This window comes from Vibrio chemaguriensis, assembly GCF_012275705.1.
GTDB lineage: Bacteria > Pseudomonadota > Gammaproteobacteria > Enterobacterales > Vibrionaceae > Vibrio > Vibrio diabolicus.
In genome coordinates, this window is sequence record NZ_SHOE01000025.1 from 1 (window position 1) to 57,671 (window position 57,671).

51 protein-coding genes (1 of these 51 running past the window's edge) are annotated in these 57,671 nt (G+C 46.6%); 18 read left to right on the plus strand and 33 right to left on the minus strand.

Going from position 1 to position 57,671, the window contains the following annotated elements; genetic code table 11:
* The first annotated feature begins 837 nt into the window (after positions 1-837).
* Complete coding sequence (locus tag EX191_RS18975) at positions 838-2,409, plus strand: ABC-F family ATP-binding cassette domain-containing protein (RefSeq protein WP_193448280.1); 1,572 nt, start codon at positions 838-840, stop codon at positions 2,407-2,409.
* Complete coding sequence (locus tag EX191_RS18980; protein WP_176320518.1) at positions 2,406-3,563, plus strand: MFS transporter; 1,158 nt, start codon at positions 2,406-2,408, stop codon at positions 3,561-3,563. Before EX191_RS18975 ends, EX191_RS18980 begins: the two co-directional genes overlap by 4 nt.
* A gap of 74 nt (positions 3,564-3,637) precedes the next feature.
* Here the strand turns inward: EX191_RS18980 and fis are convergent, their stop codons facing one another.
* The 9 genes from fis to EX191_RS19025 all read right to left on the minus strand — a co-directional run bounded on the left by fis (position 3,638) and on the right by EX191_RS19025 (position 13,437).
* On the minus strand, positions 3,638-3,934 hold the full coding sequence (gene fis / locus EX191_RS18985; RefSeq protein ID WP_000462885.1) for a DNA-binding transcriptional regulator Fis: 297 nt from the start codon (positions 3,932-3,934) through the stop codon (positions 3,638-3,640).
* 23 nt (positions 3,935-3,957) lie between these two features.
* Positions 3,958-4,926: a tRNA dihydrouridine synthase DusB gene (gene dusB, locus EX191_RS18990; protein ID WP_193448281.1), complete on the minus strand. Its 969-nt coding sequence runs from the start codon at positions 4,924-4,926 to the stop codon at positions 3,958-3,960.
* 139 nt (positions 4,927-5,065) lie between these two features.
* Entirely contained in the window at positions 5,066-5,953 is an 888-nt protein-coding gene (gene prmA / locus EX191_RS18995; protein ID WP_085344392.1) for a 50S ribosomal protein L11 methyltransferase, read from the minus strand.
* Positions 5,954-6,118: 165 nt separating this feature from the next.
* Positions 6,119-7,462: an acetyl-CoA carboxylase biotin carboxylase subunit gene (accC, locus tag EX191_RS19000; RefSeq protein ID WP_005397839.1), complete on the minus strand. Its 1,344-nt coding sequence runs from the start codon at positions 7,460-7,462 to the stop codon at positions 6,119-6,121.
* 14 nt (positions 7,463-7,476) lie between these two features.
* Complete coding sequence (gene accB, locus EX191_RS19005; protein ID WP_193448282.1) at positions 7,477-7,941, minus strand: acetyl-CoA carboxylase biotin carboxyl carrier protein; 465 nt, start codon at positions 7,939-7,941, stop codon at positions 7,477-7,479.
* A 61-nt stretch (positions 7,942-8,002) separates the two neighbouring features.
* On the minus strand, positions 8,003-8,452 hold the full coding sequence (aroQ, locus tag EX191_RS19010; protein ID WP_005397842.1) for a type II 3-dehydroquinate dehydratase: 450 nt from the start codon (positions 8,450-8,452) through the stop codon (positions 8,003-8,005).
* Positions 8,453-8,755: 303 nt separating this feature from the next.
* Complete coding sequence (gene acs / locus EX191_RS19015; protein ID WP_193448283.1) at positions 8,756-10,708, minus strand: acetate--CoA ligase; 1,953 nt, start codon at positions 10,706-10,708, stop codon at positions 8,756-8,758.
* A 237-nt stretch (positions 10,709-10,945) separates the two neighbouring features.
* Positions 10,946-11,575 carry a 3'-5' exonuclease gene (locus EX191_RS19020; protein ID WP_005382363.1) on the minus strand — a complete coding sequence of 210 codons (630 nt, stop codon included), beginning with the start codon at positions 11,573-11,575 and terminating at the stop codon, positions 10,946-10,948.
* 35 nt (positions 11,576-11,610) lie between these two features.
* Positions 11,611-13,437 carry a DUF294 nucleotidyltransferase-like domain-containing protein gene (locus tag EX191_RS19025; protein WP_193448284.1) on the minus strand — a complete coding sequence of 609 codons (1,827 nt, stop codon included), beginning with the start codon at positions 13,435-13,437 and terminating at the stop codon, positions 11,611-11,613.
* 230 nt (positions 13,438-13,667) lie between these two features.
* On the opposite strand from EX191_RS19025, the gene EX191_RS19030 reads away from it, so the two are divergent.
* Together EX191_RS19030 and EX191_RS19035 are read left to right on the plus strand one after the other, a co-directional pair.
* Entirely contained in the window at positions 13,668-14,855 is a 1,188-nt protein-coding gene (locus EX191_RS19030; RefSeq protein WP_005397849.1) for a 3-phenylpropionate MFS transporter, read from the plus strand.
* 134 nt (positions 14,856-14,989) lie between these two features.
* On the plus strand, positions 14,990-18,421 hold the full coding sequence (locus EX191_RS19035) for a hybrid sensor histidine kinase/response regulator (protein WP_193448285.1): 3,432 nt from the start codon (positions 14,990-14,992) through the stop codon (positions 18,419-18,421).
* 94 nt (positions 18,422-18,515) lie between these two features.
* Here EX191_RS19035 and EX191_RS19040 read toward each other — a convergent pair whose 3' ends face one another.
* The 5 genes from EX191_RS19040 to EX191_RS19060 form a co-directional block, all read right to left on the minus strand.
* Positions 18,516-19,901: a class II fumarate hydratase gene (locus tag EX191_RS19040; RefSeq protein WP_152815385.1), complete on the minus strand. Its 1,386-nt coding sequence runs from the start codon at positions 19,899-19,901 to the stop codon at positions 18,516-18,518.
* A 17-nt stretch (positions 19,902-19,918) separates the two neighbouring features.
* On the minus strand, positions 19,919-20,296 hold the full coding sequence (locus tag EX191_RS19045) for a hypothetical protein (RefSeq protein ID WP_012841320.1): 378 nt from the start codon (positions 20,294-20,296) through the stop codon (positions 19,919-19,921).
* 201 nt (positions 20,297-20,497) lie between these two features.
* Entirely contained in the window at positions 20,498-20,980 is a 483-nt protein-coding gene (locus EX191_RS19050) for a hypothetical protein (protein WP_012841321.1), read from the minus strand.
* A 256-nt stretch (positions 20,981-21,236) separates the two neighbouring features.
* Positions 21,237-22,964 (minus strand): sodium:solute symporter family protein, encoded by a 1,728-nt coding sequence (locus tag EX191_RS19055; protein WP_005397550.1) that lies wholly within the window; start codon positions 22,962-22,964, stop codon positions 21,237-21,239.
* 12 nt (positions 22,965-22,976) lie between these two features.
* The gene (locus EX191_RS19060; protein WP_005397548.1) at positions 22,977-23,240 is read right to left on the minus strand and encodes a DUF4212 domain-containing protein; all 264 of its coding nucleotides are present in this window, start codon (positions 23,238-23,240) and stop codon (positions 22,977-22,979) included.
* 520 nt (positions 23,241-23,760) lie between these two features.
* On the opposite strand from EX191_RS19060, the gene EX191_RS19065 reads away from it, so the two are divergent.
* Positions 23,761-25,506, plus strand: a complete 1,746-nt coding sequence (locus tag EX191_RS19065) for a potassium/proton antiporter (protein WP_006742992.1) — start codon at positions 23,761-23,763, stop codon at positions 25,504-25,506.
* A 2-nt stretch (positions 25,507-25,508) separates the two neighbouring features.
* On the opposite strand, the gene EX191_RS19070 is transcribed toward EX191_RS19065, so the two are convergent.
* The 4 genes from EX191_RS19070 to aspA form a co-directional block, all read right to left on the minus strand.
* On the minus strand, positions 25,509-26,138 hold the full coding sequence (locus tag EX191_RS19070) for a response regulator (RefSeq protein WP_005397542.1): 630 nt from the start codon (positions 26,136-26,138) through the stop codon (positions 25,509-25,511).
* Between the two features lie 194 nt (positions 26,139-26,332).
* Positions 26,333-28,144, minus strand: a complete 1,812-nt coding sequence (locus tag EX191_RS19075) for a protein-disulfide reductase DsbD (protein ID WP_193448286.1) — start codon at positions 28,142-28,144, stop codon at positions 26,333-26,335.
* 161 nt (positions 28,145-28,305) lie between these two features.
* Positions 28,306-29,613 carry an anaerobic C4-dicarboxylate transporter gene (locus tag EX191_RS19080; protein WP_193448287.1) on the minus strand — a complete coding sequence of 436 codons (1,308 nt, stop codon included), beginning with the start codon at positions 29,611-29,613 and terminating at the stop codon, positions 28,306-28,308.
* A gap of 175 nt (positions 29,614-29,788) precedes the next feature.
* Positions 29,789-31,240 carry an aspartate ammonia-lyase gene (aspA, locus tag EX191_RS19085; protein WP_005397540.1) on the minus strand — a complete coding sequence of 484 codons (1,452 nt, stop codon included), beginning with the start codon at positions 31,238-31,240 and terminating at the stop codon, positions 29,789-29,791.
* Positions 31,241-31,670: 430 nt separating this feature from the next.
* Between aspA and EX191_RS19090 the strand changes: the two genes are divergently transcribed.
* Positions 31,671-32,189 carry an FxsA family protein gene (locus tag EX191_RS19090; RefSeq protein ID WP_193448288.1) on the plus strand — a complete coding sequence of 173 codons (519 nt, stop codon included), beginning with the start codon at positions 31,671-31,673 and terminating at the stop codon, positions 32,187-32,189.
* 69 nt (positions 32,190-32,258) lie between these two features.
* On the opposite strand, the gene trmL is transcribed toward EX191_RS19090, so the two are convergent.
* From trmL to EX191_RS19110, 4 genes are all read right to left on the minus strand, one after another.
* Positions 32,259-32,738, minus strand: a complete 480-nt coding sequence (trmL, locus tag EX191_RS19095) for a tRNA (uridine(34)/cytosine(34)/5-carboxymethylaminomethyluridine(34)-2'-O)-methyltransferase TrmL (protein WP_005382381.1) — start codon at positions 32,736-32,738, stop codon at positions 32,259-32,261.
* 136 nt (positions 32,739-32,874) lie between these two features.
* Entirely contained in the window at positions 32,875-33,483 is a 609-nt protein-coding gene (locus tag EX191_RS19100; RefSeq protein ID WP_005397537.1) for a superoxide dismutase, read from the minus strand.
* 162 nt (positions 33,484-33,645) lie between these two features.
* On the minus strand, positions 33,646-35,040 hold the full coding sequence (gene cpxA / locus EX191_RS19105) for an envelope stress sensor histidine kinase CpxA (protein ID WP_046874657.1): 1,395 nt from the start codon (positions 35,038-35,040) through the stop codon (positions 33,646-33,648).
* Entirely contained in the window at positions 35,040-35,729 is a 690-nt protein-coding gene (locus EX191_RS19110; protein ID WP_005397534.1) for a response regulator, read from the minus strand. The genes cpxA and EX191_RS19110 overlap by 1 nt, the downstream gene beginning before the upstream one ends.
* A 190-nt stretch (positions 35,730-35,919) precedes the next feature.
* Between EX191_RS19110 and EX191_RS19115 the strand changes: the two genes are divergently transcribed.
* The 3 genes from EX191_RS19115 (at position 35,920) to pfkA (ending at position 38,700) form a co-directional block, all read left to right on the plus strand.
* Complete coding sequence (locus tag EX191_RS19115; protein ID WP_005397532.1) at positions 35,920-36,432, plus strand: CpxP family protein; 513 nt, start codon at positions 35,920-35,922, stop codon at positions 36,430-36,432.
* 112 nt (positions 36,433-36,544) lie between these two features.
* Positions 36,545-37,453 carry a CDF family cation-efflux transporter FieF gene (fieF, locus tag EX191_RS19120; protein ID WP_005397530.1) on the plus strand — a complete coding sequence of 303 codons (909 nt, stop codon included), beginning with the start codon at positions 36,545-36,547 and terminating at the stop codon, positions 37,451-37,453.
* Positions 37,454-37,737: 284 nt separating this feature from the next.
* Positions 37,738-38,700 (plus strand): 6-phosphofructokinase, encoded by a 963-nt coding sequence (pfkA, locus tag EX191_RS19125; RefSeq protein ID WP_048626679.1) that lies wholly within the window; start codon positions 37,738-37,740, stop codon positions 38,698-38,700.
* Positions 38,701-38,794: 94 nt separating this feature from the next.
* Here the strand turns inward: pfkA and EX191_RS19130 are convergent, their stop codons facing one another.
* Positions 38,795-40,177 carry an MATE family efflux transporter gene (locus EX191_RS19130; RefSeq protein WP_193448289.1) on the minus strand — a complete coding sequence of 461 codons (1,383 nt, stop codon included), beginning with the start codon at positions 40,175-40,177 and terminating at the stop codon, positions 38,795-38,797.
* 240 nt (positions 40,178-40,417) lie between these two features.
* On the opposite strand from EX191_RS19130, the gene EX191_RS19135 reads away from it, so the two are divergent.
* The 3 genes from EX191_RS19135 to EX191_RS19145 all read left to right on the plus strand — a co-directional run bounded on the left by EX191_RS19135 (position 40,418) and on the right by EX191_RS19145 (position 43,312).
* Positions 40,418-40,708, plus strand: a complete 291-nt coding sequence (locus tag EX191_RS19135; RefSeq protein WP_005381516.1) for a co-chaperone GroES — start codon at positions 40,418-40,420, stop codon at positions 40,706-40,708.
* 77 nt (positions 40,709-40,785) lie between these two features.
* Positions 40,786-42,432 (plus strand): chaperonin GroEL, encoded by a 1,647-nt coding sequence (groL, locus tag EX191_RS19140; protein WP_193448290.1) that lies wholly within the window; start codon positions 40,786-40,788, stop codon positions 42,430-42,432.
* Positions 42,433-42,748: 316 nt separating this feature from the next.
* Positions 42,749-43,312, plus strand: a complete 564-nt coding sequence (locus tag EX191_RS19145; protein WP_005395435.1) for a VC2662 family protein — start codon at positions 42,749-42,751, stop codon at positions 43,310-43,312.
* 101 nt (positions 43,313-43,413) lie between these two features.
* Here EX191_RS19145 and EX191_RS19150 read toward each other — a convergent pair whose 3' ends face one another.
* Both EX191_RS19150 and epmB read right to left on the minus strand, forming a co-directional pair.
* Entirely contained in the window at positions 43,414-43,911 is a 498-nt protein-coding gene (locus EX191_RS19150; RefSeq protein WP_193448291.1) for an MgtC/SapB family protein, read from the minus strand.
* Between the two features lie 95 nt (positions 43,912-44,006).
* A complete protein-coding gene (epmB, locus tag EX191_RS19155; RefSeq protein WP_124009042.1) occupies positions 44,007-45,029 on the minus strand; it encodes an EF-P beta-lysylation protein EpmB in 1,023 nt (340 codons plus the stop codon).
* Positions 45,030-45,061: 32 nt separating this feature from the next.
* On the opposite strand from epmB, the gene efp reads away from it, so the two are divergent.
* Together efp and EX191_RS19165 are read left to right on the plus strand one after the other, a co-directional pair.
* Positions 45,062-45,628 carry an elongation factor P gene (efp, locus tag EX191_RS19160; protein ID WP_005395425.1) on the plus strand — a complete coding sequence of 189 codons (567 nt, stop codon included), beginning with the start codon at positions 45,062-45,064 and terminating at the stop codon, positions 45,626-45,628.
* Between the two features lie 265 nt (positions 45,629-45,893).
* Positions 45,894-47,297, plus strand: a complete 1,404-nt coding sequence (locus EX191_RS19165; protein ID WP_005395423.1) for an SPFH domain-containing protein — start codon at positions 45,894-45,896, stop codon at positions 47,295-47,297.
* 100 nt (positions 47,298-47,397) lie between these two features.
* Here EX191_RS19165 and frdD read toward each other — a convergent pair whose 3' ends face one another.
* From frdD to frdA, 4 genes are read right to left on the minus strand one after another with little or no spacing between them, the layout of a single operon-like run.
* Positions 47,398-47,775 carry a fumarate reductase subunit FrdD gene (gene frdD, locus EX191_RS19170; protein ID WP_005395421.1) on the minus strand — a complete coding sequence of 126 codons (378 nt, stop codon included), beginning with the start codon at positions 47,773-47,775 and terminating at the stop codon, positions 47,398-47,400.
* A 10-nt stretch (positions 47,776-47,785) separates the two neighbouring features.
* A complete protein-coding gene (gene frdC, locus EX191_RS19175; protein WP_005395419.1) occupies positions 47,786-48,169 on the minus strand; it encodes a fumarate reductase subunit FrdC in 384 nt (127 codons plus the stop codon).
* A gap of 2 nt (positions 48,170-48,171) precedes the next feature.
* Positions 48,172-48,930, minus strand: a complete 759-nt coding sequence (locus EX191_RS19180) for a succinate dehydrogenase/fumarate reductase iron-sulfur subunit (RefSeq protein ID WP_005381489.1) — start codon at positions 48,928-48,930, stop codon at positions 48,172-48,174.
* Positions 48,930-50,729, minus strand: a complete 1,800-nt coding sequence (gene frdA, locus EX191_RS19185; protein ID WP_047010259.1) for a fumarate reductase (quinol) flavoprotein subunit — start codon at positions 50,727-50,729, stop codon at positions 48,930-48,932. The genes EX191_RS19180 and frdA overlap by 1 nt, the downstream gene beginning before the upstream one ends.
* A gap of 435 nt (positions 50,730-51,164) precedes the next feature.
* Here frdA and epmA point away from each other — a divergent pair, with 435 nt between their 5' ends.
* From epmA to EX191_RS19205, 4 genes are all read left to right on the plus strand, one after another.
* On the plus strand, positions 51,165-52,136 hold the full coding sequence (gene epmA, locus EX191_RS19190) for an elongation factor P--(R)-beta-lysine ligase (protein ID WP_193448292.1): 972 nt from the start codon (positions 51,165-51,167) through the stop codon (positions 52,134-52,136).
* 9 nt (positions 52,137-52,145) lie between these two features.
* The gene (locus EX191_RS19195; RefSeq protein WP_005395414.1) at positions 52,146-52,520 is read left to right on the plus strand and encodes a VanZ family protein; all 375 of its coding nucleotides are present in this window, start codon (positions 52,146-52,148) and stop codon (positions 52,518-52,520) included.
* Positions 52,521-52,541: 21 nt separating this feature from the next.
* A complete protein-coding gene (locus EX191_RS19200; protein WP_005395413.1) occupies positions 52,542-53,177 on the plus strand; it encodes a TetR/AcrR family transcriptional regulator in 636 nt (211 codons plus the stop codon).
* A 144-nt stretch (positions 53,178-53,321) separates the two neighbouring features.
* Positions 53,322-54,278: a DHH family phosphoesterase gene (locus tag EX191_RS19205; protein WP_193448293.1), complete on the plus strand. Its 957-nt coding sequence runs from the start codon at positions 53,322-53,324 to the stop codon at positions 54,276-54,278.
* Positions 54,279-54,351: 73 nt separating this feature from the next.
* Here EX191_RS19205 and EX191_RS19210 read toward each other — a convergent pair whose 3' ends face one another.
* The 4 genes from EX191_RS19210 to secB form a co-directional block, all read right to left on the minus strand.
* Positions 54,352-55,497 carry a peptidoglycan DD-metalloendopeptidase family protein gene (locus tag EX191_RS19210; protein WP_193448294.1) on the minus strand — a complete coding sequence of 382 codons (1,146 nt, stop codon included), beginning with the start codon at positions 55,495-55,497 and terminating at the stop codon, positions 54,352-54,354.
* Between the two features lie 26 nt (positions 55,498-55,523).
* Entirely contained in the window at positions 55,524-56,345 is an 822-nt protein-coding gene (gene cysE / locus EX191_RS19215) for a serine O-acetyltransferase (protein WP_005395410.1), read from the minus strand.
* A gap of 78 nt (positions 56,346-56,423) precedes the next feature.
* Positions 56,424-57,461, minus strand: coding sequence for an NAD(P)H-dependent glycerol-3-phosphate dehydrogenase (gpsA, locus tag EX191_RS19220; RefSeq protein ID WP_006743122.1), 1,038 nt, complete (start codon positions 57,459-57,461; stop codon positions 56,424-56,426).
* A 195-nt stretch (positions 57,462-57,656) separates the two neighbouring features.
* A protein-coding gene (gene secB / locus EX191_RS19225) for a protein-export chaperone SecB (RefSeq protein ID WP_005395400.1) crosses the window boundary here: on the minus strand, positions 57,657-57,671 show its final stretch. It continues 450 nt past the right edge of the window; only the last 15 of its 465 coding nucleotides appear in the window; the start codon falls outside the window, past its right edge; it ends in the stop codon at positions 57,657-57,659.

Here is a 57,671-nt window from a genome sequence, read left to right on the forward strand (position 1 = left end):
CTCTCTCGCTATGCTTTCTAAGCCCTGTCATGAGTGAGGTGTTGCGCAGTTCTGTGTGGTTTCTGCTGAACAGGATCCCAGTCTCGAGCGCTAGTTTTGAGCCCTTGTGCTTACTTACCAAAGCTTCCTTTATTATTACCTGGAAAGTTTATTCACTAGGTTATGTTATTTTCGGGGAAGATTTCTCTGCTTTAGATGTTTTGATTTAGCCACAGGCGCTCATTAAAATAAACTCAGCGCATTTAAAACTTTCCGAACATGGATTTTGTTTGCAGATCTATTTAAGCCAGTGCCTGCCTTAAAGGATATTCGCTACTTCTTCCCTCTAACCCTCTCCAACCTACAAAGCCACCACTACGTTCGTATAACGTGAGCGGTATAGGTGCTCTCATAGCTGTGTTTGCTAAGTAAGTCGTTCACCTGGCACATTGACTGAGGAAAGGTCTTCTTTCAGTGGACCTTCGTGTAAGTCACGATAGTTTTAATAATTATCTGGCACTTTTTATTCTAAAGGTGTACGCTTCACATCGAATGTTTTTTCGACAGTAAACCATGTTATATCTCTTGTTTAAAAGCTTTGTAAGAAGGCTGAACTCCGTGCAAAAAACGCGATGAAGTGTTGCTCGGAGTCTTAAATTAATCTTCATCAGGTGTTTTATGCGTGAGTAACTTCGCTGAAGTTATACGCAGGCGTCTGTACACCTGATAAAAGAGAAGAGATGGCCGGTGATATTTCATCATCGGCCTTTTTGTATCTGTTAAGCAGCTACAAAGCATTATCCAGTATTGAAATAAGGGCCGGTATTGATCACCGGCCCTTTTTATTTGGTTAAAAACATGAGTATTTTACAAGTTAAAAATTTGTCTTATCAGCTCGCTGATAAGAGTTTATATAATAACGCGACATTTCGAATTAACGTGGGAGAGAAAATAGGTATCACCGGAGCGAATGGCGTTGGAAAAAGCACCTTATTAAAACTGCTTATCGGTGAATTATCTGCAGATAAGGGCTGCATTGACTGGTTACCAAACCTTGAGGTGGGGTATTTAGAGCAACATTTTAAGATGGATAATGCGCTGACGGTTTATGAATGCTTAAAGAGTGCTTTTGAGAACTTATACGCTGCCGAGCAGAAGCTTTGGACTTTGTATCAGGCGATGACCGAGTCTCACTCTACATCTCTTTTAAGCCAAGTCGCCCGACTACAGGCATATTTAGAAGATGAAGACTTCTATGCAATTGATACCAAAATTGAACAAGTTGCTGTAGGTCTTGGCATTTATCAATTTGGCTTAGATACACCGCTTGTCTCGCTAAGTGGGGGTCAAAGACACAAGGTCCTTTTAGGGAGGTTGTTACTCCGCAACCCCGATGTGTTAATTCTCGACGAGCCGACAAACTATCTTGATGCTCTGCACATTGAATGGTTGGTCACGTTTCTCAACGATTACACTGGCACTGTTTTACTGGTTTCTCATGATATTGACTTCCTTAATCAAGTAGCGACCAGTATTTGTGATATTGATTATCAAACGGTCCGAAAATACAGCGGCACTTATGTCAAAGCAATGCAGCAAAAGCATCACGACGGTGCTTTGTTAGAAAAGCAATATAAGGCTCAGCAAAATGAAATTCGAAAGTTAGAGCAATTTATTGCCAAAAATGGCGCTGGAGTTAACGCGAGTCTTGCTAAGGGACGCAAGAAAAAACTGGATAAAATCGAACGTATTCAACTGAATCATATAGAGAAAGTATCGATGTTTGACTTTGCTCACCAGCCTATTGGGCAACAGTATGTGATTGACGCAAAAGCGTTGAAGATAGGTTATCAGCAGCCTCTGCTTCCTGCGCTTGATATCACGTTAGCGCGCGGGGAGAAGTTGGTCGTTTCTGGTTTTAACGGCGTAGGTAAGTCGACTTTGCTTAAAACCCTTATGGGGGAGATCGAGCCGCTCTCTGGTGAGGTGGTATTGGCAAAAGGTGCAATGATTGGGTATTTTTCTCAAGATTTGTCTTGGCGTCACCCTCAGCACACGCCTGAGCAGGAGCTATGCTCTTGTGATCCAACGATATCAAGCAAAGAATCACGCAAGATATTAGCTCGCTTTGGGGTCACCGGAGATAAGACGCAGCGCCACCTAGATACATTAAGTGGAGGTGAGCAAACTCGCGTGAAACTTTGTTGTTTATCAGTCCAGAAATGCAATGTTTTGCTGTTGGACGAGCCAACGACACATTTGGATAGCAGCAGTAAAAATGCGCTTAAAGAGGCTCTCCAGCGCTTTTCTGGTAGTGTGATTGTGGTATCTCATGAGAAGGCGTTTTTACAATCTTGGCCTGATAGAGTTTTAGATATTTCGTTGCTCACTTATGCTGAATCGGAAACAGAACAGGAGGTGGAGCTATGATGCAGTCCATGATCCTATTTCTTGTTGCTTTTCTTGTTGGTGCTGATGAGTTGATGCTTGGATCTATTCTTGAACCTATCGGAAATGATTTAAGTGTTCAACCGAGTCAGGTTACGTTATTTATTACGGCATATAGTTTAGCTATAGCAATTTGCGCTCCTTACCTGGGACGTTTATCAGACCGGGTTGGGCGTATTCGTATCATGTTGCCTGCTTGCTTCGTATTTGGGGTTGCGTCTATTACGACGGGCATAGTTCATGATTTTGAACTTGCGATTGCAAGTCGAGTGATCACAGGTATTGCAAGTGCAGGCATGTTGCCAATTGCATTTGCGTTGGCGGGAGACGCGAAGGGTAATAGAGCGATGCGTCAAATTGTGATGGTTCAGGCGGGATTAACGCTGGGTATGATAACCAGCCCAGCGATCGGAGCATTGCTGACCCAGCTTTTATCATGGCGTGCCGCTTTTATTATTTTGGGCGTTGCGGCTCTTCTTGTCGGTGCCATGAGCGTAGTGTTCATGAACAACAAGCATAATGAGTCCAAGAAGTCAGATACTCTGCCACCTATCACAGACGTCATTCATCTTCCAGGCGCGTTGAGGGCTATTCTAGCGATGTGTTTAGGCCTAGGGGGAGGTATTGGTGTATTTAACCTGATAGGCCTTCATATTCGAGATACCAGCGAGTTGGCGCTCGGTTGGGTGGGCGCTATTTATGCTGCTCTAGGGATCGTGAGTGTGGTTGGAAATATGTGCGTGGGGAGAGCTTGCCGTTGGCTTGGTAGCTCTCGAGCCGTTATGCGAGTGGCTTTAATGGTGTGCATACCTTGCAGTGCATGGGTGTTCTCAAATGAGATGAGTACGGTGACCGCTTATCTTCCAGCTCTAGTGCTCTGGTCTCTTGCTGGAGGGGTAGGCTCTCCGGCGTTACAAGCACATATAGCAAGCTTATCTGATGAACATCGAGGTGTGCTGATGTCTTCTGGAATGAGTATGATGCACTTTGGTGTCGCGATTTGGTCTGCCTTGGCAGGCTTTGCTTATTCTGTAGGTAGTGAATGGGTCGCTGTCGTGGCTTTGTTATTGTTTGGCTCAGCAGTGGTTATCTTAAAGCCAGTTGGTAATGCTGAACAAAGTGAGCGTTATTCGTAGTGTTTTAGTAGATAAAGAAAAGCCGTTACCTAAAAAGGTAACGGCTTGTTCCAAATACTTTTTGAAAGCCGGTCTTAGTTCATGCCGTATTTTTTTAGTTTCTTGCGAAGAGTACCGCGGTTGATACCCATCATAGTCGCTGCGCGAGTCTGGTTACCGCGAGTGTACTGCATGATGGTATCTAATAGTGGCTGTTCAACTTCAGCTAGAACTAATTCATATAGTTCTGTTACTTCTTGCCCATTTAGCTGAGCAAGGTAGTTTTTAAGAGACGCTTTAACAGAGTCACGTAAAGGCTTCTGAGTAATCTGGTCTTGTGACGTTACTGTAGTTACTGTTAATGCTTCTGAAGTCAGATTTTGTTCGAACATATTCGGTCTAGCTCTTCTCTTAATTATGATGCAACGTTATCAAAATAACCTTCTAACGCCTCAATTTGCAGCGGAGCTGCCTCGATAGCGTTGAAGGTACGGCGAAACTCACTCGCCTGCTCATGCTCTTTCAGATACCAACCTACGTGCTTACGCGCGATACGCGGTCCAAGGTACTCTCCATAGAATTCATGCAGAGCATTCACATGACCAAGCATAATGGTTTTCACTTCCTGTGCTGGAAGCTCATCCATTGTGGTGCCGTTTTCCAAAAAGTGATGGATTTCCTGGAAAATCCAAGGACGACCCTGGGCAGGGCGTCCAATCATTAAAGCGTCCGCACCGGTGTACTCCAGTACAAATTTGGCTTTCTCCGGACTATCGATATCACCGTTCGCGATAACCGGAATTGAAATCGCCTCTTTTACCGCTTTAATGCTGTCGTATTCGGCCTCACCTTTGTACATACATGCTTTCGTTCTACCGTGCAGTGCAAGAGCTTGTATGCCGCAGTCTTCGGCTAATTTAGCGATTTGGAGACAGTTTTTATTTTCTGTATCCCAGCCTGTCCGGGTCTTTAACGTTACAGGAACGTCAACCGCATTCACTACCGCTTTCAAAATCTCTTCGATAATGTTCGGGTATTGAAGCAGTGCAGAGCCCGCCAGCTTTTTATTCACTTTCTTTGCTGGGCAGCCCATGTTGATATCGATGATTTGCGCACCGTTTTCAACACTGAATTGAGCTGCATCCGCCATAAGCTGAGGATCGGAACCGGCAATCTGTACAGAGCGAATGCCCGATTCGCCTTCATGTACCATGCGCTGTTTCGACTTCGACGTTTTCCATAGTTTTGGGTTAGCAGACATCATTTCACTGACCGCCATTCCCGCACCATAACGAAGACACAACTCGCGGAACGGTCTATCCGTTACACCAGCCATTGGGGCTACGATTAGATTGTTCTTAAGTTGATAGTTTCCGATTTTCAAAACGTCATCACAGTTCTGTACTAGCAAGGGCGCGCATTTTACGCATTTTTTTACTGCGTGAAAAGACTAATATTTGAGCATTTACAAATTGTTTTTGTAAATTGTATGAATTTCAAACAATTAGCCTTTAAATCCTTGTCTAGCCTTGCTTACGACCAGAGATGCGACACCATTCGCTTTGCTCAACAATCGGGTCAATGTGAAGCTCGTCACGGTAATAATTCGCAACATCTTCGGCTTGGGTGTCTAATACGCCGGACATAGCGAGGTTGCCATTTGGTTTAACTAGGCCTTTAATGATTGGTGCAAGTTCACGCAGTGGGCCAGCAAGAATGTTAGCAACAACCACGTCTGCAATCAGACCTTCTGGTTGGTTTTGAGGAAGGTAAACTTCTAGTTTGTCGGCAACGCCGTTACGCTCTGCGTTGTCTTTCGAAGCAAGCAGTGCTTGAGGATCAATGTCGATCCCTATCACTTTTTCAGCGCCCAGTTTGATCGCCGCGATCGCCAGAATGCCAGAGCCACAACCGAAGTCGATAACGGTCTTACCGCTTAAGTCCATGCTTTCTAGCCACTCAAGACAAAGTGCTGTTGTAGGGTGAGTACCCGTACCGAATGCAAGGCCAGGATCCAACATAACATTAACAGCGTCAGGATCTGGAATGTCGCGCCAGCTTGGACAAATCCATAGGCGTTCACCAAATTTCATTGGGTGGAAGTTTTCCATCCATTCGCGTTCCCAGTCTTTATCTTCAAGCTGTTCTACTTTGTAAGCAAAATTGTCAGCCAGCATATTGCTCGCTTTAATTTGGTCGATGATGAAGTTGGTGTCTGCTTCTGCATCGTACAGTGCCAGAATGTCAGTATCGCCCCATAAGCGAGTTTCGCCAGGTAGAGGTTCGAATACAGGTGTATCCTGCGCGTCTAAGAATGTAACAGACAGCGCGCCAGTCTCTTCCATTAGCATATCGCCGATTTGCTCAGCGTTTTCGTTGGTCGCGTTGAGTTTGATTTGAATCCAAGGCATTGGTTTTTGCTCTTAAAGTGAATGAAGTGGCGCAGAGTTTACCAGAACTCTACGATTTGTTTGAGTATATACCCAAATAAGCCTACGTATTTGTTGAATGCTTAGAGTCCATACAAAACAAAAATGCCCACGGGTGTGGGCATTTTGTAAGACGTTAGCTAAGGCTTATTGTAAGCCGAGCTTCTTCTCTAGGTAGTGGATGTTTGCACCACCATGCTGGAAGTTTTCGTCATTCATAATGGAGAATTGCAGTGGCACGTTGGTTTTGATGCCTTCGATGATCATCTCACCCAGAGCATTCTTCATGCGTGCAATCGCCACATCACGGTTTTCACCGTACGTGATTAGCTTACCAATCATTGAATCGTAATGAGGCGGTACTGTGTAACCAGAGTAGATGTGTGATTCCCAACGCACACCCATGCCACCAGGCGCGTGGAAACGCTCTATCTTACCTGGAGATGGTAGGAAGCGTTCTGGGTCTTCTGCGTTGATACGGCACTCAATCGCATGGCCACGGATCTTAATGTCATCTTGAGTGAATGACAGAGGTTGACCCGCCGCAACGCGAAGCTGTTCTTTGATTAGGTCGATGCCGGTAACCATTTCTGTTACTGGGTGTTCTACCTGAATACGAGTGTTCATTTCGATGAAGTAGAATTCACCGTTCTCGTATAGGAATTCGAACGTACCTGCGCCGCGGTAGCCAATTTCGATACATGCACGAGTACAACGTTCACCGATGTACTTACGCATCTCTTCAGTGATACCTGGTGCTGGAGCTTCTTCCACTACTTTTTGGTGACGACGTTGCATTGAACAATCACGCTCACCAAGGTGGATTGCGCCGCCTTGACCGTCAGCGATAACTTGTACTTCAACGTGACGAGGGTTTTCTAGGAATTTCTCCATGTAAACCATATCGTTGTTGAACGCTGCTTTTGCTTCAGCGCGCGTCATTGCAATCGCTTGGATTAGGTCTTTTTCTGCGCGAACGACACGCATACCACGGCCACCGCCGCCACCAGACGCTTTGATGATGACTGGATAACCAATGCGTTTAGCAAACGCCTTGTTTTTCTCTTCGTCGTTGTCCAGAGGACCGTCAGAACCAGGCACACAAGGAACGCCAGCTTTCTTCATTGCGTTGATCGCCGACACTTTGTCACCCATCAGGCGGATAGTGTCTGCTTTTGGACCAACGAAGATGAAACCACTGCGCTCAACTTGCTCAGCGAAGTCTGCGTTTTCTGACAAGAAGCCGTAACCAGGGTGAATGGCAACTGCTCCTGTTACTTCTGCTGCAGAAATAATTCGTGGGATATTTAGGTAGCTGTCGATACCACGAGCAGGGCCGATACATACGGTTTCGTCTGCGAGTAGTACGTGCTTAAGATCGCGGTCAGCTGTCGAGTGAACAGCGACGGTCTTAATACCTAACTCTTTACAAGCGCGAAGAATACGAAGTGCAATTTCACCTCGGTTCGCGATGACTACTTTGTCTAGCATAAGGCAAGCCCCGCTTATTCGATTACAACAAGAGGTTGGTCGAATTCAACTGGTTGGCCGTCTTCAGCTAGGATCGCTGTAACAACGCCAGATTTGTCCGCTTCGATTTGGTTCATCATTTTCATTGCTTCAACAATACATAGCGTATCGCCAGCATTTACTTTCTGACCCACTTCTACGAATGCTTTAGAGTCTGGGCTTGGAGAACGGTAGAAAGTACCAACCATTGGAGAAAGAACTTGGTGACCTGCAGGCGTTGCAGCTGCTGGAGCTTCTGCTGCTGGCGCTTCTGCTACTGGTGCCGCTGCTGTTGGAGCAGGTGCCGCTACTGGAGCTGCTGCGTAGTGAACTGGTGCTTGAGGGGCTGCAGTGCCGTGACGACTGATGCGTACTGACTCTTCACCTTCAGAAATCTCTAGCTCAGCAATGCCAGACTCTTCAACTAACTCAATTAGCTTCTTGATTTTACGAATATCCATCTTTTCTTTCTCTTTTATCTTGTGATTAAGACAACCCTCGTGGGGTTGCAGAGTGTTAGGGTTACTTTGCCTGTAGCTTATTAATCGCGGCAGACAGAGCGAATTCATAACCTTGTGCGCCTAAACCGCAAATCACGCCTTCTGCTTTATCTGACAGATAAGAGTGATGACGAAATGGTTCACGTGCGTGCACATTTGATAAGTGCACCTCAATAAATGGGATGGCGACGCCAAGTAATGCATCTCGCAGTGCCACACTGGTATGAGTGAAAGCCGCTGGATTGATGATGATGAAGTCAATCTTGCCATAAGCAGCATGAATGGCTTCAATCAGTTCGTACTCACGATTTGATTGTAGGTGTTCCAGTTCCACCCCAGCGTTATGAGCTTGCTTCGTAAGAGCATCCACAACTTGTGCTAAGGTGCTGTGACCATAGTGTGTCGGTTCGCGCAGACCCAATAGGTTAAGATTTGGTCCGTTTAGAACAAGAATCCGTGACTTTGCAGACATTATGTTGCTATCTTCCCTTATCGTGAGTGGAACGTTTATATTCCCAAATATACGATAGTTCAGCACGATTTTTTTGTTAAAACCGAGCAAATTTTAAAAAATCGACCAAGATTATAGCTAATTCATAGCAATTAGCAGCAATTTACTGGTCTAATCTCCTAATAGCCACCTTCGTTTCTGTAACCAAGTTAACAAAAACAACATAATTGCCATGTTCTTTGTGTGGCTAATTTGTGCGCAAAAGCAAAAAACCGCCATGAGTGATGGCGGTTTTTAAAGTGCTTTTAAAACAGTTGGTTGAATTTATGCCAATTCTGCTTTCTCTGCGATAAGTTTGTCTACCACGCTCGGATCGGCAAGCGTTGATGTGTCTCCGAGGTTGCTTGTATCGCCCGTTGCAATCTTACGCAGGATTCGACGCATGATCTTACCAGAGCGAGTCTTCGGTAAGGAATCCGTCCAGTGCAGTACATCTGGTGTCGCGATTGGACCAATCTCTTTACGCACCCAATCTTTAACTTCTTTGTGCAGCTCTGCTGACGGGAATTCACCATCGTTCAATGTAATGTAAGCGTAGATAGCTTGGCCCTTGATGTCATGTGGAATACCAACAATCGCCGCTTCTGCAATCTTGTGGTGCGCCACTAGCGCTGATTCAATTTCAGCGGTACCCATACGGTGACCCGACACGTTTAGTACGTCATCAACACGGCCAGTGATCCAGTAGTAGCCGTCTTCGTCACGACGCGCACCATCACTGGTGAAGTACATACCCTTAAAGGTTGAGAAGTAGGTCTGTTCAAAGCGCTCATGGTCGCCGTAAACCGTGCGCATCTGGCCTGGCCAAGAATCAAGGATAACCAAGTTACCTTCAGCAACAGTATCTTCAAGAATATTGCCCATGTTATCGACAAGAGCAGGCTGGACGCCGAAGAATGGGCGAGTCGCAGAGCCTGGTTTTAGATCGGTTGCCCCCGGTAGTGGTGCAATCAAGATGCCGCCAGTTTCCGTTTGCCACCAAGTATCGACGATAGGTGAGTTCTCGTTACCAATCGTTTTGTAGTACCACTCCCACGCCTCTGGGTTGATTGGTTCGCCCACTGAGCCCATGATGCGCAGGCTTGAACGAGATGTGCCTGCAACCGCTTCATCACCTTTTGCCATTAGCGCACGAATCGCGGTTGGGGCGGTGTATAGAATGTTGACTTGGTGTTTATCAACCACTTCGCTCATACGGCTTGTGCTTGGGTAGTTTGGTACACCTTCGAATAAGATGGTCTTCGCCCCATTTGCAAGTGGACCGTAGACTAGGTAAGTGTGACCGGTAATCCAACCCACGTCCGCGGTACACCAGAAGGTTTCGCCTGGTTGGTAATCGAACACATATTTGAAGGTCATCGCCGCGTAGACGAGGTAACCACCAGTCGTGTGTAGTACACCTTTAGGTTTGCCTGTTGAACCTGAAGTGTAAAGGATGAAGAGCGGATCTTCGGCTTTCATCTCTTCTGGTGGGCAAACGTCAGAAACGTTAGCTGTTGCTTCGTGCCACCAAACATCACGGTGTTCATGCCATTCGACATCACCACCTGTACGTTTAAGCACCAACACTTTATTGATGGTTTTTACGTCTGGGTTAGTTAGTGCTTCGTCCACGTTCTTTTTCAGTGGAACGGCACGCCCGCCGCGCACGCCTTCATCAGCGGTGATCACGACTTTAGCGTCAGAGTCGATGATACGGCCAGAGAGTGCTTCTGGTGAGAAACCGCCAAATACAACAGTATGAACCGCACCGATGCGGGTACAAGCGAGCATAGCCACTGCGGCTTCTGGCACCATTGGCATGTATAAACACACCACGTCGCCTTTACGTACGCCTTGCTCTTTCAATGCGTTGGAGAACTTACATACTTCTTTGTGCAGTTCGTTGAAAGTGAGTGTTTTGTCGTCGGCTGGATCATCGCCTTCCCAGATGATTGCGACGTCATCCCCGTGTTCTGCGAGATGACGGTCAATACAGTTCGCCGAGACGTTCAGCGTGCCGTCTTCAAACCAACGAATGTCGACATGACCAGTATCGAAAGAGGTGCTTTTTACTTTGGTGAAAGGTTTGATCCAATCAACGATTTTGCCGTGTTCGTTCCAGAAGCCCTCTGGATCGGTTACCGACTGCTGATACATGGCTAAGTAAGTATCATTATCCGCGTGTGTATGAGTTTTAATATTTTCTTTTACCGGATAAACGTGGGCTTCGCTCATGGCTTCTCTCCTTGTGCCTTATTTCTCGGCCTTACACCAATCTAGATAAGATTTTGAATATGTTTTTGTAGGGCTGTTTTTTGGTTCTAAATAACTTGGTCGTGGTAATGACGACGTTGTGCTTATAACTGTCAGTCACTGCGCGTATTTCCACAATTAGACTTTAGGATGAGAGTGAAGGAAGCGCCGTGAAATCGCTGAAACAAAAGTATTTCTGGGAGCTAGGTCAACTGATTTTTATGTATACGGCGCGGTTAGGTTGGGCAAATCGCCTTTCGTTAAGCGAACAAAGACCAAAGCGGCAGAAATCGCATCTTGTAAAGCGTCGTGTTTATCTTGGATAGGAAGTTCGAGGTGCTTACAAATGGCATCAAGACTTAAGTCGAAATAGGCATTCGGCAAATGTCTTTCCAGCTTGTCGTGATAAATCTGACTTACCTCGATGAGCGGGTTAGGAAGTGGAAAGCCAAGTTGCCTCAGACAAGCAAGATCTAAGATCTTTTTATCGTAACGAATGTGATAGCCGACAAGTGGTCGGTTGCCGATAAAGTCGAGTAGCTCGAGCAGCGCCTCTTTTTCGCTAATCCCGTCGACTAAGTCTTGGTGGCGAATTCGATGAATTTTGACTGAGCCAGAATCGAGCGATTGCGGCGCGCGTAAGCGGACTTCAAATGGCTGGCTAGTGATGATGCGGTTGTCGATGATCTTCGTGGCCGCAATGGTCACCAACTCGGCGCGATTTGGATCAAGGCTGGTGGTTTCGCAGTCGAGAGAAACGTATTCTGTTTTATCGGGCGTGCAAAAAAGCGACTGATAAGGAGAGCCTTTCAGTTTGTAGTGCCAGTATTTGCGTTGTAACCAGTTCATTGCCTACGCCTCTGTATGATTTATGAAAATCATGGTTAATCACGAATTTGATAGTGGAAGCCTAAAAATTGCTTAAATTTTTTCACGACATGTAAGCTGTGGCGAAGTAAATCACGCTCGGTTCTATCCAGTTGTTTAATATCAATGTTATTTAATGCTTCTTGCTTTTTGAGTTGTTGATTAAGGCGAACCTTAAAGAACAATTTCAGTGCTTCGTTGAGGTTATCTGCCGTATCAGGCTCTAAGATGCGCTTATTTCTCAGTGCTTCAATGCGCTCAAACGTGTTCTTCTCCTCAATGGCATATTCCAAAGACAAGGTGCGAATGCCGTGCACAATTGGGAAAATGCCGCCGCGTTTAATATCTAATCCGTCCTTAGCACTTTTTACGTTGCCAAACAGAGTTAGGGGCACAGAAAACTGCAAGGCAGGGCGAGTAAAATCAGACAGTATCAACATGCGATCTTTCATTGTGTCGCGAAGGTGGACCGCGATTGGAGCCAGCAGCTCGCGATTCCCCGCAACAGCATGGGCGTCACTGAAAATGGCTAAGTCCATGATTTGTTGTGGTTCGGCTTTGGCTATCCAGCGGTCTAAGGTGTTTATCCACTCTTGCTGCGTTTTGACCCATTTCGGGTTGTTGACCATGACTTTACCCGGACAGAGTGGGTAGCCGAGCTGTTGTAGAGTGTGCGTGAAGGATTGCATCACTTGTTCGCAATGAGGCCATTCCAAACCATCTTGAATAATTAGAGCATTGTCTTGGTCTGTCTTGAGAATTTGTTCTCCTCGACCTTCTGAGCCGAGCACGATTAAGCAACAATGATCGTGCAAGGCAGGTGGAACCACTAACTCAAACGCTTTTTCGATAATTTGCTCGTTCACGGCGGAAATCAGCTCCATGATAAAGCGAGTGCGGATGCCGTTTCTCAATAAACTCTCGACCAATTGACGCTGGCGGTTTGAGGCCAATGCGAGCTCTTCCACACTGCTTGCTCTGGCAATACTGAGCGTTAATACGTGAGAGTGGGTAGAGAACGCGCTGAGAATTTGGGTCATATCCAGCATGCCGACGGCTTGGTTGCCATCACATACCATGAGACGCTTCATTCGATTTCGAGTCATGGTGATCATGGCATTGAACAAAAAGTCACCATCATCAACGTGATAGACAGGAAAGGTGGCGATATCACCGACAGGGGTATTGAGTGCGCAGCCATCTAACATCACGGAGTGCAGCATGTTGGTGCGCGTCACGATGGCGTATGGATGAGCCGAAGGCCATTTTTCTAATCGCGGATCGTCATCATTGAGTTTGACAAGTGCTGCATCGATCCCATTTGCTTTTAGGGTGTGCGTCACCTCGTTAATCGGCGTATTTGGCTCAAGGATCATCGGTGGGTGATAAATGCTGCGGTCCACTTTGGTGAGGATAAACTCTGCCAAGTTTTGTTGTTGGTGAGCGGCTTCGATGAGCTCTTGTCGCTTTGATAAATTGTTATCGAAATAGGCCGCAAACTGACCATTCTCGTTGTAAAGCGCCAGAAAGACGTCTTTCGGCAGCAGATAGGAGAGTGTGTCCTCAAGAGCGATGTATTGATGACGTACGTTGTCTTCAAGTAATGAGCGCACATCAAACATATCGTCGTTGGCATAATGCGCGAACACTTCCTGCTGATCTTGGGAGCGCTCTTCTACCGCGCCTTTGATCAGAATATGCAAGTGAGGGTTCTTCTGTCCGCAAGATAAAATTACATCTCGAGCTCGATAGTAGGCAACGTCCAGAGACGAGCGCAGTCGTGTCTGTTGTGCTTCGGTTAAGCGGTCGAACGGTGGAGATTGCATGTTAAATTTGTCAGGCATGAGAACACCCAATGATGGAAGGAACACTCTCTAAGTCTGACAAATTTCCTACCGGAAGCCAGACGACTTTGGTCTAAATCACGATGATTTCGCTTTAAGATGGCCAATGTCGCAAAGTTAGTATTCCATCGAGGAAACGATAAGTTGCCTATTCTTCCCTTTTTATAATACGCATAGCGATCCATAATTCCCGGTTCGAACGTTGATGTTCCCGTTTTAGGATATTAGTAATGTTGAAACCTTCTCCGTATGGCTGGATTTCCCAGTACTTTCTCGGATTCTTCTTTGCGTATGGCGTATATCTGCCATTTTGGTCACTTTGGTTTAAGGAGCAAGGTGTCTCTTCGACCGACATCGGTTTGCTAGTTGGGTTGGGTCTTGCGACACGTTGTGTCGCCAATATCGTGATCACCCCACGAGTGCACAAAGTTGAACACCTTATGCCTGCTTTACGTTGGTTGAGTTTCGCTGCCCTCCTTTTTGTTGGATTTCACTTTTTTACAGGTGGCAGTTTTTGGTTAATGGCGTTAGCGACGGTGCTATTTAACCTCTGTTGTGGACCGATTGTTCCATTATCGGATGCGATGGCAAACTACTACGCTCGTCTGAAAATGCTCGACTACGGCCGTACGCGCTTATGGGGCTCGATCGCCTTTATCGCGGGTTCGACGGCCGTGGGTTATCTGGTGGCTGAATTTGGCTCTGATATGATCTTGTACACGGCGATGGCCGGGGTATTAGTTTCGTTGCTATTTTCAATGCGTATGACTAACCCGATGCCCGTTACGCTTGGTGGGCAAAGCGCGGAGCGTCCAAAACTGAGTGCTCTTTTGACAGACAAGCCGATACTTAAATTCTTAGTGTTGGTGTCATTAATTCAGGGCAGTCATGCGGCTTACTACGGTTTTAGCGCTATTCACTGGAAAGCCGCAGGTCATTCGGAAGATGTGATTGGCTATCTGTGGAGCTTGGGTGTTGCAGCCGAAGTGGCAGTGTTTGCGCTGAGCAAGCGTTTATTCGTCGGTTGGTCAATGCGCGCGTTATTTGTTGTTGCTGCCGTTGGTGTGATGATGCGTTGGGGCATTACGGCATCGACAACGTCGATTGTTGCTTTGGTGATTGTTCAATTATTGCATGGCGTGACATTCGCAACGGCACACATTGCTGCGATTCAATATATCCAAAACTCGGAAGAGAATAAGATAGTGGCGCTGCAAGCATTGTATAACGCGATTCCGCTAGGCGCATTCATCGCACTGATGACCGTGTTGAGCGGTTGGGGTTATGAGCACTGGGGACCACTTGTGTTCTGGGGCATGGCCGCGATGGGTTTATTGGCATTGTTCATCAAGCTCGAACCACAAGAGCCACATCATGTGGTCGATGTATCAGACAAGTCACTGGAAACACAGAATTAGACTTCTGTGACAAAGGTTAAAAACTAAGCTTTGTCTCCGTTGTGAAAGCAGTGTTAAATGAAACCTCTCCCTAATGGAGAGGTTTTTTTATTCTCTTGCTTTAAAACGGCAAGAAAGGCAAGAAAGGATATCGGATGCAAGGATGGCTGGTGGTTCCCGTTTCTTTGGCGTATTTGGGAGCCTTATTTATCATCGCGTGGTACGGCGACATTCAGAAAAGGTGGTTAGCACGCTGGCGGCCGTGGATTTATAGCCTTTCCATTGCGGTGTACTGTACATCGTGGACCTTCTACGGCACGGTCGGGCAGGCCAGCAGTAACCCTTGGTCTTTCTTGCCCATCTATATTGCCCCCATTTTAGTGTTTACCATCGGATGGCGCGTTTTAGCTCGGCTTATTTTGATTGCTAAACGGGAACACATCACGTCGATTGCTGATTTTATCGGAGCTCGTTACGGCAAATCTCAAGGTTTGGCCGTAGTTGTTACACTCATTGCAGTTGCGGGAATTTTGCCGTACATCGCTTTGCAGTTGCGTGGTATCACCATGGGGCTAGAAATCATTGCCCCAGAACTGGCTACCGATTTTGGTTATCAAAACGATAGCGTGTCGTGGTTTGTCGTGGTCGCACTGGCAATTTTTACCATGCTATTTGGTACCCGGCACATTGATAACACGGAACACCATCGTGGGATGATGATGGCGATTGCCTTCGAATCGATTATCAAACTGTTGGCGTTTTTAGTAGTCGGTGTATTCATTGTTTGGTTGGCGATGAACACCGAGAATTTGAGCTTAGTTGATGTTGCCGCACAGACGTATCAGTCACCAAACATCCCGACCATATTGATTCATACCGTACTCACGATGCTGGCGATTGTTTGTCTTCCACGACAATTCCATACGATGGTAGTGGAAAATGAACGCGCGCAAGATTTGCATGTTGCTCGTTGGTTGTTTCCCATTTATCTGATCTTGATGGGGATTTTTGTTTTACCTATTGCGTGGGTAGGGCAAGGTTTGTTGAGTGGTGCTTCGCCTGATACTTATGTGATCAGTGTGCCGATGTCGGTAGGGGCGAGTGAAATCGCTTTGCTTGCATTTTTAGGTGGCACTTCGGCGGCCAGTGGCATGGTTATCGTGTCGACGATTGCCTTAGCGATCATGGTATCGAACGACTTGGTTATGCCACTACTATTGCGTCGCATGCGATTGACGCAGCGTAACCATCATCACTTCTCTGAATTATTACTGCGGATCCGCCGTGGTCTGATTTTAGTCCTACTAATTGGCGCTTGGGGTTTTTATCAAGCGTTAGATACCATTCACTCACTCTCAGCGATCGGCTTTCTCTCATTTGCGGCGATCACGCAATTCGCGCCTGCGCTGGTGGGCGGTATGTACTGGCGTCAAGGGAATAAGAAGGGTGTGTATGTTGGCTTGGCGGTAGGCTTTACCATTTGGCTGATTACGTTAATGAGCCAAACGGACATGCTTGCCGGGAATGCCAGTAACAACTTTTTGATTTGGTTGATCACCCCACCAGAGGTATTGGCTGGCTTTGACATTGCGATTTCAGATTGGGGGATGATCCTCAGCGTGGTCGCCAATGCAGTGTGTTTTGTCGTGGTTTCTATGACTACACGACCAAGCCTAAGTGAGCGCTTACAATCGGCATCATTCGTTGGTACGCCACTGCCTGAAAGCGAAAACATGAGCCTATACCAGAGTCGTGTTACGGTTGCGGAACTAGAAATGCTAGCGTCTAGGTTTGTTGGGCGAACGCGAGTAAAAGCGGCTTTTCAAGCGTATTGGAGCCAGCAACGAGAAGAGCTAATGCCGAATCAGCAGGCGCCATCTTCTCTGATTCGACATACCGAACGTGTATTAGCCGGGGTATTCGGCGCTTCTTCTGCTAAGTTAGTACTCACTTCTGCGTTGCAGGGAAGAAACATGCAGCTTGAAGAGGTGGCGACTATCGTCGATGAAGCCTCTGAACTGTACGATTTTAGCCGAGGCCTACTTCAAGGGGCGATTGAACATATCGGCCAAGGTATTGCGGTGGTCGATAAGCAATTACGCTTGGTGGCTTGGAACCAACGCTACTTAGAACTCTTTGAATTTCCGCCAGGCTTGATCCAAGTTGGGCGACCGATTGCGGATGTGATTCGGCACAATGCAGAGCAAGGTTTATGTGGCCCAGGCGATCCTGATGACCACGTCCGTCGCCGTGTGTATCACCTTGAGCAAGGGACTCGGCACACCTCTTCTCGGGTCCGCCCCGATGGTCGCGTGATTGAGGTACAAGGTAACCCAATGCCAGGTGGTGGCTTTGTGATGAGCTTTACCGACATCACCGTATTCCGAGATGCAGAGCAAGCGCTGAAAGACGCCAACGAGACATTGGAAGAAAGGGTACGTCTGCGGACTCGGGAATTAGAACAACTTAACAAGCAGCTGGTGGCAGCGACGCAACGCTCCGATTTGGAATCGAAGTCCAAATCACGGTTCTTGGCGGCAGTAAGCCATGACTTGATGCAGCCACTCAACGCTGCGCGCCTGTTCGCTTCTTCATTGTCGGAAGTAGCCAAAGACAGCGAAGCCAAAAAGCTGTCGGCTCACATTGAGAGTGCTTTAGAGGCGGCCGAAGACCTGATAGGAGATTTGCTGGATATTTCGCGCTTGGAGTCGGGCAAGCTGGAAGTCAATGTGCACGGTTTTGCGTTAAACGATGTGTTGTCGAATTTGAATGCGGAGTTCAGCGCATTAGCCAAGCAACAAGGTATAGCATTCACCATGATTCCATCCTCACTCATGGTGAAATCGGATCCCAAACTGCTGCGCCGTGTGGTGCAAAACTTCCTGACCAATGCGTTTCGTTATAACCCGAATGGCAAAGTGGCGCTTGGTGTTCGCCGGGTAAAAGGGCGAGTGCGTATTGATGTGTGGGACAACGGTGTAGGTATTGAAGAAGAGAAGCAGCAAGAGATCTTTGAAGAGTTTAATCGCGGAACTCAAGTTCGTTCCGACCAAGGTCTCGGGCTTGGTTTGGCGATTTCCAAGGGAATTGCTCAAGTGCTCGGGCATGAAATTTCGATGCGTTCTTGGGTTGGTAAAGGCAGTGTCTTTTCCATCACGCTTGATAAAGCCGATCATGTGCAGCCGCCCCCAGTTCAAGTCACGACAAGTAACCAATCTGAACTTGGTCATCTAAGAATTCTATGTGTCGATAATGAGCCTGACATTCTAGTCGGCATGGAAAACTTACTGTCTCGATGGGGCTGCGATACGCGAGTGGCGACCGATTTGGTAGAAAGTCTACAAGCTCTCGAGGATGGTTGGATTCCGGACGTGATTTTTTCCGATTACCGACTTGATGATGGTCGTACTGGTTTAGAAGTGCTACAGCAATGCCGCCTGAGATTAGGCCACAGCTTTGAAGGCGTCATCATTAGTGCAGATCGCACCGATGATATGCTTGATGGCATCAAGGCAAATGGGTTCAGCTTTATTGCGAAGCCAGTTAAGCCGCTTAAATTGCGTTCGGTGCTCAACCGCGTCGCATAGATTTAAAGTGTTTTAGCGTTGCTATAAAAGAGACCTCCGAATGGAGGTCTCTGTGTTTGTAATCTTATTTTGGTTTGTAGGCTGAGTTTGCCGCTTATTCCGCAACACCACCTTGGGTGAGTTTTGCGGGATTAAGCAATCGTTCTAGCGTGGCTCTATCTAAATCGGTTTCTTCTTCTGCGACATCAATAATCGCACGACCCTGCTTATAGGCTTTCTTCGCGATTTCTGCCGCTTTCAGGTAGCCAATGACCGGGTTGAGGGCCGTGACCAAAATTGGGTTTTTGGCGAGCGCTACATCCAAGTTATCTTGACGAACTTCGAATGTTGCAATGGCCTTATCGGATAAAGCGGTTGCGCTGTTAGCGAGCAACTCGATGCTCTCCAATATATTATGAGCAATGACAGGTAGCATGACGTTTAGTTGGAAGTTACCAGCTTGGCCCGCGACGGTAATAGTGGTGTCATTACCAATGACTTGCGCTGAGGCCATAGCTGCGGCTTCTGGGATCACAGGGTTTACTTTGCCAGGCATGATGGAAGAACCCGGTTGCAAGCCTTGTAATTCAATCTCACCTAAACCAGCCAATGGGCCTGAATTCATCCAACGAAGATCGTTTGCGATCTTCATGATCGCAACTGCTGCTGTTTTGAGCTGTCCCGACAGAGCGACGATCGCATCTTGACTGCTTAAATTGAAAAAGAAGTTATCACTGGCCGTGAACTGAATACGAGTTGACTGGGTTAGGTTGCTAGCGAATAAGTCTGCAAAGCGTGGATCGGCATTGATCCCCGTGCCAACCGCTGTACCACCTTGGGCTAAGGCTTTTACCGCTGGCAGTGCTTGCTCAATCGCTTGCTTAGCATGGTCGATTTGGAACTGCCAACCGCCAAGCTCTTGAGCAAAGGTAATGGGCATCGCGTCCATTAAGTGAGTGCGACCGGTTTTTACAACATCTTTCAATGATTGCTGCTTAGACTCTAGTGCTTGGCTGAGGTGTGACAGGGCCGGAAAGAGCTGTTTTTCAATGGCTAATGCTGCGCTAACTTGAATTGCGGTTGGCACCACATCGTTGCTGCTTTGTCCCATGTTGACGTGATCATTAGGACTGACGGTACCGCCTAGATGCTGGGAGGCCAGTGTTGCAATCACTTCATTCGCATTCATATTTGAGCTGGTGCCTGATCCGGTTTGAAATACGTCAATTGGAAATTGCTCAATATGATTGCCCTCGATAATCGCCTGAGCTGCGTCAGCAATCGCATTAGCGATATCACCTTCAAGCAGCCCCAATTGTGCGTTGGTGAGTGCCGCAGTCTGCTTGATGTGTGCCAACGCTTGGATGAAGCCAGATGGCATCTTATATTGACTGAATGAGAAGTTATCGACGGCGCGCTGAGTTTGGGCTTGGTAGAGTGCATCTGCTGGGACTTTCACTTCGCCCATACTGTCAGTTTCTATGCGGAATTCGGTGCTCATGGTAGGGATCCTTTTGGTTAATCGAGTGAGATTTGAATCAGGCGTAATTGTTGTTGTAATGCGAGAAATTTCACGTCGCCTTGTTCAAACTGATAGTAATAGCGTTTGAGACAGAATAATGGCGTATGGATAGAATCGAGACAGACACGACGGAAGATGCGACTGCGAGTGGAGTCTTGAATTGCGTCTAGTAGATGGAAATAAACCTGACGCAAAAACAGCTCACACAACAATAGATTTTCTTCATCGGCACCGTGTTCATAGCAGGAAGACAACACCATTCCCCAATGAATATAGTCATGAATTACGTCTGGCTCAAAGCCGTGTGGTGCGGCGAGAAGGAATCTATCTTGTGCTTTAAAAAATGCGTTGAAGATGTCCCGTTTGTTGTCCATAACCACCTCTTGTTTAATGTAATGATAATTATTATCAATTAAGTGGTGGGTTGGCAACCCTTTTTAGAGTAAGAGGTTGTTGAAGAAAGACTTACGGAAACAAAAGCCGACGTAAAAGCGTCGGCAGAGAGGGAATTATTTAGTCCTGAGGTGACAATGAGGTATCGACGTTTTGGATATCGGTGTCTTTATCTGTGGCCATTACTCTGTAAATAAGGTTTCGTACTTCACAAACGCGGTTTGTGTTTCGCCGTAATAAAGTGTGCCTCCAGATTGAATGACGACTCTTAACCAACTTTCTGCGGATGCTGGTCTTGGTAAGGTAATGTACCAACTTTTTCCAGCCTGATCGGCGGGCTTCATATCAATCGGCTGAGCATTTTTCTCTTCGTCATTAACGATGGAAACTTTGACCCCTTCGAGTGGATAGGCGGCATTGAGTGACAATTCTAAGCCATTTTTCGTGAGCTGTTCTGAGCGAAACTTCACTTTAAAGTCGCCATTTTCCATGTCACACAGTCCACTGGTGTAACGACAGTTAGACTTACTCGCGAGTTTGTAAGTTTCCCCTTCTTGTGCCGCGTGGGGTTTCTCGCTGAGTGCCATATCGGTGCCGAAGTAGGCGATCAAAGAAAGAATCGGCGCAATCAGCAGAGCGAGAATAAAGTGCTTGTTTTTGAACATAAAATACTAATTCCATCAATTATCTGTTCATTTTAACTGGCTAAAATCACTAATAACTTCGTTAATGATTTTGAAGGTAGAGCAACTAGCTTGCTGCAATCTTTGCCTTGTTCTAAACAATGGTTTCTGCGTTCCCCGAACATATAACCAATGCCATTCGTGTGCTTCCTTGCTACGGCTCAGGGAATCTAATTATTAGAATAAGTTAGGTGAATAAAAAAGCCCCAAGTGGGGCTTTTGTGGCTTGCGTTATATTTTAGTGATCCACGGCATCGCCTGCACCAACAGGGACACGAACGTGTTCAACAAGATCTTTAACTTCTTGAGGTGTTTCCGCCGTAACTTTCGATACCGCGAATGCCACGATGAAGTTAAATAGTGCGCCGATAGCACCAAACGCGTTTGGCTCAATACCTAGGAACCAGTTGGTTCCCCAGCTTTCTAGATATTTCCAGTCAGCAACGAATAGGATGCCTTTGTGCTGGAATACGTAGAACAGTGTGATACTGATACCGGCAATCATACCGGCGATTGCGCCTTCTTTATTGATGCCTTTACTGAAGATACCCATCATCAACGCAGGGAAGATGGATGACGCAGCAAGACCAAAGGCGAGCGCCACCGTACCAGCTGCAAAGCCTGGAGGATTCAATCCGAGATAGCCTGCGGCTGCGATTGCCACCGCCATCGAGATTCGGCTGGCAAGCAGCTCCTTCTTCTCGGATATGTTCGGATTTATAACCCCTTTGATTAAGTCATGGGAAATCGCCGACGAAATAGCAAGCAACAGACCCGCTGCTGTGGATAGTGCTGCAGCGAGACCACCAGCGGCAACGAGTGCAATGACCCAGTTTGGTAGCTTAGCGATTTCTGGGTTTGCTAGTACCATGATGTCACGGTCAACTCGCAATTCATTGGTATCAGGATTTGAGGTGTACTCGATCAGGCCATCGCCATTCTTATCATCAAAGCCTAATAGACCTGTTGTTTCCCAGTTTTTGAACCAATCAGGGCGCTCATCATACGCAAGGTGCTGACCAGGCGCAGGGTTGACGGTATCCATTAGGTTTAGACGTGCCATTGCTGATACTGCTGGCGCCGTTGTGTATAGAATAGCGATGAACACAAGTGCCCAGCCTGCAGAAGTACGCGCATCACGCACCTTAGGTACTGTAAAGAAACGGATGATAACGTGTGGTAGACCTGCAGTACCGATCATCAATGACATGGTGTAAACGAACATGTTTAGTGTGCTACCGCGAACCTGCGTAGTGTATTCACTAAAGCCGAGTTCGGTCACCACTTGGTCGAGCCTATCGAGCAGATAAACATCGGTGCCTTGAATGGTACTCCCGAGGCCAATCTGAGGTAGCGGGTTACCTGTAAGTTGCAGAGAGATAAAGATTGCAGGGATAGTGTAAGCAAGAATGAGTACGCAATATTGAGCAATCTGCGTGTATGTGATGCCTTTCATGCCGCCAAGTACTGCGTACATGAATACAATACACATACCAATCAGTAGGCCTGTTGAGTAATCAACTTCTAGGAAGCGACCGAAGGCAACGCCAACGCCTTTCATCTGGCCGATAACATAAGTGACCGATGCGATGATAAGACAGATAACCGCCACGATACGTGCCGTGTTCGAGTAGAAGCGTTCACCAACAAACTCTGGCACCGTAAACTTACCAAACTTACGTAGATAAGGGGCGAGCAACAGTGCAAGCAGTACGTAACCACCCGTCCAACCCATTAGGAATACGGAGCCGCCGTAACCCATAAAGGCAATCAGACCCGCCATTGAGATGAACGATGCCGCCGACATCCAGTCAGCAGCGGTTGCCATACCGTTAGCGATTGGGTTGACCCCGCCACCTGCGACATAGAACTCTTTGGTTGACCCCGCACGCGCCCAGATCGCAATACCGATGTAGAGGACGAAGGTTGCACCAACAACCAGGTAGGTAATAGTTTTCAAATCCATCTGAGTTACTCCTTACTCATCTACGCCGAATTCACGGTCGATTTGGCGCATCTTCCATGCGTAATAGAAAATAATACCTAGGAAGGTGTAGATGGAGCCTTGCTGAGCAAACCAGAAACCAAGTTTGTATCCACCTAATTGAAATTGATTAAGTACGTCGACAAATAAAATGCCGCAGCCGAAAGACACTACGAACCAGATGACCATAAGGCCAATCATGAGCTTCACGTTTTTGTCCCAATAGGCTTTGGCTCTTTCTTCGCTTTCAAATGCCATTGCCGTCTCCTTACGATTGGTATTGTTGTTAAAAAAATGTTTCAACATGTACATTAGCAAGGTGTTGGCAAGAACTCTTTTCAACTTTAGTCGGGGTATAAAAAATAAAAAACTCCCGTGATATGGGCGCTTAGAGAATAGTTAGGGTTATTTGTTAATGTTAAAAAGCTGTTAAATTAGCCAAAGGTCTAAGGAGAAAAATGATAAAAAGCACGAATAAGAGACGTGATTAATTTTTTCTTCATTGATTTTAGCGATCCTTAACAGAAACATTCTGCGTTCTTCTTTTTATCAATCAGCGAAAAAATTGGCGTGAAAAATTCACAAGTAATTTATTTACATAAAGTTTTCGTACCAAATCACCGTTTTAGCGCACAATAAAGTAATATAACTGAGTCATTCTCGTACAACCTCGCGCTTTGGGACGGTTTAAGGAGGAGGCAGATTAAGGCATTAACTTATTAACGAAGTCGCCTTAGCTCATCACAAGCATATCGTTTTTCATTAAGGGAGGGTGAGAATGGACGCAGACACCATTAATAGTTTTTTTCTTATAGGTGCGTTGTTAATCGCACTTAGCGTTCTTTTAAGCCCAGTTTCCTCTAAGTTGGGAATCCCAATTCTTTTGGTATTTTTAGCCGTTGGAATGCTGGCGGGGGAAGACGGTTTAGGCGGTATTTTATTTGATAATTTTTCGATCGCTTACTTGGTCAGTAACCTCGCATTAGCCATCATTTTGCTCGATGGTGGTATGAGAACACGGGTTGCCAGCTTTAGGGTGGCGTTATGGCCTTCGGTGTCCTTGGCAACGTTTGGGGTTGCAATCACCACTATTTTGACCGGGCTGATGGCAACGTGGTTATTCGACTTAGACTTGCTGCAAGGTATATTAGTTGGTGCGATTGTCGGCTCCACTGATGCCGCCGCGGTTTTTTCTCTACTCAAAGGTCGTAGTCTTAACGAACGTGTTGGCTCAACGCTAGAAATTGAATCTGGCACCAATGACCCTATGGCGGTGTTTCTGACTGTTACTCTGATTGCTATTTTAGCGAACCCAGATGCAGATTTGAGTGTGGGCTTTTTGGCGCTCAGTTTTCTTAAGCAGTTTGGTATTGGTGCTTTACTCGGTTTTGCTGGTGGCTGGATTTTGTGGAAGGTCATCAATCGTAATCAACTGCCGGATGGCTTATATTCGATTTTAACCGTCAGTGGTGGCTTGCTGATTTTCGCTTTATCTAATGCATTAGGTGGCAGTGGTATTCTGTCAATTTATCTGGTTGGTTTACTGCTAGGTAATCGTCCAACACGCAGCCGCCATTCCATTCTTCATGTTCTAGATGGCATGACGTGGCTAGCTCAAATCGGTATGTTCCTCGTGCTTGGTTTATTGGTTACGCCTTCCAACTTGCTCTCTATTGCTTTGCCTGGTTTAGCGCTGGCCTTTGGGATGATTTTATTTGCCCGTCCAATCTCGGTTTGGATCGGTTTACTGCCATTCAAGAGTTTCACACCACGTGAAAAGTGGTTTGTTTCTTGGGTGGGCTTGCGCGGTGCTGTCCCAATCATTCTGGCGGTATTTCCAATGATGGCAGGATTGCCAGATGCGCAGTTGTACTTCAATTTGGCGTTTTTCGTGGTAATGGTCTCTTTGATTGTGCAAGGTGGCACATTGACTAAAGCGATGTCTCTGGCGAAGGTAGAGCTGCCTTCTAAACCTGAGCCAATTTCACGCACTGGTGTGGAGATTTACCCGACCAGTGAGTGGGAGCTGTTTATCTATAAGCTTAAAGCGGATAAATGGTGTATTGGTGAACCATTGCGTAGTCTTTCGATGCCGGATGGAACGCGCATCGCCGCAGTATTTCGCAATAAGGCGTTATTGCATCCGTCAGGCAGCACGCGCCTCGAAGAAGACGATACCTTGTGTGTGTTGGCACAAGAAAAGGATTTGGATGCCCTGAGCTTGCTATTTAGTGAAGCGCCTGAGAAAGCGTCATTGGCACGATTCTTTGGTGATTTCTTCCTAGATATTGAAGTGAACCTTGCCGATATCGCGATGATGTATGGCTTGAACTTGGGCGATGAGTCACTCGATAAAAGCTTAAGACACCTTGTAGAAGAACAACTGGGGACTACACCAGTGTTAGGGGACCAATTCGAGTGGCAAGGCTTGCAATGGATCATTGCCGATGTCGTTGACCAACAAGTCACCAAAGTAGGTATCCGTTTGCCAAGCGAGCAAAGCCTGCTCGCTGACGAGGAGTGAACCTAGTCGTTCATCTCCGTTAGCATGATGACGGCTTGTGTGCGGTTTTTTACGCCGAGCTTGCGGAAAATCGCCGTCATATGCGCTTTGATGGTGGCTTCTGAAACATTCAATTCGTAGGCGATTTGTTTGTTCAGTAAGCCATCAGACAACATCCCCAACACCTTATATTGCTGTGGCGTTAGCGCGGCAATCTTCTCCGCTAAGTCATTACATGCCGCGTTATTGGTGATCAGCCCTTCAGGAAAATACGGGTCGCCATTGAGCACTTGATTGAGCGCATTCACCAGTTCGCGCATGTCGCTCGATTTAGGAATAAAACCAAACGCACCATGGCTTTTCACTTGTGTCACGATCGCTGGCTCTTCACTAGCCGAGACGACGACGATTGGTAAGTCTGGGTGTTCTGCTCGCAAGTGAATCAAGCCAGACATACCATTTGCTCCTGGCATTTTGAGATCCAATAGCACCAAATCTGGCTCTTCTTCTCGCTCTAACAAAGCCAGTAGTGCGTCGAGTGAGTCCGCTTCCAGCAAATTTGCCCCACTGATTGCCATGTGGATAGATTGAAACAAGGCATTACGGAAGAGTGGGTGATCATCTGCAATGATGATGGTGTAGGTCGAATCCATGACGTTAAACACTTTTGACTATTTCGTTAAATTTATTATTGTCCAGCTTTGAGAGAGTGGACAATATTTATTCGCTAAAAGTCTGAACCAAATCGACTTTTATTAGGAAAATTGCATATAAGCGCAATTTTCTCATTCAAATCTGGGTAATAAAAAACGCCAGTGGTCATCACTGGCGTTTGAATATCTGATGATCAGAATTGTTGGATGTGCTTTAAGAAAGGCTCGGCTTGCATAAAGCCGGTTAAACGCGCGTTTGAAATGTGTTCGCCATTCGCATCCCAGAACTCGATGGTTGGCAAGCCAAGTACGTTCATGTGTTTGAGTAACTCAATATCTTGCACTTGGTTCTTGGTTACATCAGCTTGCAAAAGAACAAAGTCTTTTAGCTTGGCTTCGACGCTTGGATCATGGAAGGTGTACTTCTCAAACTCTTTACACGCCACACACCAATCGGCGTAGAAGTCGAGCATCACAGGTTTGCCAGCTGTTTTGGCTAGCGCTAGTTGTTCTTCCAACTCTGCAACATTGGCAATGCGTGTAAAGCTTACGGAAGTTTGTTTAGCTTGCGTTGCGTTATTACCAAACCAGTAATTTAATACTGGCTGTGCTGACGCGAGCAAACCCAATACGGCGATGATGCCAACGGCGCTTTGTTTCCAGCCACCAAACTCCAAGCTGTTTTTCACATGATACAGCCAACCAAAGGCAGCGATGCCCAGTGTTGACCACAGAATTGTTGACCACATTTCTGGCATGATGCGTTCCAATAAGAAGATAGGCGCAGCAAGCAGAATAAAGCCGAACAGCGTTTTCACGCGGTCCATCCAACCGCCGGCTTTTGGTAGCAACTTGTTGCCAAATACCGCCACAAGGATCAACGGAATCCCCATGCCCATCGCCAGCGCGTAAAGGGCGACCCCACCAGTGAGTAAGTCGCCACTTTGTGCGACGTAAAGCAGCGCACCAGAGAGTGGGGCGGTAGTACACGGAGAACAAACCAAGCCAGATATTGCCCCCATTGCAAACACGCCAGCACTGCTACCACCTTGCTGCTTGTTACTTAAGTTATTCAGCCACGTTTGCACGCTGCTTGGTAACTGCAATGAGTACAGACCAAACATCGACAGAGCTAATGCAATGAACAGTACACTCAAACCAATCAGCACATAAGGGTGTTGCATCGCCGCTTGGAACTGCATGCCCGCAGACGCCACTACAAGGCCGAGCAGCGTGTAAGTCAGCGCCATGCCTTGTACGTAAACAAATGACAAACCAAGCGCACGACGTTGGCTCAGTTTGCCGCCACCAAGCACGATGCTGGTCAAAATTGGGTACATCGGCAGCACACAAGGGGTAAATGCTAGACCCACACCAAGTGCCAAAAACAACAACGGCGTCCACCACTTGTCGGCTAGATTCGCGGCCAAGCTATCTTGCTCACTGACTGGTACTGAAGTGGAGGTTGGTTTTGTTGCTGGCTGTGCTTTTTCTGTCGTCGGTGCCTTGGCAGTCGGTGCTACGGTGTCGGAATTGGATGAAGAAAACGCGCTGATTGGAATCTCACGTGTTTCTGGTGGGTAGCAGAAGCCCGCTTTCGCACAGCCTTGATATTGCACAATGACACGTGCGCCCTCTTGCCAATTACTCAGTGGGATATTGACAAATAGTGGTGTGGTATAGATATGCACATCACCAAAGAATTCATCTTTATGTGGCGTGCCGTTTTCCATTTGCAGTTCGCCCAGTGAGATGTTCTCACCAGACACAGATAAACGCTCTTGATACAGGTAATAACCATCGCGTACCTGCCAATCGAGCATCAATTTGTCGTCTTGCTGGTAGAAATTAAACGGAAATGCCTGATCGACCGGAACAAAGCTGTCGCTGCTGCTACCAAAACTGTTGTTCTGGCTATTGGTAAACTGGTCTTTGCCAAACAAGGCCAAAGACGGAGTGGAAAAGGTAATAAGCCCTAAGAGTAAAACGGAAAGTAATGCGCGCATAAAAGAGTCAATTCATCTTAGATAATTGCCGTTAGTGTAACTCAATCAGACCCGGAGGCGAGTCAATAAGTTTCATGAAAATGAAGATTTATTGAGCATAATTCAAGACGACAGGCAATAAAAAAGGGAGCCGAAGCTCCCCGAGTAAGACTCTGTTTCCACTAGATCAGTAGACCACCGAATGCGAAGCCAAGTGCTACCGCAGAAGCAATGGTTACCACACCAGGTACAAAGAATGGGTGGTTGAATACGTACTTACCGATACGCGTTGAACCCGTGTCGTCCATCTCAACCGCTGCTAGAAGCGTTGGGTAAGTTGGCAGTACGAATAGCGCACTTACTGCTGCGAAAGATGCAACTGCGGTAAGTGGTGCCACACCGATAGCAAGTGCTGCTGGCATCAGCGCAACCGTGGTTGCACCTTGCGAGTAAAGCAGCATAGACGCGAAGAATAGAACAAGCGCTAGCATCCATGGGTAGTCTGCTAGTAGTGCTCCAGCGACTTCTTTGATGCCGTCAACGTGCGCGTTAACGAACGTAGAACCTAACCATGCCACACCAAGAACACACACACACGCTGTCATACCAGAGCGGAATGTTGCTGCTGCTGGAATTTTGCCAGCGTCGATTTTACAGCTCATTACGATAGCTGCCGCGGCTGCTAGCATTACCGTCATGATAGCTTCGTTACGACCTAGAGCAGGGTTCTCGATAAGGCCAACAGAGCCAGAAATTGCTGCTGCGTAACACACTACGAATGCGATTGCGCCTAGGAAGATGAGCGTCGCTTTCTTCGCTGTTGGTAGGATTTCGCGTTTTGCTTCTGTATTTAGCTTGATTAAGCCTTTTTCTAGACGCTCTTGGTATTCAGCATCGTCTTTTAGCTCACAGCCCATGAAGTTCGCAACGAACGCACCGATCATGCACGCGATGAACGTCGTTGGGATACAGATTGCTAGTAGTGTTAGGTAGTCAACGCCAAATGGGTGCAGCATTGCCGCAAACGCTACAACAGCCGCTGAGATTGGCGAGGCAGTGATCGCGATTTGCGATGCGACAACCGCAATAGACAGAGGACGAGAAGGGCGCACACCTTGACCTTTCGCGACTTCTGCAATTACTGGCAAAGTAGAGAATGCCGTGTGGCCAGTACCCGCCATTAATGTCATTAGGTAAGTTACGATAGGCGCATAAAAGGTGATGCGCTCAGGATGCTTGCGCAAAAAGTTTTCAGCAACTTGCACCATCCAGTCTAAACCACCAGCCACTTGCATTGCTGCGATGGCCGTGATGACCGACATGATGATCAAAATTACGTCAACGGGAATGTAAGCTTGGCTTGTTGGTACGCCCAAGATCAAAGACAACGCAATGACCCCAGCACCACCGGCAAAACCAATGCCGATACCACCGATTCTTGCCCCCAAATAGATGAAGAGCAGAACCACGAAGAGTTCGACCATGACCATATTGATACCTCTTTAGTTTTTATTTGATTCTGATTTTTTGAACACTCAGGAACAGGAGTAAATGCTCAGAGAATTAGAACCCAGTGGCCTAATGGCAATAAAAGCATATAAAAAATGTGGTTAACCGTATGAGAGCCTAAAAAAGGGGCCTGAGTGGCCCCCTTCTAATTAGTTATTACTCGTAGCGTTTCGCTTTGTAAGTTGGATGCATGAAGTTTTCTACTGACAAGATTTCATCAAGCTCTTCTGCGGTTAGCAGACCGCGCTCTAGCACAACTTCGCGAACACTCTTACCGGTTTCCGCACAAATCTTACCTACGATGTCACCTTCGTGGTGGCCGATGTATGGGTTTAGGTAAGTGACGATACCGATTGAGTTGTAAACGTAGTTTTCACAAGTCTCTTTATTGACTGTGATGCCGTCGATACATTTATCACGTAGGTTCACACACGCATTGTGTAGTAGAGAGATAGACTCAAACATGCTTTGTGCGATAACTGGTTCCATTACGTTTAGCTGTAGCTGACCGCCTTCTGCTGCGAAAGAAACCGTGTTGTCGTTACCTAGAACTTTGAAGCAAACTTGGTTTACTACTTCTGGGATAACTGGGTTTACTTTTGCTGGCATGATTGAAGAACCTGCTTGCATTTCAGGTAGGTTCAATTCATTTAGACCAGCGCGTGGGCCAGAAGAAAGTAGACGAAGGTCGTTACAGATCTTCGATAGTTTCACCGCTAGACGTTTTAGTGCACTGTGCGTCATTACGTATGCGCCACAGTCAGAAGTCGCTTCGATAAGGTCTTCTGCCGCAACAACGTCAAGACCTGTTACTTCCGCTAGATGTTTTACTGCAAGCGCTTGGTAGCCAGTCGGTGTATTTAGACCTGTACCGATTGCGGTTGCGCCTAGGTTGATTTCTAGGAGTAGTTTAGAGGTGTAATCTAGAGCACGAATCTCTTCGTTTAGTGTTACTGCCCAAGCGTGGAACTCTTGACCTACAGTCATCGGTACCGCGTCTTGTAGCTGAGTACGACCCATTTTCAGTACATCTTTAAACTCAATTGCTTTAAGTTCGAATGCGCCTTTTAGGTACTCAATTGCTTCCATTAGTTTGTGTACGCTGTTGTAAACCGCGATACGGAAACCCGTTGGGTACGCACAGTTGGTTGATTGGCTCTTGTTTACGTGGTCATTTGGGTTAACAAATTCGTATTGACCTTTCTCTTTACCCATTAGCTCAAGCGCAACGTTTGCGATCACTTCGTTTGTGTTCATGTTCACGGAAGTGCCCGCACCACCTTGGAATACGTCTGATGGGAACTGATCCATGCACTTGCCAGTTTCTAAGATCAAATCACACGCTTCGATGATGTAGTTTGCAACGTCTTTTGGAATCGCACCAAGTTCTTTGTTTGCCAACGCCGCTGCTTTTTTGGTCATTACCATACCGCGTACAAATTCTGGTACGTCAGAGATGGTCATATTAGAGATGTTGAAGTTCTCGATCGCACGTAGCGTATGAATACCGTAGTACGCATCTGCAGGGACATGACGTTGACCTAATAGATCTTCTTCAATACGAGTGGCTGGGTTTGCTGTTTTTGGAGCATCAGATAGGGTAGCCATAGCAGGATCCTTAGATGATAATTCTGATAATAAAGTTATTTATTAGCCATTTCTGCAATCTAGAATCCATTCATCAGAATTTTTGGCTGGAAAATCCGTCCTGACTTATGTGGCACATGATACTGCACCTAGCGCATAAAAATAGTAACTAGATCACCTTTTTCGTTTTTCATGAGTCAATAATTTGCAAAGTATGAACGGGTTATTAATAACCCTTTATGGGTACTCGATTTTCCTCGACAAACATGGGTTTTTAGAGTTCGAAATTAGCACTTTAAAAGCACGAAAAAATCGGTATGCAATTGAATGAAACACTCCACTACCACTTTTTCTGCGTAGGAAGAGACCAGTATGAACACGCTTTTTTACAACGATTCGTTTGAGCTTAGTCTGCTTTTACCATTACACTGAATTAAACAAAGGAGGGCGTGTGTTTCCTATCTTATTATTGGCGTTTATTTTTGTCCCGATCATTGAAATCGGCTTATTTATTCAGGTGGGCGGCTTTTTAGGTTTATGGCCGACTATCGCATTAGTATTAATCACGGCATTTGTCGGTGCATCGTTGGTGCGCAGCCAAGGCATCCAAACTTTGATGTCGGTGCAGGGGCGTCTGGAACAAGGTGAAATTCCAGCCCAGCAAATTTTTGAAGGCGTAATGCTAGCGGTGGCTGGCGTGCTGCTGTTAACACCGGGCTTTATGACCGATGCTCTTGGTATGCTGTTGTTGCTTCCTGCGCCACGCGCCGCGATTGCCAAATACTTGATGAGTAAAATGGTGGTGAAAACCATGCATGGTGGTGGCTTCCAAGGTGGTTTCTCTAACCAAGGGCCATTTGAGCAAGACCCGTTCCGCCGTGACCCATTTAATTCCCAGTCAGACGATGGCAATACCTTTGAAGGGGAATACGAGCGTAAAGACGATGATGATCGCAACAAGCTCAATTGATTGAGTCAGAGAGTAAAGAAAACAAAAGGGCGCATGAGCGCCCTTTTTTATGTCTGAAATTAGTGGCGCTTACAACGCGCCTTCAAACCCCATTTGACGCCATGCTTCAAAAGCAATGATCGCAACGGCGTTCGAAAGGTTTAGGCTGCGCGCATCTGGCATCATTGGAATGCGGATACGCTGCTCCATTGGCAAGCTATCGATGATTTCAGCAGGCAAGCCACGAGTTTCTGGACCAAACATCAATACGTCACCTGCTTGGTATTGTGCATCAACGTGGTGACCTGTGGTTTTGGTGGTGCAGGCAAACAATCGGTAGTTACCTTGTTTCTCTTTCTCTAAATATTCTAAGAATGCTTGATAGTTCTTATGACGCGTTACGCGAGCTAAATCATGGTAATCCAAACCAGCGCGGCGGACTTTCTTCTCTTCAAGATCGAAACCTAGAGGTTCAATTAAGTGAAGGTTTGCACCGCAGTTGGCACAAAGTCGAATGATGTTGCCGGTGTTCGGCGCGATTTCTGGTTCGTATAAAGCGATATCAAACATGGTATTGAAATAGAGTTGGTCAAATAGAGGGGCAGTATATACCCAAGTCAGCAAGATATGCGAGATTCAGCAAGATTGACCTGGGTATGAAAGTAGTCATTAGCGCGGACGCTAATACCGTAAGTATCGATGCTCTTTATAATAGAGCGTGAGCGTAATTTTCTTCAACCGCTCGCCAATTAACGACGTTCCACCATGCGTCAATGTATTCTGGACGACGGTTTTGGTAGCTGATGTAATACGCGTGCTCCCACACGTCAAGAGCGAGAATTGGTTCGCCGCGTACATCCACTACGTCCATCAGAGGGTTATCTTGATTGCTGGTGGACGTAATGTGAATCTCTCCATCTTTTACGATCAGCCATGCAAAGCCAGAACCAAAGGTATTAATCGCGGCTTGGGCAAACGCTTCTTTAAATTGCGCAAAGCTACCAAATTTATCGTTAATTGCCTGAGCAAGTGCGCCTTGAGGCTCACCGCCACCGTTTGGTGACATGCAATTCCAATAAATGATGTGGTTGTAATAGCCGCCGCCATTATTACGCACTGCAGGGCTGAGCTTAGAGATATTGTCAAAGATCTCGTCTAATGACTGAGTTTCGAGCTCGCTCCCTTCAACGGCACTTACGAACTTATCGAAATAAGTCTTGTGATGTTTGCTGTAATGCACTTCCATGGTTTTCGCGTCGATGTACGGCTCTAGTGAATCGTACGGGTAAGGCAGAGCGGGAAATGTATGTGACATAGTAAATCCTCCTTAATTGGAAAATTTACTTTAATGCTAACGATAATTATTATCAACTTTGATCTTTGTAAGGGTATTCGAAGGCGTTCCCACCCAATTTCTAAAGTGAATCTCTCACTCTAGAAATAGGGTGTGGCTTACTGTTAGCTCATCGGCTTGAAGTTAACGATTGATAGGTAAGGTGATACTCATGCGCAATCCGCCTAACGGACTTCGACTGGCGACGATCGTTCCACTGTGCTGGCGGATGGCACTTTCGGTAATGGTTAGGCCGAGACCCGTGCCGCCGGAGTGGCGATCGCGGGCCGTTGAAACGCGATAAAACGGGCGAAAAATCGCGGATAATTCTTCTTCTGGAACGCCCTCGCCATTGTCATCAACCGTGATATGCAGAGTATCATCATCGGCCTTGATGTCGATTTTTACCTCATCTTTCCCGTAATAAATGGCGTTACGAACGATGTTTTCCACCGCACTCATCAGCAATTTAGGATTGCCGGAGATACTTCGTTTTGGCAGTTCAGAATAGTGTAGGTGCTTGCCCATTTGCTCAGCTTCAAACTGCGCATCTTTAATGATCTCTTCCCACAAACTTTCCAGTGGCTGCGTTTCGCGAGTCATATGGCTGTTCGCCTGCATGCGAGACAGTTCAAGCAATTCGCTGATCATCTGTTCCAAGCGCTGCGCTTCGGTATCGATACGAGTCAGTTCTGGGCTTTCACCCTGCTTACGCGTCGCTAATGCGCTCGCCATGCGTAGGCGAGTTAAAGGTGAGCGCAACTCGTGAGAGATATCGGATAGCAGGCGTTGTTGTCCTGAAATCATCTGATTGACCGCCTCGACCATCTGGTTGAAGCTGCTGCCAGCCTGACGAAACTCTGCCGTGCCTTTTTCTAAATTTGGGTCTGTGACAAATTCGCCTTTCGCGACACGTTGAGCGGCGGCTTCAAGACGGCGCGCTGGCTGACTTAGTGCCCAGGCAAGCCATAACAACAGTGGTGTACTAACCAGCATGACCGCGAGCAATAGCTGGAATGGGTGATCAAACAGACGCAAGAGTAGTGGTGGTGGCTCATTCCACTTGAAGCCCACATACATCAAGATATCGGAGCCAGCCAAAGTAATTGGGATTGGACCTGCAATCATGTATCGACCATACAGTTTCTGCTTTGGCTGGTTGTAATCTTCGATACTGGTGACAAAGTTTTGCATGGCACGCAATTGGAAGTTACTGCGTTTTTCTGTCGTAAGAACATTACCGCTGTAGTCAGAAAAAAATACGCGCGGACGAGGGTCATGCTTACCGTGACGGTTACCCTCGATACGAAATAGTATTCGACCTAAATCAGTTTGCTGGCTGTATTTTTGTTGGATTGCGTCACGCGTTTCTACCATACGTTTATAGTGCTCTTCTGGAATGTCGCGAGCTTTGCGAGGGTCCAAATGTGGCAGTGATAGCACGGCTATCAACACCAATAACATAGTGAACCAAAAAATGGCAAAGATGCGTCCATACAAGCTATTGATGTTTGGCAGTTTGATGCGTGATAGGCGCATTAATCCTCCTCAAGCAGCATATAGCCACGACCACGCAGGGTTTTGATTCGCGGCTTGCCATTGCTCTGATCTGGTAATTTTTTACGTAAGTTCGAAACATGCATATCGATCGCGCGATCAAAAGCGGCGAGTCGTTTACCAAGCACATCTAGGCTCAATGTCTCTTTAGTTAGCACTTGTCCTGGGTTTTGCACAAAGTGGGTCAACAGAGCAAACTCGGTTGCTGTGAGATCGAGCAACTGTTGATCGCAGTATGCTTCTTGTTTACCTGGGTAAAGACGGAGCTCTTGATACTCAATGCAATCGCTGTTTTTGGTGTTTTTCTGTGTGCTGCTGGTACGGCGTAAGATCGCACGAATACGTGCTAACAGTTCACGGTCGCTAAAAGGTTTCGGTAAATAATCATCCGCGCCTAGCTCTAAACCGATCACGCGGTCAATTTCTTCCCCTTTAGCGGTCAGCATCAAGACAGGAGTTTCCCAGTTTTCACGCAAGCGTTTAAGGGTTTCCATGCCATTTAGCTTCGGCATCATGACATCCAACAAAATCAAATCAATCTTATCATTGACCGCAGCTAAGCCTGCTTCGCCATCATTTGCTTCGCTGACGTCAAATCCTTCGAAACTGAGTACTTCTTTTAATAAGCTGGTTAGCTCGATATCGTCATCAATTAAAAGAATGTTTGCCATGGGGGCACCTATAGTAAGTTACCGATAGCTTAATATTACATTGGAATGATGTGCTGCGAAGAGGGTAAAAATCACTCTTTACGATTCTTTACGCTCCCTATACGTCGCTTTACCTAGTGGGTCGTATTCTATACTCAAGCGCTGTGAGAACAGCTCAGAAGAATCACTCACCTGTGTAAGGAATCAAATTATGAAATCTGCAAAAAAACTTGTGTTAGCTGCTGTTGTTCTACCTCTTACTCTCGGCGCAGCAAGCGCATTCGCTTACGGTGGAAAAAACCATCATCAAGGCCCGCGTGATGAATGTGGCATGGGAATGGACCGCGGCATTATGCGTGATTTGAATTTGACGGATGCTCAAAAAGATCAGCTTAAGTCTTTCCGTGAAGCAAACCGCGCACAGATGAAAGGCAAATATTCTGAAAATCGCGAAGCTCGTATGGCTGAGCGACAAGCACACCACGCAAAAATGCAGTCACTCTTACTAGCGGATAGTTTTGATGAAGCGCAAGCGACCGCATTAGCAAAAGAAATGGTTGAGCGCCAAACTGAGCACCGTGTGCAAATGCTAGAAAGAAAGCACCAAATGCTGAGCGTATTAACGCCAGAACAAAAAGCAGAGTTTGTGAAGTTGCAAAATGAACGCATGCAAGAGTGTGGCGACAGAATGCATAAGCGCATGGAAAAATACCGCAATAATTAAGTCATGAATTGATGTTATATAAAGAGGCAGCCATTGGTTGCCTCTTTTTTGATCTGGTTATTTCATGGGCATTCAATATACTCAACGTATGGTTTGAGTTAACTCTTTGATTATGAAACAGCAATATGCACGTTTAGTGACGACCGCAGCTTGGACTGCAACTATTGTGGCGACTCTTCTCTTGATTGTAAAAGTCATCACGTGGTGGGTAACCGGCTCAGTTAGCCTATTGGCATCACTGATCGACTCAATGTTGGATATCGCCGCGTCGGTGGTAAATCTCGTTGTTGTCCGTTATGCCTTACAACCAGCAGACCGCGAACATACGTTTGGGCATGGTAAAGCTGAGTCTTTAGCGGCCTTAGCTCAGGCGATGTTTATTTCGGGGTCGGCGGTATTTTTGATCCTGAACGGGATTGACCGATTTTTCCGTCCACACGCACTGCATGCGCCGGAGCTCGGTGTTTATGTATCGCTGTTTGCGATTGTGGTCACACTTGGCTTGGTGATGTTCCAAAAACATGTGGTACGCGTGACAGGGAGCCAAGCAATCGCGGCGGATTCTCTGCATTATCAGACTGATTTGTATATGAACGCTGCGATCATGGTGGCTCTGGGACTCAGCTACTTTGGCGTGACGCAAGCGGATGCGGTGTTTGCGATTGGCATTGGTGTCTTCATTCTTTACAGCGCCTTCAAAATGGTCAGCGAAGCGATTCAGACGTTATTAGACCGAAAGCTGCCGGATTCCGAATTGGAGCAAATCCGCAATGAATGTTTGAATGTGAAAGGGGTTCTTGGGGTTCATCAACTGCGTACCCGTATGTCAGGGCCGACACGCTTTATTCAGTTGCACTTGGAGCTAGACGATAACTTACGTTTAATCGAAGCGCACTATATTGCCGATAAAGTTGAGGAAAACCTTTTAGCTTTGTTTCCTGATGCGGATGTTTTGATCCATCAAGATCCATTGTCTGTCGTTTTTGGGCCAGAGAAAGAGCAAAAAGCGCAAGATTGGTAGGGCTCGAAAAATCAATAAGTGCCTGACGACAAACAGGCACTTATTGACTATCTTTCCATCAATACTTATTAAGATTCGTGATCCTGATGTGAATCAACAAAGTTTCATAGAGAAACTGTAATACTCTTACATAAGTAGAAAAGTTACATAAAAAAGTGCGTTTTCATTGGTAATCCTGTAGAGGAAATGTAACATAACGCACAGTTCTGGATTATGCAGGTTGCTTGGTAACAAGGGGCCTAAAAGAAAATTAAATAATTGATTGCCAAAGATCGAGGGTGAGCATGATTAAGAAGATCGGTGTTTTAACAAGTGGCGGTGACGCACCTGGTATGAACGCGGCGATACGCGGCGTAGTACGTACAGCACTATCCGAGGGATTGGAAGTATTCGGTGTGTACGACGGCTACCTAGGCCTATACGAAGGCCGCATCGAGAAGCTAGATCGTTCTAGCGTTTCAGATGTGATCAACAAAGGTGGTACGTTCCTAGGTTCTGCACGTTTCCCTGAATTCAAAGAAGTGGAAGTGCGTGAAAAAGCGATTGAGAACCTGAAAAAACATGGTATTGATGCGCTAGTCGTGATCGGTGGTGACGGTTCGTACATGGGTGCGAAGAAACTGACTGAAATGGGTTACCCATGTATCGGTCTGCCAGGCACAATCGACAACGATATCGCTGGTACTGACTACACAGTGGGCTACCTAAGTGCACTAAACACAGTTATCGATGCGATCGACCGTCTACGTGATACTTCTTCATCTCACCAACGTATTTCAATTGTAGAAATCATGGGTCGTCACTGTGGTGACCTAACTCTGATGTCTGCAATCGCGGGTGGTTGTGAGTACATCATCACTCCAGAAACTGGCCTAGACAAAGACAAGCTGATCAGCAACATCCAAGACGGCATCGCAAAAGGTAAGAAACACGCAATCATCGCGTTGACTGAGCTAATGATGGATGCCAATGAACTGGCTCGTGACATCGAAGCGGCGACAGGTCGTGAAACTCGTGCAACAGTACTTGGTCACATCCAACGTGGTGGTCGTCCAACGGCATTTGACCGCGTTCTAGCATCTCGCATGGGTAACTACGCTGTTCACCTACTGCTTGAAGGTCATGGCGGTCGCTGTGTAGGTATCGTGAAAGAGCAACTTGTTCACCACGACATCATCGACGCGATCGAAAACATGAAGCGTCCAGTACGCAACGATCTATACAAAGTTGCTGAAGAACTGTTCTAAGCAAGTTTGAAATAGATAAAGAAAAACCGCGGCTTTCCGCGGTTTTTTTGTATTTGAGTATCAGCAAAAGGAAGCTGACGCATCGGACAAAATCTTACGAAGCGCTGCTCTGTTCAATGAGCGTCAATTTACGTTCGCGCAGTGCAAACATATAGCCAAGTAGGCCACCTAAAGTATTCCCCACTGCGATACCTATAAACAAGCCTTCAATACTGTAAATTTGGCTTCCGATCCATGCCGATGGCAGGGTAAACACAAACAAACGCATAAAGCTCCATTGGAATGCTCGTAATGGTTTGTGCATCGCATTCAACCCACTGATTAACATCATCACAATGCCTTGAAAACCATAACTGAACGGCACCACAAGCAGGTAATGCCACAGCAGATTTTTAACTGCTTCTTCCTGCGAGAACAATGCCGCTAGAGGAATACTCAATGGCACCATCATCAAGAAGATAAACCCTTGGAACACCACCGCAAAACGCATGCTGATAAATAAGCCGGAAAAGGCGCGTTGAGGGTTTTTCGCCCCTAAGTTTTGTGCCATGAATGGCGTGAGTGCTGAGGTCAGAGACATCAAGACTAGGATCAAAATAGACTCAATACGCTGCGCCGCACCGTAAGCCGCAACTGCTGCCGTACCGTGGCTGGATAAAAGCATCATCAAAATTGCGCCCGACAATGGATTCATCGCGTTCGACAGTGCGGCAGGAGTGCCGATTTTTAACGTTTGCTGCCAATCTTGTTTCAGCAAGGACCATTGGGGTTGAGCGAGCAACTTTTCGCGTTTAACTAGCACATAGAGTGAGCCACATAGTGCACCTAACCAGCTAAAAGCACTGGCTATTGCCGCACCTTGGATGCCAAGCTCGGGGAATGGGCCAAGTCCGAAGATCAGTAGTGGATCGAGCATGCCGTTAATCAAGCCCGCCAACATCATGATTTTGGCGGGTGTTTTTGTATCCCCAGATGCTCGTATCGCACTGTTGCCTGCCATCGGGATCACCAACAATGGAATGGTGAGATACCACACCTGCATGTACTCTTCGATGAGTGGAATTAGGTCGTCGGCTGCGCCAAGAAAGCGGAACAGTGGTGCAATGGTGGCAAAGCCAATCGAAGAGGCGATAGCCACGAGTAACACCGCTAATAACAAACCGTGAGTGGTAAACCGAGCGGCTTGTGGGGCGTGACCTTGTCCAAGTAAGCGACCAATATTGGTCGATAGACCCATCCCTATCCCCATCGTGATGCAGTTAACCGCAAAGGTTACAGGGAAGGTATAGCTGATCGCCGCTAGCGCTTGAGTACCAAGCAACGATATAAAAAACGTGTCCACCAAGTTAAACATCAAAATCGCGATCATGCCCATGGTCATGGGGACGGTCATTTTCCGCAGCGTTTCAGGAATGGGTGCGGTCAACAAACCATGCTTATCGGTCGCTTGGGGTTCCAGCTTGTTATTTTCCTGCATGTATGACAACTATGTGGTGAGCAAACTGCAAGGATACAAGAAAGCGAGATGCTGGGCGAGTGAGCATTTCGAACGCAAACCGTTGCTTAGTTGTTCGTTATTTTAACTAAGTCACAAAAATTTTGTGCCACCCCCTTGGGATCGCTGCTTCGACCCCTTATATAGGGATCACGTGTCTGGGGCTACAGTCCCTAAGGACAATTATCAAATAAACATGGAAATTTTCAGGAGAGACGACCGATGAACATTCGTCCATTACATGACCGAGTTATCGTTGAACGTAAAGAAGTTGAATCTAAGTCTGCTGGTGGCATCGTTCTGACTGGTTCTGCTGCAGAAAAATCAACTCGCGGTGTTGTTCTAGCTGTGGGTAAAGGCCGCATCCTAGAAAACGGCACAGTACTGCCGCTGGACGTTAAAGTTGGTGATACTGTTATCTTCGCTGAAGGTTACGGTACAAAAACTGAAAAAATCGACGGTAAAGAAGTGCTTGTCATGTCTGAAAACGACATCATGGCGATCGTTGAATAATAGCAATCATTGAGTAATTTTTTGCTCAGATTCAATTACGAAATTACACACAAAGAATTTTAGAAAGGAAATCAAAGATGGCTGCTAAAGACGTTAAATTTGGTAATGACGCACGAGTTAAAGTGCTAGAGGGTGTAAACGTTCTGGCTGACGCAGTAAAAGTAACACTGGGTCCTAAAGGACGTAATGTCGTTCTAGACAAATCTTTTGGTGCACCGACTATCACGAAAGATGGTGTATCAGTAGCGCGTGAAATTGAACTGGAAGATAAATTCCAGAACATGGGCGCACAAATGGTTAAAGAAGTTGCGTCTAAAGCAAACGACGCGGCAGGTGACGGTACAACAACAGCAACAGTACTAGCACAATCTATCGTAAACGAAGGTCTAAAAGCAGTCGCTGCGGGTATGAACCCAATGGACCTTAAGCGCGGTATCGACAAAGCAGTAGCTGCAGCAGTAGAGCAACTAAAAGAGCTTTCTGTTGAATGTAACGACACGAAAGCGATCGCACAGGTTGGTACTATCTCTGCAAACTCAGACGCAAGCGTAGGTAACATCATTGCTGAAGCAATGGAGCGTGTGGGCCGTGATGGCGTTATCACTGTTGAAGAAGGTCAGGCGCTACAAGATGAGCTAGACGTAGTAGAAGGTATGCAGTTCGACCGCGGTTACCTATCTCCTTACTTCATCAACAACCAAGAGTCAGGCAGTGTTGATCTAGAAAACCCATTCATCCTGCTAGTTGATAAGAAGATCTCAAACATTCGTGAACTTCTTCCAACGCTAGAAGCTGTAGCGAAAGCGTCTCGTCCACTGCTTATCATCGCAGAAGATGTAGAAGGCGAAGCGCTAGCAACATTGGTTGTCAACAACATGCGTGGCATCGTGAAAGTTGCAGCAGTGAAAGCACCTGGCTTCGGTGACCGTCGTAAAGCAATGCTACAAGACATCGCGATCCTAACTGGCGGTACTGTGATTTCTGAAGAAATCGGTCTAGAGCTTGAAAAAGTAGCACTAGAAGATCTAGGTCAAGCGAAGCGTGTTTCTATCACGAAAGAAAACACGACTATCATCGATGGTATCGGTGAAGAAGAGATGATCTCTGGCCGCGTAGCTCAAATTCGTCAACAAATCGAAGACGCAACTTCAGACTACGACAAAGAGAAACTACAAGAGCGCGTAGCGAAACTGGCTGGCGGTGTTGCAGTAATCAAAGTTGGTGCAGCAACTGAAGTTGAAATGAAAGAGAAGAAAGACCGTGTAGAAGATGCGCTAGCCGCAACTCGTGCAGCGGTTGAAGAAGGTGTTGTTGCTGGTGGTGGTGTTGCACTTATCCGCGCGGCATCTAAGATTGCTCACCTAACGGGTGACAACGAAGAGCAAAACGTTGGTATCCGCGTTGCACTACGTGCAATGGAAGCGCCAATCCGTCAAATCACGAAGAACGCAGGTGAGGAAGACTCAGTGGTTGCGAACAACGTGAAAGCGGGTGAAGGCTCTTACGGTTACAACGCGGCAACAGGCGAATACGGCGACATGCTAGAGATGGGTATTCTAGACCCAACGAAAGTAACTCGTTCTGCGCTACAGTTCGCAGCATCGGTTGCGGGTCTGATGATCACGACTGAAGCAATGGTTACTGACCTACCGCAAAAAGACGCACCAGCGATGCCTGACATGGGCGGTATGGGCGGTATGGGCGGTATGGGTGGCATGATGTAAGCCAGCTTATTTCTTTGCTCTAAGGGAATCCTTATAGCGGAAAGATAACCGACCAAACCTTTAAAAGTCGAGGCATTTGCCTCGACTTTTTTATGCGCGTTATCCGAGAAATATAGCATTCTGATGTGGCTTCGATTGTGAGAGGCGAGTTCAAGAAATGTCAGTGGAAAAACATGAAAATAGAAGCGATAAAATTTTTTCTTTTGAGTCAGATGGTTAAATCTGACCTACCGCTAACACTTTTTGAACGTGGATAGCGCAAAATCTGAACATTACACTATGTTGTAAATTGTTGCTTCCCATCATGGAGATGAAAATGAAAAAGCTTATGACGTCATTGGCGGTTGCAGCCGCTATCGCATCACCAGTTGCTCTTGCTGACAGTACACCTGTGATGTTCTCTACTATCGACAACACAAACGCACCTTCTAACTCGTCAGTTGGTGGTGTTCGTTTAGCTGTGTTGCATGGACAGGTGAATGAGGTTAAAGGTGTCGACTTTTCACTGCTTGGTATGTCAGAAACGGATCGTACGACAGGTGTGAACTTCGGTCTGTTTTTTGGTGCAGCAAAGGTAAACCAAGAAATGAAAGGTGCGTCTTTAGGCTTAGTTAACTGGAACCAAGGTCAGACGACGGGTGTTAACTTGGGTGCTGTCAACATTACGAACAATGTAAAAGGCTTGAACTGGAGCGCGGTGAACTATTCTGAAGGCTACACCATGGCGGATGTGGGCTTAGCGAGTATCTCTAAGAAGTCTAACTTCCAGTTTGGTTTCTTCAACATGACCGATCAAATTGATGGCGTACAAATTGGTCTTTTGAACTGTGCGGATAACGGTTTCTTCAAGTGTTTCCCACTCATCAACTTCGCTAAATAATCCCTGAGCAAATCAGAATCTTTAGATACCGAAAACCCTCGATATTCGTCGAGGGCTTTTTAATTACTGATGAGGTGAAGCGAGTTTATCGGCGGCGTTAACTATTTAATTAAGCGGGATGAGGTTTTGCGTTGTTGAATTCTTTGGTGAACCCCTCGGCGCAATGCTTTGATATGGTTTTCTGCTTTATCCACACCTAACAACACGGTTAATGTCAGGAGAGTAATAACCACCGACTGCGTTAAATAACCCAAACCTATCATCAAACCTAAACCTGCTAGCACCCATATTACAGCCGCGGATGTTACGCCATGGATTTTTCCATCGAGTGTCATCATCACCCCTGCCCCCAAGAAGCCGACGCCAGTAATAATCTGACCAAGCACGCGTGCTTGATCGAGTGTATTTGGCGATAACGATACTGCCATCGACATAAACAGGTAAGTGCCTGAAATAATAAGAATTGCCGTGCGAATGCCAACAGGTTTACCACGAGTTTGGCGTTCGATACCGATCATTAGCCCATTAATGGCACAGCATAGTAGGGCAGGCCAGCTGAATGGGGCAAGATCGAAAATTTGTTCGAGTGCTGTATGCATCTTGACCTCCAAAAGAGCGGAGTATGCATAGACTTACCGTGCAAAGCGAACAAAAAGGAACGGTCGTGACGACAAATTTAATTGAGCGTCAGGACCTATTCTAAATGCAAATCTAGTGGAGTTTTACTTGGCCTGCCACCAATTTCTCGTGTCAGTTTTGGTACCAGATAACCCGATACACGTGTGATGAGTCCGCGCATAATGGCTTTTGCTTCTTCGTCCGAAATAAAGTAGTGCGCCGCGCCTTGCACCTTATCAAGAACGTGGAGGTAATAAGGCAAGATACCCGCGTCAAATAAGGCTTCACTTAACGCCACTTGAGCTTCTACCGAATCATTCACGCCTTTCAGCAGAACGCCTTGGTTTAGAAGCGTAACGCCTGCTCTTTTGAGCTTGAACATCTGTTCAGCAAATTCGTCATTGATTTCGTTGGCATGGTTGATGTGAGTCACGAGGATGATTTGTAACCTTGATGCTTGCAGCAGTTGGCATAGTTCATCAGTGACGCGAGCTGGAATCACCACAGGTAAACGGCTATGAATACGCAGACGTTTGATATGAGGTATTTGAGCAATATGCTCTAAAAGCCAATGAATTTCATCGTCTTTTGCCATTAATGGATCACCACCTGAGAAGATGACTTCGTTCAACTCTGGTTGCTGCGCCATGTACTCTAAGCACTTTGTCCATGCCTGCTTGCCGCTTTTATTTTCTTGATATGGGAAATGACGACGAAAACAGTAACGGCAATTTACCGCGCAGCCACCTTTGACAATCATTAGGGCGCGGTTGCGATACTTGTGTAGCAGACCAGGGACTTCATTATCCTGCTCTTCTAACGGATCGTTGGAATAGCCCGGATGTACTTCAAATTCATCACTTAATGGTAAAACCTGACGTAAAAGAGGGTCTTTAGGGTTGCCTTTCTCCATCCTATCGACAAAACTTTGCGGTACACGCTGTGCAAACAGCTTGCGCGCGGCAAACCCGTCTTGCCACGGTGAAGGATCTATTTCCAGTATTTCGAGCAATTTTGCAGGATCAGAGATCCCATTCGCCAACTGTTTGAGCCAGTTTTGCTCAACAGATTCGACTTTTCGGGTTATTATGTGCGGCATTGAATTTAGCTCTAAGAATGTAAGAGGAAAAAATGGCTACAGTTAGCACCAATGAATTTAAAGGCGGTCTTAAGTTAATGCTTGATAACGAGCCTTGTGTAATTCTGGAAAACGAATACGTTAAACCAGGTAAAGGCCAAGCGTTCAACCGCGTTAAAATTCGTAAACTTCTTTCTGGTAAAGTGCTAGAGAAAACATTCAAGTCTGGTGACACTTGTGAAGTGGCAGACGTAATGGATATCGACCTAGATTATCTATATTCAGACGGTGAATTCTACCACTTTATGAACAGTGAAACGTTTGAACAGATCGCAGCAGACGCAAAAGCGGTAGGTGACAACGCTAAGTGGTTGGTAGAAAACAACACTTGTATGATCACACTTTGGAACGGTAACCCAATTACTGTTACTCCACCAAACTTCGTTGAGCTAGAAGTGGTAGACACAGATCCAGGCCTGAAAGGTGATACTCAAGGTACTGGTGGTAAACCAGCTACGCTATCAACTGGCGCTGTTGTTCGTGTTCCTCTGTTCATCTCAATTGGTGAAGTGATTCGCGTAGATACTCGTACGGCTGAATACGTAGGCCGTGTGAAGTAAGCACTTTAGATTGATTGTTAGAAAGGTCGCTTCGGCGGCCTTTTTTATTGCCTGTAATTCTCTCTTGAATGTCCCTGCATAGAAAATCGATATCCTCCGCAAATTTTCGATGATTTTGTATTATTCGTAAAAATCTTATTTATTTCATGAATCTGTCGATTATTCCTTAATGTAACATTTTGATACATTAGTTCTTGTTGTTGAGTTGCATAGCAATCTGATTTTTATCGATTTAACTCAGTAACAATCCAAAAAGGAGAACAAAATGGAAAGCAGAGGCTTAGGAAGGGGTTTAAAGGTGGAAGAAAGACGTCAGTTACTACACAAAGGATTGAAAGCTGCGGTGTTTGGCGTACCGCTGTTGGCAATAGGCTTAACGATTAATAGCTCTGTGCTGATGACCGATGCAGGTTACAGCTACGTGCATCAGAACAATATCACTGGTGAGTTGGATGTGTTTACTGAACCTGGCATTCATTTTCGCATGCCATTTCTGTCCAAAATCACCAAGTATGACCAAGTGATCACTGTGTCATTCGGTAACAGCAAGGGCGAAGATTTTTATCAACGTCTTGATGCGATTCAGGTTCGGTTTGCCGACACCTACATTGGTCAGATCCCCGTAACATTCCGCTTCAAGCTCAGTAATGACCCTGAAGCGGTGAAGAAGATGCACAAAGAGTTCCGCAACAATAGTAACTTGATTGATGCGTTGCTTGTAAAGAACGCACGTAACGTGACGGTGATTACTGCTACCCAATACACGGGTGAAGAGTTTTTCCAAGGTGGTTTGAACCAGTTCAAATCGAAACTTGGCGATCAGTTGCGAGAGGGGATTTATCTAACAGAGCGACGTCAGGTTGAAGTGGAAGAGTTGGATCTTGCGCCTGTTGGGGCGAATCAGGCCAATGCGAACCAACTACAGCGCACCAATCAACTGGTTTGGAAAACGGTGCCAGTTGTAGATAAAACCGGGCAACCAATTCGTCAAGACAACCCGTTACAACAATACGGCATTCAAGTGACGCAGGTGACCATTGGTGATCCACAGCCAGAAAAGCAATTGGATCAGCTATTGGCGGATAAAAAGCGTTTAGTGGCGGATCGTATTCGCGCGATTCAGGAACAAGAAACGTCGAAAGCACAAGCAGAGACCGAGCAGTTACGCAAAGAGATTCAACGAACACGTGAAGTGCAAGACGCTCAGCGTGGTAAAGAACTCGCTATTATTGCTCAGCAAAAAGAAGTGGAAGTTGCACGTCAGATTGCAGAGCGTGAAATCGTTGAAGTGGAAAAAACCAAACGACTTGCTGAAGTCGAGAAGGAGAAAGAGCTAGCTATCGCAGAGGCTAACTTAGCCATTCAAAAGGCGAACGCACTTTCTGCTGAGTTTGAAGCGAAAGCGATATTGGCGAAAGGTCGTGCAGAATCTGAGGTCCTAAAAGCGAAGTACTCGGCGTTAGGGGCAAACCGTGAAGTTTACTTGGCAGAGTTGAATCGAGACGTAGCGAACTCGTTGTACAACAACTTGCAAAACTTCCAAGTTCAGATGCCACAAAACTACATTGGTGGTAGCGAAGAAACGGGCTTGAAAACAAACCTAGATGTGATTACTGGTTTTGGTGCTCTGGGTCTTATGGACCAAACGAAGAAGGTCATACAGCAATAAGATCATGGGTGGTCAAAAGCTTAAAAAGCAAAAAGATCATGGGTAACCCAAAGCAATAAAAAAGCTGGCATAGAGCCAGCTTTTCTTTTTAGTCAGTATCTTAAATCATGAAGATAAAGATAACGGCTAGTGCAGTAATGAGGCCTGCAAATGCATAGCATGCAATTTTACCTATCACACCAGTGTGGAATTTAAGGTCGTGCATGCCGTGGTGTACACGGTGCATCGCATGCCACATTGGTAGAGCTAGGGTGCCAATGATGAATAGCGCACCGATGATACTGGTTGCGAATTCGGAGACACGCTCGTAGCTCATCGCTTCTGCATCAATCACGCCTAGTGGGACCAAGATACCCAGTACCAATACCGTGATTGGCGTAATCATAGCGAACCAAGTACCGCCAGCACCAAATAGACCCCACCAGATTGGCTCATCAGAACGTTTTGGTGATGTGTTTACACTATAATTCGGTTTCATGCTCAGCTCCTTACACCACGATGAGAACGATCAGTGAGATGAACGCAACCGCGGCCCACTGAGTCAATACGATGATTTTCTTGTCCACCAGTTTGCCTTTCAAACGAATTGGCATTACTTGTGGCATCATGCTGAAGAAAGTTTGAGCGTGGAATAGGCTACCTAGCAGCGCAACGATGTTGATTGCGACTACGATTGGGTTTGCCATAAAATCCAACCAACCTTGCCATGCTTCAGGGCCTTTCACCAAGCAACCTAAACCGAAAGTTAGGAACAGAGTGAATAGGATCAAAGGCAGCACAGTCGCTTCACGTAGCATGTAGAAGCGGTAGAAAGGATGGTTCTTCCACCAAGTGCGTTTTACTTCACGAACGTAAGGTTTACGATTGCTCATCCTTATGCCTCCACTTTCTTTGGTGAACCATCAGGTTTCAACATAGCAATCACGAAGTCCATAGAAGACTCCACTTTGCCTTGGTTTACTGCCGCTGCTGGGTCAACGTTCTTCGGACAAACTTCAGAACAGTAACCAACAAACGTACAACCCCAAGCACCGTTTTCACCGTTGATAAGCTTCATGCGCTCATCTTTACCGTTGTCACGGCTGTCTAGGTTGTAGCGGTGTGCTAGCGTTAGTGCCGCAGGACCGATGAACTCAGGGTTTAGACCAAACTGAGGACACGCCGCGTAGCATAGACCGCAGTTGATACAACCAGCGAACTGCTTGTATTTCGCCATTTGCTCTGGCGTTTGCAAGTTCGTACCGTCTTCTGGTTTACGGTCGTTACCAATGATGTACGGTTTGATTGCTTCAAGACGTTCGATGAACGGCGTCATATCAACAATCAAGTCTTTCTCGATTGGGAAGTTCGCTAGAGGCTCGATAGTCACACCGTCTGGGTAATCACGTAGGAAGCTCTTACAAGCAAGTTTCGGTACGTTGTTCACCATGATGCCGCAAGAACCACAGATCGCCATACGACAAGACCAACGGTAAGACAGATCTTTGTCTAGGTGATCTTTAATGTAGCCCAGTGCGTCAAGCACAGACATGGTTTCATCGAATGGCACTTCGAATGTTTGCTTGTATGGTTCTGCATCTTTTTCTGGGTCATAACGCAGAATGTCTACTTTTTGAATGCGATTTGCTGACATTATGCTTGCTCCTCTGCGTTCTTCTCTTCAGCTGCGGCTTTTTCTGCTGCTTCACCGTATAGACGAGCTTTTGGTTGTGACTTAGTGATAGTCACATTGCTGTAATCGATACTTGGCGCTGAATCTGGTTTGTAGAAAGCAAGTGAGTGTTTTAGGAAGTTCACGTCATCACGCTCTGTACAACCGTCGTCCAGACGTTGGTGCGCGCCGCGAGATTCTTTACGTAGAATCGCAGAGTGAACCATCGCTTCTGCGACTTCTAGGCCGTAACCCACTTCAATTGCGTACAGAAGATCAGTGTTAAACACTTTGCCTTTGTCTTTAATGCTGATGCGTTTGTAGCGTTCTTTTAGTTCGGTGATCTTGTTAATGGTTTCTTGCATCAAATCTTCTTGACGGTAGATACCACAACCCGCTTCCATGGTATGACCCATTTCAGTGCGGATGTTTGCCCAGTTCTCATCACCTTCTTGGTTCATCAGTTTGGCGATGCGCTCTTCAACTGCTTTCACTTGAGCATCGATTGCAGACTCGTTCCAACCTTTGAATTCTTCAGCGCGTTTCACTGCGTTTTCACCCGCTACGCGACCAAATACCACAAACTCAGCCAGTGAGTTAGAACCTAGACGGTTTGCACCGTGAAGACCAACAGACGCACATTCACCAACTGCGAATAGACCTTTAATGCGAGTTTCACAGCCGCCGTTTGTCTCGATACCACCCATGGTATAGTGAACCGTTGGACGAATTGGAATTGGCTCTTTTGCAGGGTCTACGTTCACGTAAGCTTTTGCTAGCTCACAGATGAATGGTAGACGCTCTTGTAGGTACTCTTCACCTAGGTGGCGAAGGTCTAGGTGCACCACGTCACCCAGTGGGTGTTTGATGGTGTTGCCTTTCTGTTGTTCGTGCCAGAAAGCTTGAGAAACTTTGTCACGAGGACCCAGTTCCATGTATTTGTTCTTCGGTTGGCCAACTGGAGTTTCAGGGCCCATGCCGTAATCTTGTAAGTAACGGTAGCCGTTCTTGTTAACGATGATACCGCCTTCACCACGACAACCTTCCGTCATCAGGATACCTGTGCCAGGAAGACCGGTTGGGTGGTATTGAACGAATTCCATATCACGTAGAGGAACGCCGTGACGGTAAGCCATTGCCATGCCATCGCCCGTTACGATACCGCCGTTGGTGTTACAGTGGTAAACACGGCCCGCGCCACCTGTTGCTAGAACAACAGATTTTGCTTTGATAGTAACAAGCTCGCCTTCAGACATGTGAATAGCAATCAGACCTTGAACTTCGCCTTCATCAACAAGCAGATCCACCACAAAGTACTCATCAAAGCGTTTGATGTTGCTGTACTTCATGGATGTCTGGAATAGCGTATGAAGCATGTGGAAGCCAGTTTTATCTGCAGCGAACCAAGTACGTTCAACCTTCATACCACCAAAGCGGCGTACGTTGACTTCACCGTTCTCTTTACGACTCCATGGGCAACCCCATTGCTCCATTTGGATCATTTCGCGAGTCGCGTTCTCTACAAAGTATTCAACAACGTCCTGTTCACATAGCCAGTCACCACCGCCAACAGTGTCGTTGAAGTGGTTGTCTAAGCTATCTTCATCCTTGATAACTGCTGCTGAGCCACCCTCTGCAGCGACCGTGTGGGAGCGCATTGGATAAACTTTAGAAATCAGAGCGACTTCTAAGTCTGGGTTTGCTTCAGCCGCTGCAATAGCAGTACGAAGACCAGCGCCGCCTGCGCCGATGACTGCGATATCTGTGGTGATAATTTGCACAGTTATCCTCCAGTGTGTGATTGCGGAAATCCGCTTGTTATTGTCATTACGAGGCGCTCTTTAAAAAGAACTCCCCAAAAGTAGTAGGGTTAGTGTAGATGAGCCACATGGCAGAAAAATTGATGTAATTGGGTTTTTGCTTCGGTAATGCACTTAAGGGCATAGAATTTATAGGTTATGTGACTGCTATCACGGCATCGAGGTTTTGGCCCTCAAGCATTAACATTAGGGATGTTAAACCTGTGTTGCGTGACATTAACCGCATGGATAATAGGATTTTAACTGAGTGTTTTTTGTGCTGCGGCACGAGTAATGCTTGCCTCAAATAGGCGAGCACGTTAGTAAAAATAAGAAGGGATATTCCTCTCTTCTTGAAGAGTAAAAAGCATGTAGAATGAGACTTTCCTCGCTGAATTAAAGTTTGAGAGACTTGTTATGCAAACCAACTGGCAACCTACTGCTTCCATTGACCAACTTCGTCAACGTGCGACGTTAATCGCGTCGATTCGCCAATTCTTCGCTGATCAACAGGTGATGGAAGTCGACACGCCAGCCATGAGTCACGCAACCGTGACCGACATTCATTTGCATACTTTCCAAACCGAGTTTGTTGGCCCGGGTTACGCCGATGGTAGCAAGCTGTTCTTTATGACCAGCCCTGAATTCCACATGAAGCGTCTTTTGGCAGCGGGTAGCGGTTGTATTTATCAAATCAACAAAGCATTTCGTAACGAAGAAAATGGTCGTTACCACAATCCAGAATTCACGATGTTGGAGTGGTATCGCGTTGGCTTTGACCATCATAAATTGATGGATGAAATGGATGATCTGTTGCAACTGGTATTGAAGTGTGGTGCAGCGCAGCGCATGACGTATCAACAAGCCTTCATTGATGTGTTGGGTGTGTGCCCACTAGAAGGCTCGATGACGGAGCTGAAAGCGGCGGCAAGCAAGCTGGGTTTGAGTGACATTGCAGAGCCTGAAGAAGATCGCGATACGTTACTGCAATTGCTATTTAGCGTGGGAGTCGAACACAAAATTGGTCAGGATGTGCCTGCTTTTGTGTACGACTTCCCGGCATCACAGGCGGCGCTTGCGAAAATCAATCCTCAAGACCATCGTGTTGCGGATCGCTTTGAGGTGTATTTTAAGGGAATTGAGCTGGCAAATGGGTTCCATGAGCTCGATAACCCGAAAGAGCAACTGGCGCGTTTTGAGCAAGATAACGCGAAGCGTCTCGACATGGGTTTAAAACCGCAGCCAATCGACTATCATTTGATCTCCGCATTGGAGGCAGGGTTGCCAGATTGTGCGGGTGTTGCGTTAGGCATCGATCGTTTGATCATGCTAGCGCTCGGCTGTGACCACATTGATCAAGTGACGGCTTTTCCATTCCCAATCGCATAAGGATATTCAATGAACTTGGCTGCTGCACGTTTGGTCATTCTCAGCTACGCAATACTGATCGCTTACTTATCGTTGAGCTCGGGAGAGTTGCAAGATTGGGGCAACATTGCGTATCTTGATAAAATGCAGCACGCCATGGCGTACAGCGGATTTGCGTTTTTAGGTTGCTTTTGCGTGTGGCGTTGGCGTCAACGTTGGGCGGTGGCGATTGGTATCTTATTATTTAGTGCTGCCATCGAATGGCTACAAGGGTATGTTGGAAGACAAACCTCTTGGTTAGACCTTGTCGCCAACTCAACGGGTATTCTAACTGGTCTGTTATGTTACCGTATTTGGAGCCTCTATCGACCTAGGTTGGTGAAGTCGCTATACTCGATTCGTTAATGAAGAGGGAACACGATAACAATGAAAACGCGCGACAAAATCGTCTACGCGGCACTGGAGTTGTTCAACCAACATGGTGAACGCAACATCACCACCAATCACATTGCCGATCACATCGAAATTAGCCCAGGTAACCTGTATTACCACTTCCGTAATAAGCAAGAAATCGTTCGTGAGATCTTTGCGCTTTATTCAGCAGAACTTTTAGAAAGATTTACCCCTATTCAAGGCTCACAAGAAAGCCTGACTATGCTGAAGAGCTACCTAGATTCCATCTTTACGCTAATGTGGAAATACCGCTTTTTCTACGCGAATCTACCTGAGATCTTGTCACGAGATGAGCAGTTACATGAGCAGTACATCGATGTGCAAGAAAAGCTGCAAGCGAACCTCATTGCGATCATGCAAGAGTTTGTATCGCTGAAGCTGCTTAATGTTGATCAACAGCAGTTGAAGTCACTGGTGTGTACGTTGCATTTGATTGCGTGTAGCTGGTTGGCGTATCAATCTGCAATGGCTTCGAAAACCAGCATCACTGAGCAAATGGTGAAGCAAGGGATGTTGCAGATGCTTAATGTCGTTAAGCCATTAGCAACTGAGCAGGGGTTAGAGCAGCTACTGTTATTGGAAGATGCGGTCAGCAATCTACACAGTTAAACGCCAAACTGCTTAATATTTCGAGAGTCACTCTCATTTTCGAGTCGTGGCTCGAGTTGACTTGTCAAATATGCCACGCACAATAGTCCTCATACCGTTCAGCCCTCTCTGGGATATGACTCTCGATAAAGGAACTATCGCTCCATGAATTACGACATTTTTAATGGCGATGCTGATGGCATCATTGCGCTTCTACAATTACGCTTGGCTGATCCTATCGAGGCTCAGTTAATTACTGGTGTAAAGCGCGACATCAAGCTGGTGGAAAAAGTAGACGTGCAAGCGGGTGATGAGCTAACGGTGTTAGACATTTCGATGGAAAAGAACATGGTAGGCCTAGAGCAAGCATTGGCTCAAGGCGCACACGTGTTTTACGCCGATCACCATAAGGCGGGTGATATTCCTCAGCATGGCAACTTGGATGCGCACATCGATCTCGATGCCAACATGTGTACGGCGTTGATTGTCGATCAATTGCTAAATGGACGTTTTCACACATGGGCGATTACGGCGGCTTATGGCGATAACATGATCGCGAAAGCAGATGAATTGGCTGACAAGGCAGGCTTGTCACACGATCAGAAAGCGCAGCTTAAAGAGCTTGGCACTTTGATTAATTACAACGGTTACGGTTCGAAAGTGGATGACTTACATTTCCATCCAGCGGATTTATACCAAGCTTTGCTGAAGTACACGTCGCCATTTGATGTAATTGAAGATAAAACTTCGCCTTACTATCAACTGCAATCTGCTTACCAACAAGATATGGATGCCGCTCTGGCAGTGCCTGCCACGCATGAGAGCGGTAAGCTGAAGCTGTTCGAACTACCAAACACGGCCGCATCACGCCGAATCAGTGGTGTTTATGGCAACTGGCTAGCAAACCAGACCCCTGACTCTGCGCATGCGGTACTTACTGAAAATTCAGATGGGACTTATACGGTTTCACTCCGTGCCCCGTTAAACAATAAACAAGGTGCTGTGGCCGTGTGTGGGCAGTTTCCAACTGGTGGCGGCCGAGAAGCGGCGGCAGGCATCAACGCATTAAGCAAAGATGATGTAAGTGCTTTTATTGATGCGGTAGAAACGTACTACGCATAGCATTTGCCAAAATATGAATATAAAAAAGGAGCCGAGTGGCTCCTTTTTTATTATAAGTCGATGAGTCAGATAATCAGCGCTTCAACCAAGATTTCGGGTTTTGCGCTTCACTGTTGCGGCGAATTTCGAAGTAGAGTGATGCGCGATCTTGCCCGCCAGTATCACCCGCAAGAGCGATCACTTCGCCAGCGGTCACTCGATCGCCTTCTTTTTTCGTCAACGCTTGGTTGTAGCCGTAGAGCGTCATGTCACCTTTGCCGTGGTCAAGCAACACCACTAAGCCATAACCGCGTAAATACTCCGCAAATACGACAGTGCCCGGGTAAACGGCTTTCACTTGTTGACCGTAATTGGCCGCAAGCACCATGCCTTTCCAGTTTACTTGCCCGGTTTGGCGAGTACCGAAGTTGTGTAATACACGACCTTTGAGTGGCCATGGCAGTTTACCGCGCTGTTTGCCCAGTCCGTCCATTGGCACGGCATTACGCTTAGCCGCTTTGGCTATCTCAGCTTTTAGGCGTGTTTCGTTGCGCTGCAGTTCAGCAAGGTAGCGTTTATCGTTCTTGATACTGCTCTGAATTTTATTCAAGGTTTGCTTACGTTTGGATTGTGTACTTGCCAGCGCCGTACGTTTCTCAGATTGCTGTTTGAGTAACGTCTCGATTTGCTTTTTTTCTAGCTCAAGCTGGTTTTTGTTGTGTGCCAATTCTTGAGTGGTTTTGGTGATTGCATCAATCACTTCAGCACGCGCTTTGGCTAAGTGCTGGAAGTATTGACTCATGCGGTCTTCTTCCACACCTTGATTCAACAAGTGACCATTGGCTTTCGCTCGTTCGGTCACGTAATACGTTTGCAGCAACTGTTTGAGCTCTTCCTCTTGCTCTTGGCGCTGCGCTTCTTGCAAGGCAATTTTCTCTTCTAGCTTGTCTATGTTTTTGTCTGCTTGTGCGAGCTCAGATTTGGTTTGTCTTATTTCGCGTTCAAGTTTAGAAATGCCAAGTTCTTGCTCTTTGAGCGATTTTTGTAGCTCATTGAGTTGCTTTTCTTGGGAAGAGAGAGATTTGCGTTGACGGCTTATCTCACTTGATACGCCTTTGAGCTCTTGTTGACTAGCGGCAGAAGAGGCGAGGGGATATGTGGCAGATAAAGCACAAGTTAATAAAATAGCCGAGCGTAGAACAGGGTGATTTTGTTTTCGCACTTGAGAGTTACCTACCACGTTGTTGTCAAAAGGTTTGTTGACGATTAAATACCATCTCCATGGATAAAGCTTTGTGATTTACCATTAAAGCCTTGATCCATATCGAGAGAAGGTTTGTCCGTTTTTGGACGACCGACGATTTTCGCAGGAACCCCCGCCACGGTTGTGTGTGGTGGCACTGCTTGCAATACCACAGAGCAAGAGCCGATTTTCGCGCCTTCGCCCACTTCGATATTGCCAAGAATTTTTGCACCTGCACCAATCATCACACCTTCACGGATTTTCGGGTGACGATCGCCGCACTCTTTACCCGTACCGCCTAAGGTAACGTCTTGTAGAATTGAGACGTCATTATCGATAACCGCAGTTTCACCGATGACGATCCCCGTTGCGTGGTCGAGCATGATGCCGCTACCAATGCGTGCTGCCGGGTGAATGTCTACCTGACACGCAACCGAAATTTGGTTTTGTAGGTAGGTTGCCAGTGCATGGCGCCCTTGTTTCCATAGCCAGTTTGCCACGCGGTAGCCTTGCAGAGCGTGGTAGCCCTTTAAGTACAGCAGCGGCATAGAGTACATCGAAACTGCTGGGTCGCGATTAACCGTGGCACAAATGTCACAAGCGGCACAATCGGTAATGGTTGGGTCGGCAGAGAACGCTTCTTCTACCACTTCACGTACTGCCATTGCTGGCATCGATGCCGTGTTTAACTTGTTTGCCAAAATGTAGCTGAGCGCGGCACAGAAACTTTCATGCTTGATGATGGTGGCATGGTAAAAGCTGGCCAGCATTGGCTCTTGCTCTGACATTTCGCGGGCTTCTGAGACAATTCTGTTCCAGACTTTTTGTTTTTCGCAGTGTTTCATTCTCAATATCCTGAGTGGTTCTTCCGTGACCCGACAACTTCTATTCTTCTCAGATGAGGTGCGAAGGGGCGTAGAGTGCTACTTTCCTTCGGCTTTTTTGTCACGAGCAAGTAAATCTTGCGCTGCCAGGCGTGCATCCTTCCCTTGATACAATACTTGATAAATTTGATCAACAATTGGCATCTCAACACCCATGCGTTGAGAGAGCATCCATACTTCTTTCGTGTTGCGGTAGCCTTCTACGACTTGGCCAATTTCTTCTTGTGCCGTGTCGACGTCTTTACCTTGACCTAGCGCTAAACCAAAGCGGCGGTTACGTGATTGGTTGTCGGTACACGTTAGGACAAGGTCGCCTAAACCAGCCATACCCATGAAGGTTTCTGGTTTTGCACCCAGCGCGGCACCAAGACGGCTCATTTCGGCCAAACCACGAGTAATCAATGCAGTACGCGCGTTGGCTCCAAAACCGATACCGTCAGACATACCCGCACCAATTGCGATAACGTTTTTCACCGCACCGCCCAATTGCATGCCGATAAAGTCACTATTGGCGTACACGCGGAAGGTTTTGCTGCAGTGGATTTTTTCTTGTAGGTCAGCGACAAATTCAGCATCTGGAGAAGCAACTGAAATTGCAGTAGGCATGCCCATCGCGAGCTCTTTGGCGAACGTTGGGCCAGACAATACAGCCAGTGAGTAGTTTTCACCGATAATGTCATAAGCGACGTCTTTCAGCAGACGACCCGTTTCTGGCTCAAGACCTTTGGTTGCCCAGCAGATGCGAGAGTCTTCACGTAAGAAAGGCTTACAGCTGTTCAGTACGATGCCAAAAACATGGCTTGGAACCACAACCAATAAATCTCGGCTTGCTTGTACGGCTTTTTCTAAATCCGATTCAATGATCAAGCTTTCAGGGAAATCAACACCAGGTAAGAAAGCGTGGTTCGCGCGATCCGCTTCTAAACGTGCCATGTGCTCAGGCTCGTGTCCCCAAAGGACTACGTTCGCGCCGTTACGAGCGAGTGAGATCGCCAGAGAGGTACCGTATGAACCTGCGCCAATCACCGTCATTGCGATGTCTTTACCGTAAGCATTGTTTGTATTTGCTTGTGTCATGCTACCGCCTAATTGTCTTTCTACTAGTAGAATCTAGTTCCTAATCGTCAAATTTTACGCCTTCTGGCGATTAGGAACTAGGAACTTTTGTCAGAAATAAAAAATGCACATTGCATCGGATGGTAGACGCTCTGTGCATTTTATTAGAGTCGGTGACGTCAGCACTCAGGCTATTCGTCACTTACAAAACGTGAATTACGCTTCAGCTTC

Coding starts and splice junctions, on each gene's coding strand:
- EX191_RS19195 (WP_005395414.1), top strand. CDS start 52,146: ATGAACTTGGCTGCTGCACGTTTGGTCATTCTCAGCTACGCAATACTG.
- fieF (WP_005397530.1), top strand. CDS start 36,545: ATGAAACAGCAATATGCACGTTTAGTGACGACCGCAGCTTGGACTGCA.
- cysE (WP_005395410.1), bottom strand. CDS start 56,345: ATGAAACACTGCGAAAAACAAAAAGTCTGGAACAGAATTGTCTCAGAA.
- acs (WP_193448283.1), bottom strand. CDS start 10,708: ATGAGCGAAGCCCACGTTTATCCGGTAAAAGAAAATATTAAAACTCAT.
- EX191_RS19035 (WP_193448285.1), top strand. CDS start 14,990: ATGCAAGGATGGCTGGTGGTTCCCGTTTCTTTGGCGTATTTGGGAGCC.
- EX191_RS19205 (WP_193448293.1), top strand. CDS start 53,322: ATGAATTACGACATTTTTAATGGCGATGCTGATGGCATCATTGCGCTT.
- epmA (WP_193448292.1), top strand. CDS start 51,165: ATGCAAACCAACTGGCAACCTACTGCTTCCATTGACCAACTTCGTCAA.
- EX191_RS19030 (WP_005397849.1), top strand. CDS start 13,668: ATGTTGAAACCTTCTCCGTATGGCTGGATTTCCCAGTACTTTCTCGGA.
- EX191_RS19080 (WP_193448287.1), bottom strand. CDS start 29,613: ATGGTCATGGTCGAACTCTTCGTGGTTCTGCTCTTCATCTATTTGGGG.
- EX191_RS19180 (WP_005381489.1), bottom strand. CDS start 48,930: ATGTCAGCAAATCGCATTCAAAAAGTAGACATTCTGCGTTATGACCCA.
- frdD (WP_005395421.1), bottom strand. CDS start 47,775: ATGAAACCGAATTATAGTGTAAACACATCACCAAAACGTTCTGATGAG.
- groL (WP_193448290.1), top strand. CDS start 40,786: ATGGCTGCTAAAGACGTTAAATTTGGTAATGACGCACGAGTTAAAGTG.
- EX191_RS19060 (WP_005397548.1), bottom strand. CDS start 23,240: ATGGCATTTGAAAGCGAAGAAAGAGCCAAAGCCTATTGGGACAAAAAC.
- EX191_RS19050 (WP_012841321.1), bottom strand. CDS start 20,980: ATGTTCAAAAACAAGCACTTTATTCTCGCTCTGCTGATTGCGCCGATT.
- aroQ (WP_005397842.1), bottom strand. CDS start 8,452: ATGTCTGCAAAGTCACGGATTCTTGTTCTAAACGGACCAAATCTTAAC.
- prmA (WP_085344392.1), bottom strand. CDS start 5,953: ATGCCTTGGATTCAAATCAAACTCAACGCGACCAACGAAAACGCTGAG.
- EX191_RS19070 (WP_005397542.1), bottom strand. CDS start 26,138: ATGGATTCGACCTACACCATCATCATTGCAGATGATCACCCACTCTTC.
- EX191_RS19115 (WP_005397532.1), top strand. CDS start 35,920: ATGAAATCTGCAAAAAAACTTGTGTTAGCTGCTGTTGTTCTACCTCTT.
- EX191_RS19040 (WP_152815385.1), bottom strand. CDS start 19,901: ATGAGCACCGAATTCCGCATAGAAACTGACAGTATGGGCGAAGTGAAA.
- EX191_RS19100 (WP_005397537.1), bottom strand. CDS start 33,483: ATGTCACATACATTTCCCGCTCTGCCTTACCCGTACGATTCACTAGAG.
- frdC (WP_005395419.1), bottom strand. CDS start 48,169: ATGAGCAATCGTAAACCTTACGTTCGTGAAGTAAAACGCACTTGGTGG.
- EX191_RS19020 (WP_005382363.1), bottom strand. CDS start 11,575: ATGAACTGGTTACAACGCAAATACTGGCACTACAAACTGAAAGGCTCT.
- EX191_RS19075 (WP_193448286.1), bottom strand. CDS start 28,144: ATGCGCGCATTACTTTCCGTTTTACTCTTAGGGCTTATTACCTTTTCC.
- cpxA (WP_046874657.1), bottom strand. CDS start 35,040: ATGCGCCTATCACGCATCAAACTGCCAAACATCAATAGCTTGTATGGA.
- EX191_RS19130 (WP_193448289.1), bottom strand. CDS start 40,177: ATGCAGGAAAATAACAAGCTGGAACCCCAAGCGACCGATAAGCATGGT.
- EX191_RS19135 (WP_005381516.1), top strand. CDS start 40,418: ATGAACATTCGTCCATTACATGACCGAGTTATCGTTGAACGTAAAGAA.
- pfkA (WP_048626679.1), top strand. CDS start 37,738: ATGATTAAGAAGATCGGTGTTTTAACAAGTGGCGGTGACGCACCTGGT.
- EX191_RS19065 (WP_006742992.1), top strand. CDS start 23,761: ATGGACGCAGACACCATTAATAGTTTTTTTCTTATAGGTGCGTTGTTA.
- accB (WP_193448282.1), bottom strand. CDS start 7,941: ATGGATATTCGTAAAATCAAGAAGCTAATTGAGTTAGTTGAAGAGTCT.
- aspA (WP_005397540.1), bottom strand. CDS start 31,240: ATGGCTACCCTATCTGATGCTCCAAAAACAGCAAACCCAGCCACTCGT.
- EX191_RS19055 (WP_005397550.1), bottom strand. CDS start 22,964: ATGGATTTGAAAACTATTACCTACCTGGTTGTTGGTGCAACCTTCGTC.
- trmL (WP_005382381.1), bottom strand. CDS start 32,738: ATGTTTGATATCGCTTTATACGAACCAGAAATCGCGCCGAACACCGGC.
- EX191_RS19045 (WP_012841320.1), bottom strand. CDS start 20,296: ATGGACAACAAACGGGACATCTTCAACGCATTTTTTAAAGCACAAGAT.
- EX191_RS19025 (WP_193448284.1), bottom strand. CDS start 13,437: ATGCCTGACAAATTTAACATGCAATCTCCACCGTTCGACCGCTTAACC.
- gpsA (WP_006743122.1), bottom strand. CDS start 57,461: ATGACACAAGCAAATACAAACAATGCTTACGGTAAAGACATCGCAATG.
- EX191_RS19150 (WP_193448291.1), bottom strand. CDS start 43,911: ATGCATACAGCACTCGAACAAATTTTCGATCTTGCCCCATTCAGCTGG.
- EX191_RS19145 (WP_005395435.1), top strand. CDS start 42,749: ATGAAAAAGCTTATGACGTCATTGGCGGTTGCAGCCGCTATCGCATCA.
- fis (WP_000462885.1), bottom strand. CDS start 3,934: ATGTTCGAACAAAATCTGACTTCAGAAGCATTAACAGTAACTACAGTA.
- epmB (WP_124009042.1), bottom strand. CDS start 45,029: ATGCCGCACATAATAACCCGAAAAGTCGAATCTGTTGAGCAAAACTGG.
- EX191_RS18975 (WP_193448280.1), top strand. CDS start 838: ATGAGTATTTTACAAGTTAAAAATTTGTCTTATCAGCTCGCTGATAAG.
- EX191_RS19110 (WP_005397534.1), bottom strand. CDS start 35,729: ATGGCAAACATTCTTTTAATTGATGACGATATCGAGCTAACCAGCTTA.
- EX191_RS18980 (WP_176320518.1), top strand. CDS start 2,406: ATGATGCAGTCCATGATCCTATTTCTTGTTGCTTTTCTTGTTGGTGCT.
- accC (WP_005397839.1), bottom strand. CDS start 7,462: ATGCTAGACAAAGTAGTCATCGCGAACCGAGGTGAAATTGCACTTCGT.
- EX191_RS19165 (WP_005395423.1), top strand. CDS start 45,894: ATGGAAAGCAGAGGCTTAGGAAGGGGTTTAAAGGTGGAAGAAAGACGT.
- efp (WP_005395425.1), top strand. CDS start 45,062: ATGGCTACAGTTAGCACCAATGAATTTAAAGGCGGTCTTAAGTTAATG.
- EX191_RS19200 (WP_005395413.1), top strand. CDS start 52,542: ATGAAAACGCGCGACAAAATCGTCTACGCGGCACTGGAGTTGTTCAAC.